At 60.1% G+C, this 57,671-nt stretch carries 52 protein-coding genes (2 of these 52 running past the window's edge); 31 read left to right on the top strand and 21 right to left on the bottom strand.

What is annotated here, in order from left to right; translation table 11 throughout:
* The 12 genes from rlmB to AC1DIS_RS00700 form a co-directional block, all read left to right on the top strand.
* Window positions 1–449, top strand: the 3' portion of a protein-coding gene (gene rlmB / locus AC1DIS_RS00755) for a 23S rRNA (guanosine(2251)-2'-O)-methyltransferase RlmB (protein WP_018928494.1). Its footprint begins 319 nt before the window's first position; the window shows 449 of its 768 coding nt (coding positions 320–768); the start codon falls outside the window, past its left edge; the stop codon is at window positions 447–449.
* A gap of 234 nt (window positions 450–683) precedes the next feature.
* Complete coding sequence (gene rpsF / locus AC1DIS_RS00750; protein ID WP_007939579.1) at window positions 684–1,106, top strand: 30S ribosomal protein S6; 423 nt, start codon at window positions 684–686, stop codon at window positions 1,104–1,106.
* Between the two features lie 28 nt (window positions 1,107–1,134).
* Window positions 1,135–1,365, top strand: a complete 231-nt coding sequence (gene rpsR / locus AC1DIS_RS00745; RefSeq protein WP_002551829.1) for a 30S ribosomal protein S18 — start codon at window positions 1,135–1,137, stop codon at window positions 1,363–1,365.
* A gap of 36 nt (window positions 1,366–1,401) precedes the next feature.
* A complete protein-coding gene (locus AC1DIS_RS00740; RefSeq protein ID WP_019582207.1) occupies window positions 1,402–2,295 on the top strand; it encodes a YybS family protein in 894 nt (297 codons plus the stop codon).
* A 19-nt stretch (window positions 2,296–2,314) separates the two neighbouring features.
* On the top strand, window positions 2,315–2,761 hold the full coding sequence (gene rplI / locus AC1DIS_RS00735; RefSeq protein ID WP_007939577.1) for a 50S ribosomal protein L9: 447 nt from the start codon (window positions 2,315–2,317) through the stop codon (window positions 2,759–2,761).
* 136 nt (window positions 2,762–2,897) lie between these two features.
* Window positions 2,898–4,295, top strand: a complete 1,398-nt coding sequence (gene dnaB, locus AC1DIS_RS00730) for a replicative DNA helicase (protein ID WP_019650685.1) — start codon at window positions 2,898–2,900, stop codon at window positions 4,293–4,295.
* Window positions 4,296–4,554: 259 nt separating this feature from the next.
* A complete protein-coding gene (locus tag AC1DIS_RS00725) occupies window positions 4,555–6,858 on the top strand; it encodes a YgiQ family radical SAM protein (RefSeq protein ID WP_026286605.1) in 2,304 nt (767 codons plus the stop codon).
* Window positions 6,859–7,072: 214 nt separating this feature from the next.
* Window positions 7,073–7,993 (top strand): NAD synthetase, encoded by a 921-nt coding sequence (locus AC1DIS_RS00720; RefSeq protein ID WP_477744199.1) that lies wholly within the window; start codon window positions 7,073–7,075, stop codon window positions 7,991–7,993.
* Complete coding sequence (locus AC1DIS_RS00715) at window positions 7,990–8,439, top strand: hypothetical protein (protein WP_019582210.1); 450 nt, start codon at window positions 7,990–7,992, stop codon at window positions 8,437–8,439. The genes AC1DIS_RS00720 and AC1DIS_RS00715 overlap by 4 nt, the downstream gene beginning before the upstream one ends.
* A gap of 188 nt (window positions 8,440–8,627) precedes the next feature.
* Complete coding sequence (locus tag AC1DIS_RS00710; protein WP_138866700.1) at window positions 8,628–11,903, top strand: transglutaminase family protein; 3,276 nt, start codon at window positions 8,628–8,630, stop codon at window positions 11,901–11,903.
* Window positions 11,904–11,991: 88 nt separating this feature from the next.
* On the top strand, window positions 11,992–14,478 hold the full coding sequence (locus tag AC1DIS_RS00705) for a circularly permuted type 2 ATP-grasp protein (RefSeq protein WP_477744198.1): 2,487 nt from the start codon (window positions 11,992–11,994) through the stop codon (window positions 14,476–14,478).
* Window positions 14,478–15,368: a transglutaminase family protein gene (locus AC1DIS_RS00700; protein ID WP_477780710.1), complete on the top strand. Its 891-nt coding sequence runs from the start codon at window positions 14,478–14,480 to the stop codon at window positions 15,366–15,368. Before AC1DIS_RS00705 ends, AC1DIS_RS00700 begins: the two co-directional genes overlap by 1 nt.
* Before the next feature lie 129 nt (window positions 15,369–15,497).
* On the opposite strand, the gene AC1DIS_RS00695 is transcribed toward AC1DIS_RS00700, so the two are convergent.
* Both AC1DIS_RS00695 and AC1DIS_RS00690 read right to left on the bottom strand, forming a co-directional pair.
* Entirely contained in the window at window positions 15,498–15,689 is a 192-nt protein-coding gene (locus AC1DIS_RS00695; protein WP_018928487.1) for a hypothetical protein, read from the bottom strand.
* A 68-nt stretch (window positions 15,690–15,757) separates the two neighbouring features.
* Complete coding sequence (locus AC1DIS_RS00690; RefSeq protein ID WP_477745541.1) at window positions 15,758–16,345, bottom strand: LOG family protein; 588 nt, start codon at window positions 16,343–16,345, stop codon at window positions 15,758–15,760.
* Window positions 16,346–16,690: 345 nt separating this feature from the next.
* On the opposite strand from AC1DIS_RS00690, the gene azu reads away from it, so the two are divergent.
* Entirely contained in the window at window positions 16,691–17,137 is a 447-nt protein-coding gene (gene azu / locus AC1DIS_RS00685; RefSeq protein WP_064616027.1) for an azurin, read from the top strand.
* 71 nt (window positions 17,138–17,208) lie between these two features.
* Here azu and nadE read toward each other — a convergent pair whose 3' ends face one another.
* The 3 genes from nadE to AC1DIS_RS00670 all read right to left on the bottom strand — a co-directional run bounded on the left by nadE (window position 17,209) and on the right by AC1DIS_RS00670 (window position 20,451).
* Window positions 17,209–18,036, bottom strand: coding sequence for an ammonia-dependent NAD(+) synthetase (gene nadE, locus AC1DIS_RS00680; protein WP_018928484.1), 828 nt, complete (start codon window positions 18,034–18,036; stop codon window positions 17,209–17,211).
* A 4-nt stretch (window positions 18,037–18,040) separates the two neighbouring features.
* Window positions 18,041–19,267: a nicotinate phosphoribosyltransferase gene (gene pncB, locus AC1DIS_RS00675; protein ID WP_019650677.1), complete on the bottom strand. Its 1,227-nt coding sequence runs from the start codon at window positions 19,265–19,267 to the stop codon at window positions 18,041–18,043.
* Between the two features lie 272 nt (window positions 19,268–19,539).
* Window positions 19,540–20,451 carry a LysR family transcriptional regulator gene (locus AC1DIS_RS00670; RefSeq protein WP_477780709.1) on the bottom strand — a complete coding sequence of 304 codons (912 nt, stop codon included), beginning with the start codon at window positions 20,449–20,451 and terminating at the stop codon, window positions 19,540–19,542.
* Window positions 20,452–20,638: 187 nt separating this feature from the next.
* Between AC1DIS_RS00670 and amaB the strand changes: the two genes are divergently transcribed.
* The 8 genes from amaB to AC1DIS_RS00630 all read left to right on the top strand — a co-directional run bounded on the left by amaB (window position 20,639) and on the right by AC1DIS_RS00630 (window position 30,472).
* A complete protein-coding gene (amaB, locus tag AC1DIS_RS00665; protein WP_018928481.1) occupies window positions 20,639–22,129 on the top strand; it encodes an L-piperidine-6-carboxylate dehydrogenase in 1,491 nt (496 codons plus the stop codon).
* Window positions 22,130–22,223: 94 nt separating this feature from the next.
* Window positions 22,224–23,507, top strand: a complete 1,284-nt coding sequence (gene amaA, locus AC1DIS_RS00660) for an L-pipecolate oxidase (RefSeq protein WP_018928480.1) — start codon at window positions 22,224–22,226, stop codon at window positions 23,505–23,507.
* Window positions 23,508–23,870: 363 nt separating this feature from the next.
* Window positions 23,871–25,004: a branched-chain amino acid ABC transporter substrate-binding protein gene (locus tag AC1DIS_RS00655; protein WP_018928479.1), complete on the top strand. Its 1,134-nt coding sequence runs from the start codon at window positions 23,871–23,873 to the stop codon at window positions 25,002–25,004.
* Window positions 25,005–25,175: 171 nt separating this feature from the next.
* Window positions 25,176–26,090, top strand: a complete 915-nt coding sequence (locus AC1DIS_RS00650; protein ID WP_007939055.1) for an ABC transporter permease subunit — start codon at window positions 25,176–25,178, stop codon at window positions 26,088–26,090.
* Window positions 26,091–26,093: 3 nt separating this feature from the next.
* The gene (gene livM, locus AC1DIS_RS00645) at window positions 26,094–27,374 is read left to right on the top strand and encodes a high-affinity branched-chain amino acid ABC transporter permease LivM (RefSeq protein WP_477780708.1); all 1,281 of its coding nucleotides are present in this window, start codon (window positions 26,094–26,096) and stop codon (window positions 27,372–27,374) included.
* Window positions 27,371–28,243, top strand: a complete 873-nt coding sequence (locus tag AC1DIS_RS00640) for an ABC transporter ATP-binding protein (protein ID WP_018928477.1) — start codon at window positions 27,371–27,373, stop codon at window positions 28,241–28,243. The genes livM and AC1DIS_RS00640 overlap by 4 nt, the downstream gene beginning before the upstream one ends.
* Window positions 28,240–28,956 (top strand): ABC transporter ATP-binding protein, encoded by a 717-nt coding sequence (locus AC1DIS_RS00635; RefSeq protein WP_086944073.1) that lies wholly within the window; start codon window positions 28,240–28,242, stop codon window positions 28,954–28,956. The genes AC1DIS_RS00640 and AC1DIS_RS00635 overlap by 4 nt, the downstream gene beginning before the upstream one ends.
* A 745-nt stretch (window positions 28,957–29,701) precedes the next feature.
* Window positions 29,702–30,472 (top strand): SDR family oxidoreductase, encoded by a 771-nt coding sequence (locus AC1DIS_RS00630; protein WP_019582223.1) that lies wholly within the window; start codon window positions 29,702–29,704, stop codon window positions 30,470–30,472.
* Between the two features lie 118 nt (window positions 30,473–30,590).
* Here the strand turns inward: AC1DIS_RS00630 and AC1DIS_RS00625 are convergent, their stop codons facing one another.
* The 7 genes from AC1DIS_RS00625 to AC1DIS_RS00595 form a co-directional block, all read right to left on the bottom strand.
* A complete protein-coding gene (locus AC1DIS_RS00625) occupies window positions 30,591–31,718 on the bottom strand; it encodes an AGE family epimerase/isomerase (RefSeq protein ID WP_477744195.1) in 1,128 nt (375 codons plus the stop codon).
* A gap of 193 nt (window positions 31,719–31,911) precedes the next feature.
* Window positions 31,912–32,484 (bottom strand): HupE/UreJ family protein, encoded by a 573-nt coding sequence (locus AC1DIS_RS00620; RefSeq protein ID WP_064616033.1) that lies wholly within the window; start codon window positions 32,482–32,484, stop codon window positions 31,912–31,914.
* A gap of 28 nt (window positions 32,485–32,512) precedes the next feature.
* A complete protein-coding gene (gene ureG / locus AC1DIS_RS00615) occupies window positions 32,513–33,127 on the bottom strand; it encodes an urease accessory protein UreG (protein ID WP_008001031.1) in 615 nt (204 codons plus the stop codon).
* A 23-nt stretch (window positions 33,128–33,150) separates the two neighbouring features.
* Window positions 33,151–33,825, bottom strand: a complete 675-nt coding sequence (locus tag AC1DIS_RS00610; protein WP_018928471.1) for an urease accessory protein UreF — start codon at window positions 33,823–33,825, stop codon at window positions 33,151–33,153.
* Window positions 33,822–34,322, bottom strand: coding sequence for an urease accessory protein UreE (ureE, locus tag AC1DIS_RS00605; protein WP_018928470.1), 501 nt, complete (start codon window positions 34,320–34,322; stop codon window positions 33,822–33,824). The genes AC1DIS_RS00610 and ureE overlap by 4 nt, the downstream gene beginning before the upstream one ends.
* Window positions 34,323–34,538: 216 nt before the next feature.
* Window positions 34,539–35,171 carry a TetR family transcriptional regulator gene (locus AC1DIS_RS00600; protein ID WP_018928469.1) on the bottom strand — a complete coding sequence of 211 codons (633 nt, stop codon included), beginning with the start codon at window positions 35,169–35,171 and terminating at the stop codon, window positions 34,539–34,541.
* A gap of 159 nt (window positions 35,172–35,330) precedes the next feature.
* A complete protein-coding gene (locus tag AC1DIS_RS00595; RefSeq protein ID WP_477744194.1) occupies window positions 35,331–35,807 on the bottom strand; it encodes a hypothetical protein in 477 nt (158 codons plus the stop codon).
* A 379-nt stretch (window positions 35,808–36,186) separates the two neighbouring features.
* Between AC1DIS_RS00595 and AC1DIS_RS00590 the strand changes: the two genes are divergently transcribed.
* On the top strand, window positions 36,187–38,262 hold the full coding sequence (locus tag AC1DIS_RS00590) for an AsmA family protein (protein WP_111455291.1): 2,076 nt from the start codon (window positions 36,187–36,189) through the stop codon (window positions 38,260–38,262).
* A 25-nt stretch (window positions 38,263–38,287) separates the two neighbouring features.
* Here AC1DIS_RS00590 and AC1DIS_RS00585 read toward each other — a convergent pair whose 3' ends face one another.
* Window positions 38,288–39,232 carry a LysR substrate-binding domain-containing protein gene (locus tag AC1DIS_RS00585; protein ID WP_018928466.1) on the bottom strand — a complete coding sequence of 315 codons (945 nt, stop codon included), beginning with the start codon at window positions 39,230–39,232 and terminating at the stop codon, window positions 38,288–38,290.
* A 121-nt stretch (window positions 39,233–39,353) separates the two neighbouring features.
* Between AC1DIS_RS00585 and AC1DIS_RS00580 the strand changes: the two genes are divergently transcribed.
* The 3 genes from AC1DIS_RS00580 to AC1DIS_RS00570 all read left to right on the top strand — a co-directional run bounded on the left by AC1DIS_RS00580 (window position 39,354) and on the right by AC1DIS_RS00570 (window position 41,297).
* On the top strand, window positions 39,354–39,992 hold the full coding sequence (locus tag AC1DIS_RS00580; protein WP_477780707.1) for an FMN-dependent NADH-azoreductase: 639 nt from the start codon (window positions 39,354–39,356) through the stop codon (window positions 39,990–39,992).
* On the top strand, window positions 39,993–40,298 hold the full coding sequence (locus tag AC1DIS_RS00575) for a DMT family transporter (protein WP_007903452.1): 306 nt from the start codon (window positions 39,993–39,995) through the stop codon (window positions 40,296–40,298). It abuts the gene before it with no gap.
* Between the two features lie 108 nt (window positions 40,299–40,406).
* Entirely contained in the window at window positions 40,407–41,297 is an 891-nt protein-coding gene (locus tag AC1DIS_RS00570; RefSeq protein WP_430954328.1) for an esterase/lipase family protein, read from the top strand.
* 100 nt (window positions 41,298–41,397) lie between these two features.
* Here the strand turns inward: AC1DIS_RS00570 and AC1DIS_RS00565 are convergent, their stop codons facing one another.
* Window positions 41,398–42,273, bottom strand: a complete 876-nt coding sequence (locus AC1DIS_RS00565) for a DMT family transporter (RefSeq protein WP_018928463.1) — start codon at window positions 42,271–42,273, stop codon at window positions 41,398–41,400.
* Between the two features lie 98 nt (window positions 42,274–42,371).
* Here AC1DIS_RS00565 and AC1DIS_RS00560 point away from each other — a divergent pair, with 98 nt between their 5' ends.
* The 3 genes from AC1DIS_RS00560 to AC1DIS_RS00550 all read left to right on the top strand — a co-directional run bounded on the left by AC1DIS_RS00560 (window position 42,372) and on the right by AC1DIS_RS00550 (window position 44,730).
* Window positions 42,372–43,160, top strand: a complete 789-nt coding sequence (locus tag AC1DIS_RS00560) for an AraC family transcriptional regulator (RefSeq protein WP_477744193.1) — start codon at window positions 42,372–42,374, stop codon at window positions 43,158–43,160.
* Window positions 43,161–43,232: 72 nt separating this feature from the next.
* The gene (locus tag AC1DIS_RS00555) at window positions 43,233–43,538 is read left to right on the top strand and encodes a PsiF family protein (protein WP_064616040.1); all 306 of its coding nucleotides are present in this window, start codon (window positions 43,233–43,235) and stop codon (window positions 43,536–43,538) included.
* Window positions 43,539–43,716: 178 nt separating this feature from the next.
* Window positions 43,717–44,730, top strand: coding sequence for an AI-2E family transporter (locus tag AC1DIS_RS00550; protein ID WP_477780706.1), 1,014 nt, complete (start codon window positions 43,717–43,719; stop codon window positions 44,728–44,730).
* Between the two features lie 129 nt (window positions 44,731–44,859).
* On the opposite strand, the gene AC1DIS_RS00545 is transcribed toward AC1DIS_RS00550, so the two are convergent.
* On the bottom strand, window positions 44,860–46,134 hold the full coding sequence (locus tag AC1DIS_RS00545) for an Hsp70 family protein (protein ID WP_477780705.1): 1,275 nt from the start codon (window positions 46,132–46,134) through the stop codon (window positions 44,860–44,862).
* 296 nt (window positions 46,135–46,430) lie between these two features.
* Here AC1DIS_RS00545 and AC1DIS_RS00540 point away from each other — a divergent pair, with 296 nt between their 5' ends.
* The gene (locus AC1DIS_RS00540; protein ID WP_018928458.1) at window positions 46,431–47,378 is read left to right on the top strand and encodes a DnaJ C-terminal domain-containing protein; all 948 of its coding nucleotides are present in this window, start codon (window positions 46,431–46,433) and stop codon (window positions 47,376–47,378) included.
* A gap of 25 nt (window positions 47,379–47,403) precedes the next feature.
* Window positions 47,404–47,709, top strand: coding sequence for a chaperone modulator CbpM (locus AC1DIS_RS00535; RefSeq protein WP_018928457.1), 306 nt, complete (start codon window positions 47,404–47,406; stop codon window positions 47,707–47,709).
* A gap of 163 nt (window positions 47,710–47,872) precedes the next feature.
* On the opposite strand, the gene AC1DIS_RS00530 is transcribed toward AC1DIS_RS00535, so the two are convergent.
* Window positions 47,873–49,000 (bottom strand): sensor histidine kinase, encoded by a 1,128-nt coding sequence (locus tag AC1DIS_RS00530; protein ID WP_477744192.1) that lies wholly within the window; start codon window positions 48,998–49,000, stop codon window positions 47,873–47,875.
* A 241-nt stretch (window positions 49,001–49,241) separates the two neighbouring features.
* On the opposite strand from AC1DIS_RS00530, the gene AC1DIS_RS00525 reads away from it, so the two are divergent.
* The gene (locus AC1DIS_RS00525) at window positions 49,242–54,161 is read left to right on the top strand and encodes an NEL-type E3 ubiquitin ligase domain-containing protein (protein WP_477744191.1); all 4,920 of its coding nucleotides are present in this window, start codon (window positions 49,242–49,244) and stop codon (window positions 54,159–54,161) included.
* Window positions 54,162–54,228: 67 nt separating this feature from the next.
* Here AC1DIS_RS00525 and ureC read toward each other — a convergent pair whose 3' ends face one another.
* From ureC to ureA, 5 genes are all read right to left on the bottom strand, one after another.
* A complete protein-coding gene (gene ureC / locus AC1DIS_RS00520) occupies window positions 54,229–55,929 on the bottom strand; it encodes an urease subunit alpha (protein ID WP_477744190.1) in 1,701 nt (566 codons plus the stop codon).
* Window positions 55,930–56,113: 184 nt separating this feature from the next.
* Window positions 56,114–56,422 (bottom strand): urease subunit beta, encoded by a 309-nt coding sequence (locus AC1DIS_RS00515; RefSeq protein WP_018928453.1) that lies wholly within the window; start codon window positions 56,420–56,422, stop codon window positions 56,114–56,116.
* On the bottom strand, window positions 56,422–56,955 hold the full coding sequence (locus AC1DIS_RS00510; RefSeq protein WP_018928452.1) for a GNAT family N-acetyltransferase: 534 nt from the start codon (window positions 56,953–56,955) through the stop codon (window positions 56,422–56,424). Before AC1DIS_RS00510 ends, AC1DIS_RS00515 begins: the two co-directional genes overlap by 1 nt.
* A 6-nt stretch (window positions 56,956–56,961) precedes the next feature.
* Entirely contained in the window at window positions 56,962–57,495 is a 534-nt protein-coding gene (locus AC1DIS_RS00505; RefSeq protein WP_018928451.1) for a GNAT family N-acetyltransferase, read from the bottom strand.
* Window positions 57,496–57,504: 9 nt separating this feature from the next.
* Window positions 57,505–57,671 carry the 3' portion of an urease subunit gamma gene (ureA, locus tag AC1DIS_RS00500; RefSeq protein WP_007937143.1) on the bottom strand. The gene runs 136 nt beyond the window's last position, so only the last 167 of its 303 coding nucleotides appear in the window; its start codon lies off the right edge, out of view; it ends in the stop codon at window positions 57,505–57,507.

The following is a 57,671-nucleotide window of genomic DNA, read 5'->3' as shown; positions in this document are numbered from 1 at the left end:
ATCCGCACAACCTCGGCGCTTGCCTGCGTTCGGCCGATGCGGCCGGCGCGCTGGCGGTGATCGTGCCGAAGGACAAATCAGCCACGCTGACCCCGACGGTTCGAAAAGTTGCTTGTGGCGCGGCGGAAGTGATTCCGTTGGTCGCCGTGACCAACCTGGCGCGCACCCTGGAAAAACTCAAGCAGCGCGGCTTGTGGGTCGTCGGTACGGCGGGCGAGGCTGAGCAGGATCTGTATCAGCAGGACCTGACGGGCCCGACCATCCTGATCATGGGTGCCGAAGGTAGCGGCATGCGCCGCCTGACTCGCGACCTTTGCGACTATTTGGTACGCCTGCCGATGGCTGGCAGCGTCAGCAGCCTCAACGTGTCCGTCGCCACCGGCGTCTGCCTGTTCGAAGCGCTGCGCCAGCGTGGCGTCAAAGCCGCCGGGACCGCCAAAAAGTCCTGAGACTCCTCTGCAGGAGTCGCCGCAGGCGGCTCCTGCAAGTGTTCGGCTTTCCAGTCGAAGTGATTGTTCAAATAATCACCAATTGCCTTGCACCTCCCTCGACCCTTCTCTATAATTGCGCCCCTTGCTGTGACGGCAGGCACGCATGTGTCTATCGCAAGCAAGTCCATAAGTGTCATTCACTCCTTGTCTGACCGCTTTTGAGCGGCAGGCTACAACCCGTAAGGAGCATTCATGCGTCATTACGAAATCATCTTTTTGGTCCACCCGGATCAAAGCGAGCAAGTCGGCGGCATGGTTGAGCGTTACACCAAGCTGATCGAAGAAGACGGCGGCAAAATCCACCGTCTGGAAGATTGGGGCCGTCGTCAACTGGCCTACGCAATCAACAATGTTCACAAGGCTCACTACGTGATGCTGAACGTTGAGTGCACTGGCAAGGCCCTGGCCGAGCTGGAAGACAACTTCCGCTACAACGATGCAGTGATCCGTAACCTGGTCATCCGTCGCGAAGAAGCCGTTACCGGCCAATCCGAGATGCTCAAGGCTGAAGAAAACCGCAGTGAGCGCCGTGAGCGTCGCGACCGTCCTGAGCACTCCGACGCTGAAGGCGTTGACAGTGATGACAGCGACAACAGCGATAACGCTGACGAGTAATCCACGGACCTTTTGAGGAGCCTATTACATGGCACGTTTCTTCCGTCGTCGTAAATTCTGCCGCTTCACCGCTGAAGACGTGAAAGAGATCGATTACAAAGATCTCAACACTCTGAAAGCTTACGTATCCGAGACCGGCAAAATCGTTCCAAGCCGCATCACCGGTACCAAAGCACGTTATCAGCGTCAGCTGGCCACCGCTATCAAGCGCGCCCGCTTCCTGGCCCTGCTGGCCTACACCGACAGCCACGGCCGCTGAGACCGGGCAGTCGACACGTAGCAAAGGATTGAATGCATGCGCGCCTTAGCTGAGTTCATCATGCGCGGCCGTATGCAGGCCACTCTGGTAGTGGCCGGATGCGCAACATTGCCGTTGTTGTATTGGTTGGGTGCTGCCGCTGGATGCCTTGTGCTCCTGCGGCGCGGATTGAAGGACGCCGTTGGCGTACTTGCTCTGGGACTGCTGCCGGCGTTGATCTGGTGGCTTTTCTTCGACGACCCACGGGCACTTCTGGTGCTGCTGGGGTCTTCGAGCCTTGCGTTGGTTTTGCGCGCAAGCGAGTCCTGGAACCGCGTGCTGCTGGTCAGCATAGCGATGGGATTGGTGTTTTCAGTGGTGCTGGGGGCGGCTTTTGCGCCCCAGATCGAGATGCTGGCGCAGGCTTTGATAAAAGTCATGCCGTCGCTACTCGGTGAGGTCTACCAGCAATTGTCGGTAGACGAGCAAGCGCGCTTTGCGTCCCTGATTGCACCGGTCCTGACTGGCCTGATTGCGGCGTTGTTGCAAATCGTCAGTGTGCTGAGCCTGATTGTCGGGCGCTACTGGCAGGCGTTGTTGTACAACCCGGGTGGTTTTGGTCGCGAGTTTCGCGCCATCCGAATCCCGCTGGGACCGGCGATGTTGCTGCTGGCGTTAATGCTTCTGGGGCCAAATCTTGGCCCGCAGATGGCCATGTTGACGCCGTTGTGCAGCGTACCGCTGGTGTTCGCCGGGCTGGCCCTGATTCACGGGCTGGTGGCGCAAAAGCGACTGGCCAAGTTCTGGCTGGTGGGGTTGTACGTCACGCTGTTGCTGTTCATGCAGCTGATCTATCCGTTGCTGGTGGTTCTGGCCATCGTCGACAGCCTGATTGATTTTCGCGGTCGTTCGGCACCGAAAGATGCCGATAGCGCGAACGGTGAAGGTTAAAAGTTAAGAGGATTTTCACATGCAACTGATCCTTCTGGAAAAAGTCACCAACCTGGGCAACCTGGGTGACAAAGTGAACGTTAAGGCTGGTTACGGTCGTAACTACCTGCTGCCATACGGCAAAGCTACCGCTGCGACCCCAGCCAACCTGGCTGCGTTCGAAGAGCGTCGCGCTGAGCTGGAAAAAGCCGCAGCAGACCGTAAAGCATCGGCTGAAAGCCGCGCCGCCCAACTGGCTGAGCTGGAAGTGACTATCACTGCCACCGCCGGTGACGAAGGCAAGCTGTTCGGTTCGATCGGCACCCACGACATCGCTGATGCACTGACCGCCTCTGGCGTTGAAGTTGCAAAAAGCGAAGTTCGTCTGCCGAACGGCACTATCCGCAACGTAGGCGAATTCGACGTAGCCGTGCACCTGCACGCCGAAGTTGAAGCCACCGTACGCGTTGTCGTGGTAGCAGCTTAAGCAGCACTTGTCGGCTGGCACCCTCGGGTGCTTGCCGGTAACATCGGGCACGATCCTGTTTACAGGTCGTGCCCTTTGTCTTTCTGCAGTTCCTGATTTTCACAACCTCTGCTTCTCCTGAATAAACCAAGTGGCCATGAACGATATCTCCGCTCCCGAGCAATACGATCTGCAAACCGCTGCCCTGAAGGTGCCGCCGCATTCCATCGAGGCCGAACAGGCCGTGCTCGGTGGGTTGATGCTGGACAACAACGCCTGGGAACGCGTGCTCGATCAAGTCTCCGACGGCGATTTCTATCGGCATGACCACCGCCTGATCTTCCGGGCCATCGCCAAGCTGGCGGACCAGAACCAGCCAATCGACGTCGTGACCCTGGCCGAGCAATTGGACAAGGAAGGTCAGACGTCTCAGGTCGGCGGTCTCGGTTACCTTGGCGAACTGGCAAAAAACACGCCGTCCGTCGCCAACATCAAGGCCTATGCCCAGATCGTTCGCGAGCGGGCAACCCTGCGCCAGTTGATCGGCATCAGTACCGAAATCGCCGACAGCGCTTTCAACCCTGAAGGCCGCACCGCCGCCGAGATTCTCGACGAGGCCGAACGGCAGATCTTCCAGATTGCCGAGGCTCGTCCGAAAACCGGCGGCCCGGTCAGCGTCAACGACCTGCTGACCAAGGCCATCGACCGCATCGACACCTTGTTCAACACCGACAACTCGATCACCGGCCTGTCCACCGGTTACACCGACCTCGACGAGAAGACCAGTGGCCTGCAACCGGCCGACCTGATCATCGTCGCCGGCCGTCCGTCCATGGGTAAAACCACCTTTGCGATGAACCTGGTGGAAAACGCCGTGCTGCGCAGCGAGAAGGCTGTCCTGGTTTACTCCCTCGAGATGCCAGGCGAATCGCTGATCATGCGTATGCTGTCGTCCCTCGGTCGTATCGACCAGACCAAGGTCCGGGCCGGTCGCCTGGAAGACGACGACTGGCCACGCCTGACGTCGGCGGTCAACCTGCTCAATGATCGCAAGTTGTTCATCGACGACACGGCGGGTATCAGCCCCTCGGAAATGCGCGCCCGGACCCGTCGTCTGGTGCGTGAGCACGGTGAGATCGGTCTGATCATGATCGACTACCTGCAACTGATGCAGATCCCGGGGTCCAGTGGTGACAACCGGACCAACGAGATTTCCGAGATCTCCCGGTCCCTGAAAGCCCTGGCCAAGGAATTCAACTGCCCGGTGGTGGCACTGTCCCAGCTCAACCGTTCCCTGGAACAACGCCCGAACAAGCGCCCGGTGAACTCCGACTTGCGGGAATCGGGAGCGATCGAGCAGGACGCCGACGTGATCATGTTCGTTTACCGGGACGAGGTGTATCACCCGGAAACCGAACACAAAGGCATTGCCGAAATCATCATCGGCAAGCAGCGGAACGGCCCGATCGGCTTTATCCGCCTGGCCTTCATCGGCAAATACACCCGATTTGAAAACCTGGCGCCGGGTAGCTACAACTTCGACGACGATGAATAACCTGCGCGGGGACTTTGTGGCGAGGGAGCTTGCTCCCGCTGGGTTGCGTAGCAACCCCAAAACCTGAGTCATCCTGTTTCAGGTGCACCGTATTTGCATATGTTGCGACTGCTTCGCAGTCGAGCGGGAGCTAGCTCCCTCGCCACAGGGGTTGCGTATATCGCTCGCTGATTTCCGACCATAGCCGTCGGAATTGGTCAAAATTTGTGCTATATTCCGCGCCCGCGAAATTCAATGAAAGCCAACACCGGTTATCGACATGCAAGCAGCCAAGCCGTTATTTGACTATCCCAAGTACTGGGCCGAATGTTTCGGGCCAGCGCCATTCCTGCCCATGAGCAGGGAGGAGATGGATCAGCTCGGCTGGGATTCCTGCGACATCATCATCGTCACCGGTGATGCCTACGTCGACCATCCGTCGTTCGGCATGGCGATCATCGGCCGGCTGCTGGAGGCCCAGGGCTTCCGCGTCGGGATCATCGCGCAGCCGAACTGGCAGTCCAAAGACGACTTCATGAAGCTCGGCGAGCCGAACCTGTTTTTCGGTGTCGCGGCCGGCAACATGGACTCGATGATCAACCGCTACACCGCCGACAAGAAAATCCGTTCCGACGACGCCTACACCCCCGGTGGCCTGGCAGGCAAACGTCCGGACCGCGCGAGCCTGGTTTACAGCCAGCGCTGCAAGGAAGCCTATAAGCACGTGCCGATTGTGCTCGGCGGCATCGAAGCCTCCCTGCGCCGCATCGCCCACTACGATTACTGGCAGGATCGGGTGCGTAACTCGATCCTGATCGACGCCTGCGCCGACATCCTGCTCTACGGCAACGCCGAGCGTGCGATCGTCGAAGTCGCCCAGCGCCTGTCCTACGGCCACAAGATCGAAGACATCACCGATGTGCGCGGCACCGCGTTCATCCGCCGTGATACGCCGCAAGGCTGGTACGAAGTCGATTCCACGCGCATCGACCGTCCGGGCAAGATCGACAAGATCATCAACCCGTACGTCAACACCCAGGACACCGCCGCCTGCGCCATCGAGCAGGAAAAGGGGCCGGTTGAAGACCCTGGCGAGGCTAAGGTCGTACAGATCCTGGCCAGCCCGAAAATGACTCGCGACAAGACCGTCATTCGTCTGCCGTCGGTTGAAAAAGTCCGTGGCGATGCGGTGCTTTACGCTCACGCCAACCGCGTGCTGCACCTGGAAACCAATCCGGGCAACGCCCGCGCTCTGGTGCAAAAGCACGGCGAGGTAGACGTCTGGTTCAACCCGCCGCCGATTCCGATGACCACCGAAGAAATGGACTACGTGTTCGGCATGCCTTACGCGCGCGTTCCGCACCCGGCGTACGGCAAGGAAAAGATCCCGGCCTACGAGATGATTCGTTTCTCGGTGAACATCATGCGTGGCTGCTTCGGCGGCTGCACCTTCTGCTCGATCACCGAGCACGAAGGCCGGATCATCCAGAACCGTTCCGAAGAGTCGATCATTCGCGAAATCGAAGAGATCCGCGACAAGGTTCCGGGTTTCACCGGCGTCATTTCCGACCTCGGCGGCCCGACCGCGAACATGTACCGCATCGCCTGCAAGACCCCGGAAATCGAATCCGCGTGCCGCAAGCCTTCATGCGTGTTCCCAGGCATTTGCCCGAACCTCAACACCGATCACTCGTCGCTGATCCAGCTCTATCGCAGCGCCCGGGCCTTGCCGGGCGTGAAGAAGATCCTGATCGCCTCCGGCTTGCGCTACGACCTCGCGGTCGAGTCGCCGGAGTACGTCAAGGAGCTGGTGACCCACCACGTCGGTGGTTACCTGAAGATCGCCCCGGAACACACCGAGGAAGGTCCGCTCAACCAGATGATGAAACCGGGCATCGGCAGCTATGACAAGTTCAAGCGCATGTTCGAGAAGTACACCAAGGAAGCCGGGAAAGAGCAGTACCTGATTCCGTACTTCATCGCCGCTCACCCGGGCACCACCGACGAAGACATGATGAATCTGGCCCTGTGGCTCAAGGGCAACGGTTTCCGTGCCGACCAGGTGCAGGCGTTCTACCCGTCGCCGATGGCCACCGCTACCGCGATGTACCACTCGGGCAAGAACCCGCTGCGCAAGGTCACTTACAAGAGCGACGGCGTGACTATCGTCAAGAGCGAAGAGCAGCGTCGCCTGCACAAAGCGTTCTTGCGTTATCACGACCCGAAAGGCTGGCCGATGCTGCGTGAAGCGCTGACCCGCATGGGCCGCGCCGACCTGATCGGGCCGGGCAAGAACCAGTTGATCCCGTTGCATCAGCCAGCGACCGACAGCTATCAGAGCGCCCGTCGCAAGAACTCGACGCCGGCTGGCAGCCACAAAGTGGCCAAGGAAACGACCACCAAGATCCTGACCCAGCACACCGGCCTGCCACCGCGTGCCAGCGATGGCGGTAACCCGTGGGACAAGCGTGAACAGGCCAAGGCGGCGGCATTCGCCCGCAACCAGCAGGCTGCCAAGGAGCGTAAGGACGCGGCCAAAGGCAAGGGGCCGAAGCCTGCGCGCAAGCCGGTCGTGCCGCGTTAATCTCCGCGCCATATCGCAAAACGCCAGCCTTAGTGCTGGCGTTTTGTTTTCTAGCGAGTGTGCGGCCTGTTTGCTAAGGTGGCGCGCACTTCAACGGCTGCCCGGACAACCGATTTCCCTGTATAACGCCCAATCCTGTGGGAGCCGGGCTCGCCCGCGATGACGGCGGCACGGGCAATAAAGATCTCACCCCCGATTCTCAAGGACGATTCACATGAGCAACCCCTTACCGGGCATCGGCATGGATTACAGCCCCTCCCAGTTCATGGCCCGCCAACGCATCGAAAGCCAGATCAACCTGCTACGCCTGTTCGCCGCCATTGACGCCGACCCCGGAATCGTCGGCGCGGGCGTGGTGTACATTGACGCTGAGTTCAACGTAGTGACCCTGCGCGAGTTCAAGCCGATTTGCAGCATCAAGCCCAAGCGGATCATTTTGCGCGAGGCGCAGAAGTACATTGCGCCTGCGCAATTCGCCCAGCAGGTGCAGGACAATCCGCGCGAATCGCGCCTGGTTGGTGAGGCAGTCAACACCAGCTTATCGTGCGCGGGTGCAGTGATCGGCTGGATCGTAGTGCTCAGTGGTTCCGTGGCTATTCCGTTTTCGGCAGGGGCAAGTACGGTGGTCGCTGCGCTCGGTTATACCGCTGCGGCTGCCAGCTCAGTGCAGTGTTTTGCCAGCGGCTATCGGACCCGCAATGAGATCGTCAACCCCGCCCGTAACGATGAGCTCGACAGCGAAGAGTGGTACCAGTACACCATGATTGCGCTGGATGCTGCGTCCTTGGTCGGGGTAGGCGCATCCACGCTGACAGCGCTCAAACTGGTCAGGCTGAATAAGGCCACGACCGGGAAAAGTGTCAGGGAAGTGCTCAGGGGGCTGAATCGACAGGAGCGTGCCAAACTGACCAAAGAACTATTGAGCATCAACGACCCGCGCTTGACGTCGAAGATGATCAAGTTGAAGCAGTTGTCGGGCGAATTGCCCAAGCGTTTCACACCCACCGAGGTCAAGAATGCAACGGTCACTCAGATAAAAGACGCCTTGGGCGCCGCTATCGGTTTTACCGGCAGTGCAATTTCGGGGAATGTCCGCACCATTGCCGTAGGTCTGTACGAGGAGGCTGAGCAATGAATGAGCTGCCCAGCATTCGCAATTTTCTATCGAAGTATTTCCCGGTCTTCATGGGGGCAATATTCGCGTCAATTTTTACCCTGGTCTTTGCGGTGCCTTTGTTTTTCGAAAGCTATTTTCGAAGCCTTCCGTTGGCTGACAACACCAAGTACTCGTTTTTCGGGGGGATCGCGCTGACCCTCATTGTCGTGCACTGCCATTTCATGGTCGCGCGCGGTCGTCCGCATTGGGTGCGGCCTCTGGTTGTGCTTCTGGCCCTTTGTTTTCTTGGGGTATTGCCCACCATTGCATATGAGGTGCATCCCCTGACTTATGCTGTGACGTTGTTGTTCCCATTGCTGGCGCTATTGCTGCTCAACAGCAAGCGTCACCGCGAGATGCGCCAGAAGCTGCTTGAAGTACGTCACTTGCGCCAAGCTGTTATTGCAAAGCACAAAGCCCGTTAGTTGGGTAGATTCGGGCCCCGCCCTTCACACGTGCGCCACAAATATGTGCAACTCTCGCACCATAACCGCGGCCACGGCGCCGTTTTGGTGCTGTACTGCACCGGGTCTGTTGATAAAGCGCAATGACCGCCGCTCTGGCATAAGTCTTGCGCGCTTTGTGTCTATGCCCTGGCTCGCAGGAGGCCGCCGTGTCGATTCATGTCGCATTGCATCACGTCACGCATTACCGCTACGACCGCGCCGTCGAGCTCGGTCCGCAGATCGTTCGCCTGCGCCCGGCTGCCCACAGCCGCACGCGGATACTGTCCTATGCGCTGAAAGTCTCGCCCGAGCAGCATTTCATCAACTGGCAACAAGACCCTCAGGGCAATTACCTGGCGCGGTTGGTGTTCCCGGAGAAAACCGATGAACTGAGGATCGAGGTCGACCTGCTGGCCGAGATGGCAGTCTTCAATCCCTTCGACTTCTTCCTCGAGCCCTACGCCGAGAAGATCCCTTTCGCCTATGCAGCGGATGAGCGCAAAGAGCTGGCGCCGTACCTGGAAACCTTGCCGCTGACGCCGACATTCAAGGCCTATCTGGACGGCATCGACCGCACGCCGCTGCCCAGCGTGGATTTCCTCGTCGCGATCAACCAGCGCCTGAGCGAAGACATCGGTTACCTGATTCGAATGGAGCCGGGCGTACAGACTCCGGAATACACCCTCGAACAGGCCTCCGGCTCCTGCCGCGACTCGGCGTGGTTGCTGGTGCAATTGCTGCGCAACCTCGGCCTGGCGGCGCGATTCGTCTCCGGTTACCTGATCCAGCTGACCGCCGACGTCAAAAGCCTCGACGGTCCCTCGGGTACCGAAGTGGATTTCACTGACCTGCATGCCTGGTGCGAAGTCTATTTGCCCGGTGCCGGCTGGATCGGCCTGGACGCAACCTCAGGGTTGTTTGCCGGTGAAGGACACATTCCGTTGGCGTGCAGCCCCGACCCATCCTCTGCGGCACCGATCAGTGGTTTGGTGGAACCGTGCGAGTGCGAATTCACCCACGAAATGTCGGTCGAGCGGATTTGGGAAGCGCCAAGGGTTACCAAACCCTACACCGAAGACCAATGGCTGGCGATTCAGGCATTGGGCCGGCAGATCGATGCTGATTTGCTCGAAGGTGACGTGCGCCTGACCATGGGCGGCGAGCCGACGTTCGTTTCCATCGATGACCCGGACGGCGCCGAGTGGAACACTGCCGCGCTCGGGCCAGACAAGCGTCGGCTGTCAGCCGAACTGTTCCAGCGCATGCGCAAGCATTACGCGCCCAAGGGCCTGGTGCATTTCGGTCAGGGCAAGTGGTACCCCGGCGAGCAACTGCCGCGCTGGTCGCTGAACTGCTATTGGCGCCGCGATGGCGTGCCGATCTGGCACAACAGCGCGCTGATTGCCGACGAGCGGGAAGATTACGGCGCCGATGGCGAACTGGCCGGGCGTTTCCTGGCGAGTGTCGCCGAACGCTTGAAAATTCCGACACGCTTTGTGTTCCCGGCCTACGAAGACAATTTCTATTACCTCTGGCGTGAAGGAACGTTGCCGCAGAACGTCAGCGCCGAAGACTCACGCCTGGAAGAACCTCTGGAGCGTGCGCGCCTGCGCAAAGTCTTCAGCCAAGGCCTGGACAAGGTCATCGGTCAGGTCCTGCCGCTGGCGCGCACCGCCAAGGGCGATCAATGGCAGAGCGGTCGCTGGTACCTGCGCGAGGAACACTGCCGGTTGGTGCCGGGGGATTCGCCACTGGGTTATCGCTTGCCGCTCGGTTCGCAGCCTTGGGTGAAAGCTGCGGAGTACCCATTCATTCATCCCACGGACCCGAATCAGGATTTCCCGGCGCTACCGGACACCGACCAGCTACGGAATCACGCTCAACCGAAAACGGCCGACGAACGTGTGCCCGAGATCGACCAGTCCGCCGACTGGCTGACCCGCACCGCGTTCTGCGCCGAAGCACGTGAAGGTCGGTTGTACCTGTTCATGCCGCCACTGGAGCGGGTCGAGGACTACCTGGAACTGGTCGCCGCCATCGAAGCCACCGCCGAGGAACTGCATTGCCCGGTATTGCTGGAAGGCTATGAACCGCCGAGCGATCCGCGCCTGAGCAACTTCCGCATTACCCCGGATCCGGGTGTGATCGAGGTCAACGTCCAGCCGTCCGCTACCTGGGACGAGTTGGTGGAACGTACCGAGTTTCTTTACGAAGAGGCGCGCCAGACCCGGCTGACCACCGAGAAATTCATGATCGACGGCCGGCACACCGGCACCGGCGGCGGTAACCATTTCGTCCTGGGGGGCGCGACCCCGGCTGACTCACCGTTTCTGCGCCGTCCCGACCTGCTGCGCAGCCTGATCAGCTACTGGCATAACCACCCGTCCTTGTCCTACCTGTTTTCCGGGCTGTTCATCGGCCCGACATCCCAGGCACCGCGGGTGGACGAAGCGCGCAACGATTCGCTGTATGAACTGGAAATCGCCTTCGCCCAGATGCCGGAGCCGGGCGAAGAATGCCCACCATGGCTGGTGGATCGCTTGTTGCGCAATTTGCTGATCGACGTGACTGGCAACACCCACCGCGCCGAGTTCTGCATCGACAAACTCTATTCACCGGACGGCGCCACCGGACGCCTTGGCTTGCTGGAACTGCGAGCCTTTGAAATGCCGCCCCATGCGCGCATGAGCCTGGCTCAGCAGTTGTTGTTGCGGGCGCTGGTGGCGCGGTTCTGGCGCGAGCCTTATGCACCGCCGAAACTGGCGCGCTGGGGCACCGAACTGCACGACCGGTTCTTGCTGCCGCACTTTATCGAGCAGGATTTCGCCGATGTGATCGTCGACCTGAATGCCGCCGGTTATCCGGTGCAGGCAGAGTGGTTCGCGGCGCATCTGGAGTTCCGTTTTCCCAAGGTCGGCGACTACGCCGTCAGCGGTATCGAACTGGAATTGCGTCAGGCGCTGGAGCCCTGGCATGTGTTGGGCGAAGAGGGCAGCGCGGGCGGTACGGTGCGTTATGTGGATTCGTCCCTGGAACGTTTGCAGGTCAAGCTGACGGGGTTGCCGCCGCAACGTTATCTGCTGACCTGCAATGGCATCCCGGTGCCGTTGCAACCTACCGGTCGGGTCGGCGAGTTCGTCGCCGGTGTACGTTTCCGTGCCTGGCAACCGTACAACTGTCTGCAACCGACTATCCCGGTCCACGCACCGCTGGTGTTCGACTTGCTCGACACCTGGATGGGGCGTTCGCTGGGTGGTTGTCAGTACCACGTCGCCCATCCGGGCGGGCGCAACTACGACAGCCTGCCGGTGAACGCCAATGAAGCCGAGAGCCGGCGGATGGCGCGTTTCTTCCGCATCGGACACACGCCTGGGAAACTTCCTGTACCGAAACTGGAAATCAACGACGAGCTGCCGATGACACTCGATTTGCGACGCTTTTAAACCGTACGCGACGCTCGGATTTTTCGTCTATCCGGGCGTCATGAGCCTGCGTTAGTCTGACCGTTCTTTGCTGTCTGACGAGCTTTCCATGCCTGACCTGCTTGACTGCTACCCGTTGACTGCGGGCACCTATCACGAACTGCTCGACAACAGCGGCGCCGTGCGCCCGCACTGGCGGCGGCTGTTCGATCAATTGCAACGCAGCACGCCAGCGCAACTGGTGCAGCGTCAGGCGCTGCTGACCCGACAGATTCAGGAAAACGGCGTGACCTACAACGTCTACGCCGACCCCAAGGGCGCTGATCGGCCATGGGAGCTGGATTTGTTGCCTCATGTGATTGCAGCCGATGAGTGGCAGCAGCTTTCGGCCGGGATCGCTCAACGGGCGCGTTTGCTCAATGCTGTGCTGGCGGACCTGTACGGTCCTCAACGCTTGATCGCCGAAGGCCTGCTGCCGGCTGAACTGGTGTTCGGTCATAACAACTTCCTCTGGCCTTGCCAGGGCATCGCACCGCCCGACGGGGCCTTTCTGCATCTGTATGCCGTGGATTTGGCGCGCACGCCTGACGGTCGCTGGTGGGTGACCGCCGACCGGACTCAAGCACCCTCCGGTGCCGGTTACGCCCTGGAAAACCGCACCATCGTGTCCCGGGCCTTCCCCGAGTTGTATCGCGACTTGAAGGTGCGGCACCTGGCCGGGTTCTTCCGCACACTTCAGGAAACACTCGCCCGGCAGGCGCCGAGCGACGATGAAGCGCCGCTGGTGGTCCTGCTGACACCGGGGCGTTTCAACGAAAGCTATTTTGAGCACTTGTACCTGGCTCGTCAGCTCGGTTATCCACTGGTGGAAGGCGGTGATCTGACCGTGCGCGATGCCACGGTCTATCTGAAAACCTTGAGCGGGTTGCGCCGGGTTCACGCGATCATGCGTCGGCTCGACGATGATTTCTGCGACCCGCTGGAGCTGCGCACCGACTCGGCCCTTGGCGTGCCGGGGCTGCTCGAAGCGGTGCGTCAGGGCCGGGTGCTGGTGGCCAACGCCCTCGGCAGCGGTGTGCTGGAGTCGCCGGGTTTGCTGGGCTTCCTGCCGAAAATCAATCAATTCCTGTTCGGTGAAGAGTTGATCCTGCCGTCCATCGCAACTTGGTGGTGCGGCGAAGCGCCGGTGCTGGCCCAGGCCCTGGAAAAACTGCCGGAGCTGTTGATCAAGCCGGCGTTTCCGTCGCAGAGCTTTGCACCGGTGTTTGGGCGTGATTTGAGTGAAAAACAGCGCCAGGCTCTGGCTGAGCGCATGCAGGCACGGCCTTATGCCTATGTTGCGCAAGAATTGGCGCAACTGTCCCAGGCGCCGATCTGGCAGGCCGAAGGCGGACAGTTGCAACCGCGAGCCATCGGCATGCGCGTGTATGCGGTGGCCAGTCGGGAGGGTTATCGAGTGCTGCCCGGTGGCCTGACCCGGGTTGCCGCCGAGGCCGATGCCGAAGCGGTGTCGATGCAACGCGGTGGCGCGAGCAAAGACACCTGGGTGTTGGGCGATCGCCCACCCAGCGGCGAACAATGGAAAGCCCAGCGCAACATTGGCGTTCACGATCTGGTACGTCGTGATCCGTATCTGCCATCGCGGGTGGTCGAGAACCTGTTCTGGTTCGGCCGTTATTGCGAGCGCTGCGATGACAGCGCGCGGCTGCTGCGGGTCATGCTCGCGCGCTATGTCGATGGCGATGACCCGCAAGCCCTGGAGGCGGCGGTCGATCTCGGTGAACGCCTGAATCTGTTGCCGGAGGAGGGTGAGTTGCCGCAGCGATTGCTGGCGGCGCTGCTCGGCGATGATTGGCCGTTCAGCCTGCGTTCCAATCTACAGCGTTTGCAGTGGGCGGCGTCGCAAGTACGCGGCAAGCTCTCGCGAGAGAACTGGCAAGCGCTGGTGGAGTTGCAGCGCGAGGCCATGGAGCTGGAAACCGAAGAGCCGGATTTCGGCGAGTTGCTGGACTTCCTCAACCGGTTGGTAATGTCGCTGGCGGCGCTGTCCGGCTTTGCCCTCGACGACATGACCCGGGACGAAGGCTGGCGTTTCCTGATGATCGGTCGGCGGATCGAACGGCTGCAATTTCTCAGCGGCAGTCTGGCGGCGTTTTTGCGCGGTGCCGGGGCTTTCGATCAGGCCGGGCTGGAATGGCTGCTGGAACTGGGTAACAGCAGCATCACCTACCGCTCGCGGTACCTGGCGGTGGCGCAATTGATCCCGGTGCTCGACCTGTTGCTGCTCGATGAACAAAACCCGCACGCGGTGCTGTTCCAGTTGAAACTGGTGACCCGTACGTTGAAGCGCTTGAATGACGACTTCGGCGCGCCGCGCGAAACAGGTCTGCTGCAGTTGGTGGAGCGGCTGGCGCACTTCGATCTGGGCTGCCTGGAGAACTCGCTGTTCGGCGAGGCCAGTGTTCATGCCGCCGTAGAGGGGCTGGCGGATCTGCTGCAAGAGATTGCCGATGCCAGCGGACAGGTGTCGGATCGCCTGGCCTTGCGCCATTTCGCCCATGTCGATGATGTCAGCCAGCGCACGGTGTCCGTCTGATGAGTGCCCATTACCAGATCTTCCACGACACCCATTATCACTACGACAGCCCGGTGTCCCTGGCCCAGCAACTGGCACATCTGTGGCCGCGGGCCTGTGCCTGGCAGCGCTGCACCGAGCAGCAGTTGCAGATCAGTCCCCAGCCGACTTCACGCCGGGATGAGCTGGATGTGTTCGGCAATCCGCTGACCCGGTTGGCGTTCGAGCGCCCCCACGATGAGTTGCTGGTCAACGCTCGGCTCACCGTCGAAGTGCTGGAACGGCCGTCACTGGACTTCAATCAATCGCCGGCCTGGGAAGCGACCTGCAACGCGCTGACCTACAGCAGTCAGCCACTCTTGCCTGCGTTGCTGGAAGCCTGCCGTTACCGCTTCGAATCGCCCTACGTGCATTTGAAACGCAGTTTCGTCGAGTTCTCCGAAAGTTGCTTTCCTGCTGGCCGGCCATTGCTGCTGGGTGTTCAAGCGTTGATGGAGAAGATCTTCAGCGAGTTCACCTTCGACGCCGAGGCGACCCAAGTGGCGACGCCGCTGGTGGAAGTGCTGGAGAGGCGTCGTGGGGTTTGCCAGGACTTCGCGCATTTGATGCTCGCGTGCCTGCGCTCCCGTGGGTTGGCGGYGCGGTATATCAGCGGCTATCTGCTGACACAGCCCCCACCGGGCCAGCCGCGGCTGATCGGCGCCGATGCGTCGCATGCGTGGGTGTCGGTGTTTTGCCCGGTGCTGGGTTGGGTGGATTTTGACCCGACCAACAATGTGCAACCGGCGCTGGAGCACATCACCCTGGCCTGGGGCCGGGACTTTTCCGATGTGTCGCCGTTGCGCGGGGTGATTCTGGGCGGTGGCAGCCATGATCCCGAAGTTCGGGTGACAGTGATGCCATTGGAATAGCGCAGACCCCATGCGGGAATGTGTTTTTTGGAGGAGAGTTTCAAATTGGCCTGTGAGGGCCAGCAACATCGTTGCTGACCCTGGACACAGATCCGGTGGGCCTGATCAGATCATCGGGCCCTGAGGGTCTCAGGCGTCGGGCGCCTGATCTTTCGGTGCTTCAACATCATCTTCTGCCGCCACTTCACCTTCTGCATCCGGGTTCAGTGCTGCTGCTTCTTCTTCAGCTGTAGCTTTCTTGCGCTGAAGCTTTTCCTCTTTCTTCTGCTCCTTGGCCAAGTCTCTCTGACGTTTGGCGAAGGAATAATTAGGTTTAGCCATGGGCGATCCTCTGGGGTCGAAGGTGAGGTTGAGCGGCGCATATTCTGCCCTGTATCGGCACCGAGCCGTTAGCTGGGTTTTTGCTCGGTCCATTTTGGCGGTACCGAGGGTTGCCAGGCGTCCAGTGCATCGAGCAGGGTTTGCGGTGATTCGCTCATTTGCAGCATGTCACGGTGCTGCCCGCGAACGAAGCCTTCGCCGACGATATGATCGAGAAAAGACGTCAACTTGCTGTAGAAACCGTTCACTTCCAGCAAACCCAGCGGTTTGCCGTGATAACCGAGCTGGCCCCAGGTCCAGACTTCGAACAGCTCTTCCAGCGTGCCCAGACCGCCTGGCAGGGCAATGAAGGCATCGCTGAGCTCGGCCATTCGCGCCTTGCGCGCATGCATGCCGTCGACCACTTCCAGGCGGGTCAGGCCGCTGTGGCCGATTTCCTTGTCCTTGAGGCTCTGCGGAATGATCCCGATCACTTCGCCGCCGGCCGCCAGTGCGGCATCTGCCACAATTCCCATCAGCCCGACGGCGCCCCCGCCATAGACCAGGGTCAGATTGCGCTCGGCCAATGCTCGCCCCAGGGCGACAGCCGCCTCACGATAAGCCGGATTGGTGCCGGTGCTGGCACCGCAAAATACACAAACGGACGTTAAAGACATGCCTTGCTCCATGGTCAATCAGGACCACAGAGTAAAGGCAGGCTCGCATCGTTCCAAGGGTTAAACCGCGCGTTCAGGTGTTTCGTAAGTGCCACTGGCGCCACAGGCGTAGGCGGCCAACAAACTGCTCAACAAGCTGCTGAAAGACATGACAGGCGCTCCAGGTGAGTAATGATGGCCCTGATGATAGGGCCGTCCCAGACGTCTGGCTGGTAGATTGTTTCGATGGGGGTCATAGCCCGAAAGTTGTATACAATTTTTGATTCAGGTCATAGGAACTTGCGAAGATTTCAGGCAGTCTTCTGTCCATTCGCACTTTTGTTAACCCTGCCTTGGAGATTCACCATGTTTGCCAAACTTGTTGCGGTATCCCTGCTGACACTGGCCAGCAGCCAATTGATGGCTGCCGAGTGCAAAACGACCATCGACTCCACCGATCAGATGTCCTTCAACACCAAGGCCATTGAAATCGACAAAAGCTGCAAGACCTTCACCGTTGAACTGACCCACTCCGGCAGCCTGCCAAAAAACGTCATGGGCCATAACCTGGTGATCAGCAAAGAGGCTGACATGCAGCCGATCGCCACCGACGGCCTGTCGGCTGGCATCGACAAGAATTACCTGAAAGAAGGTGATACCCGTGTCATCGCTCACACCAAAGTCATCGGCGCTGGCGAAAAGGACTCTCTGACCATCGATGTGTCGAAGCTCAATGCAGCCGAAAAATACGGCTTCTTCTGCTCGTTCCCGGGCCACATCTCGATGATGAAAGGCACGGTTACACTGAAGTAATCGATTCAAACGCATAAAAAAAGCGTCCACCCGGGACGCTTTTTTTGTGCTCATTTCTACAGGGGACAGAATCAAGGCGCGAACGGCATCACACGCTTGTGATGTGTTTTCTTGTACGTATCACAAATGATCTTGAACGCTTCCTCGCGCACCGGTTCGCCGTGCAGGAAGGCGTCGATCTCGGCGTAGGTCACGCCGTGGGATGCTTCGTCCGGTTTGCCCGGCGACAGGTCTTCGAGGTCGGCGGTCGGGATTTTCTCCACCAGCGACTCTGGCGCGCCGAAGCTGCGGGCAATCGCCCGGACCTGGTTTTTCACCAGGCCGCTCAGCGGTGCGAGGTCGCAGGCGCCGTCACCGAACTTGGTGAAGAAACCCATCACGGCTTCTGCCGCGTGGTCGGTGCCGATCACCAGGCCATGAGCCGCACCGGCGATGGTGTATTGCGCGACCATGCGCATCCGCGCCTTGGTATTGCCCAATACGAAATCCACCCAGACGGCCTCTTTGCCTTCGAAGGCTGCCACTTCGCCGGCCAGGGATTTGACTGCGGGGCCGATGTTCACCGTGTGGCGTTCGTCCGGGGCGATGAAGTCCACCGAGGCCTGGGCATCGTGTTCATCGAACTGCGTCTGGTACGGCAGGCGCACGGCGATGAACTTGTAGCTGTTATCACCGGTACGCTCACGCAGTTCACGGATGGCGCGTTGGGCCAGTAGGCCGGCGGTCAGGGAATCGACGCCGCCGCTGATACCGAGCACCAGGGTCTTGAGCCCGGAATTGACCAGGCAATCCTGAATGAAGGTGATTCGCCGGGCGACTTCAGCCTCAAGGGCGAGTTGATCCACGAACGGCGGTTGGACCTTGAGCTGTTCAGCAATCTCACGCTGTACGGCTTGCATGAATTCACTCCTTGCTTGATGTACTGGAAAGGGTGGCAGGTACTTGGAAAACGTGTCGCAAATAGGCGACGAAATTCGGGTCTTTGCAGTGAGTCTTGCCAGGCTCATCAGAAATCTTGGCCACCGGTTGGCCGTTGCATGCAGTCATTTTAAGCACGATGCTCATCGGTTCGACACCCGGAATATCGCAGGTCAGGTTAGTGCCGATGCCGAAACTGACATTGATCCGACCACGTAACGCCCGAAAAATCTCCAGAGACTTGGGCAACGTCAGGCTGTCGGAAAACACCAGGGTCTTGCTCATCGGGTCGATGCCCAGCTTGTGATAGTGGGCGATGGCCTTTTCCGCCCAGAGCACCGGGTCACCGGAGTCGTGACGCAAGCCGTCGAAGAGCTTGGCAAAGAACAGGTCGAAATCGCCGAGAAACGCATCGGAAGTGATGCAGTCGGTCAGGGCGATCCCCAGCAGGCCACGGTACTCGCGGACCCAGCAGTCGAGGGCGGCGATCTGGCTGTCGATCAACCGCGGACCGAGTTGCTGGTGGGCCATGATCCATTCGTGGGCCATGGTGCCCAGCGGCTTCATATCCAGCTCGCGGGACAGATGCACGTTGCTGGTGCCGACGAAGCGACCGGGGAAGTCGTGCTTGAGCACGTTTACCACTTCTTCCTGCACGCGATACGAGAAGCGCCGGCGAGTGCCGAAATCGGCTACCTGCAACTCGGACAATTCATCGGTGCTGGCGTTGGCGGTCAACCAGTCGAACTTGCGATAGAGCTGCTCACGGGCCTGTTCCAGGACGATTTCCCGGTAGCGATAGCGGTTGCGCACTTCGCTGACCATGGCCAGCAACGGCACTTCGAACAGAATCACGTGCAGCCACGGCCCGCGCAGGCGGATGAACAACTCGCCGTTTTCAATGCCGGTGTGGATATAGCGCAGATTGAAACGGAACAGCCCGAGAAAGCGCAGGAAGTCCGGTTTCAGGAAGCTGATGCGCTCCAGGAAGCTCAACTGATCGGCGCTCAGGCTCAACTCGGCCAGGCGCTCGATCTGGAAACGGATCTCCGCCAGGTATGGGCGCAGATCCTCGCTGTTACGGCAACGAAACTCCCATTCGACTTCCACGTTAGGGTAGTTGTGCAGCACCGCCTGCATCATCGTCAGTTTGTAGAAGTCGGTGTCGAGCAGGTTCTGCACGATGCGATCGGCAAACACACTCTCGCTCATAACGGGGTCTCCAGGCGGGTCGCGGCCCGTGGCAGCGACGTTGCAGCTGTTTCAATGAATGGGGCTAGTGGCGCATATCAGCGGTGAGGATTGCCAGCAATTTTTTAGACGCTAGAGATTTCCGTGGCGAGGGGGCTTGTCCCCGTTCGGCTGCGCAGCAGTCGTAAATTTCGCATGCGCGATCTGTCTGAGGGACCGCGATTGCAGGTTTTGGGGTCGCTACGCGACCCAACGGGGGCAAGCCCCCTCGCCACAGAGTTTTGCGTGATATTTCAACTTTGCGGTGCATTCGGATTGTCCATCTGCTCCAGCATCCACTTCACAAAATCCCGCACCTTGGGCACTTCCGCCGAGTGCTCCGGATACGCCAGGTAATAGGCGTCGGTGCTGGGCATTGCATGCTGCCAGGGAATGACCAACTTGCCGTCGGCCAATTCCTCTTCCACCAGAAACTTCGGTAGCAACGCTACACCACAGCCGACTTGGGCGGCGCGGATGCACATATAGAACGTTTCGAAACGCGGGCCGTGGTAGCTGTGTTCGGTGTGGTAGCCCTGGCTGTCGAACCAATCGTGCCAGGCCTGGGGGCGGGAAGCGTTTTGCAGCAGGACCAGGTCGGTGAGTTGGGTCGGATCGGTGAACGGCGTGTCCGGCAGACTGCCCGGGGCGCACACAGGAACAAGCTCTTCGCCGAACAGCTTCAGGCATTCGGTGCCGGGCCGTGAGCCCTGGCCGAAGTAGAACGCCAGGTCGCTACGACCTTGCAGCAGGTCGTCGGCTTCCTGTTCGCTGCACAGGTCCAGATGGATTGACGGATGACGCAGGCGCCAGCCTTTCAAGCGTGGCACCAGCCAGCGCGCGCCGAAGGTCGGAGGCGTGGAGACGCGCAAGACTTCGGTGTCTCCGCCGTAGGAACGCAGGTAATGGGTCGACATTTCGACTTGGGTGAGGATTTTTCGCACCTCCACCAAATACAAATCGCCAGCGGGGGTCATTTGCAGGCGTCGGCGCACCCGGCGGAACAACAGGTGCTGCAACAACTCTTCGAGTTGCGCGACCTGTTTGCTCACGGCGCTCTGGGTCAGGTTCAGCTCTTCGGYGGCGCGGGTGAAGCTCAAATGCCGGGTCACGGCCTCGAAACACTGCAGCGCAGTGATCGACGGCAAGTAGCGTTTATTCAGCATCGGTTCTCCTTGTTCTTGTCTCTCTACGTGGCACGCGTGTTACCGGCAGATTCGCAGCATGAATAAACGGAATGATATCTCGCTTAATCGTCGTTTGTTGGAGAACCTCGGGAGCGCTAAAACTACAGGTCAGATCAGTCGAATAAATCCGGCTGCACGTTTTCTGTTTCTGCTCGAGGAGTGACCCATGGTTGCCGCATTGCTTGATCGTCTTGGTGTGAACCCGGCCCTGTACCAGAACGGCAAAGTGCCGGTGCATTCGCCCATCGACGGTAGTCGGATTGCCGCCGTGAACTGGGAAGGCGCCGCTGAAGTCGAGCAGCACATCAGTCGCGCAGATCATGCGTTCGAATTGTGGCGCAAGGTGCCGGCGCCGCGCCGTGGCGAACTGGTTCGTCAATTGGGCGACATCCTGCGCGAGTACAAGGCCGATCTCGGTGAGCTGGTTTCCTGGGAAGCCGGCAAGATCACTCAGGAAGGCCTGGGTGAAGTTCAGGAAATGATCGACATCTGCGACTTCGCGGTCGGTCTGTCCCGTCAGTTGTACGGTTTGACCATCGCCTCCGAGCGCCCTGGCCACCACATGCGCGAAACCTGGCACCCGCTGGGCATCGTCGGCGTGATCAGCGCGTTCAACTTCCCGGTCGCCGTCTGGGCCTGGAACGCGACGCTGGCGCTGGTCTGCGGCAACCCGGTGATCTGGAAGCCGTCGGAGAAAACCCCGCTGACCGCGCTGGCCTGTCAGGCGCTGTTCGACCGTGTCCTGAAGAACTTCAGCGACGCCCCGCCGCACCTGAGCCAAGTGATCATCGGTGGTCGCGATGCAGGCGAAGCCCTGGTCGATGACCCGCGTGTCGCGCTGATCAGCGCTACCGGCAGCACCCGCATGGGCCGCGAAGTGGCGCCGAAAATCGCCGCACGTTTCGCCCGTAGCATTCTGGAACTGGGCGGTAATAACGCGATGATCCTCGGCCCAAGCGCCGATCTGGACATGGCCGTACGGGCGATTCTGTTTAGCGCCGTCGGCACTGCCGGTCAGCGTTGCACCACCTTGCGTCGCCTGATTGCCCACGAATCGGTGAAAGAAGAAATCGTCACCCGCCTGAAAGCCGCTTACTCCAAGGTGCGCATCGGCCATCCACTGGAAGGCAACCTGATCGGGCCGCTGATCGACAAACACAGCTTCGACAACATGCAGGACGCGCTGGAGCAAGCCTTGAGCGAAGGCGGCCGGGTGTTTGGCGGCCAGCGTCAGCTGGAAGACAAATTCCCCAACGCTTACTACGTTTCACCAGCCATCGTCGAAATGCCGGAACAAAGCGATGTGGTGCGCGACGAAACCTTCGCGCCAATTCTGTACGTGATCGGTTACACCGATTTCGAAGAGGCATTGCGCCTGAACAACGCCGTGCCACAAGGCCTGTCGTCGTGCATCTTCACCACCGACGTGCGTGAAGCCGAGCGGTTCATGTCGGCGGTGGGCAGCGATTGCGGCATTGCCAACGTCAACATCGGCCCGAGCGGCGCGGAAATCGGCGGCGCGTTCGGCGGCGAGAAGGAAACGGGCGGCGGTCGTGAGTCGGGCTCCGATGCATGGCGCGGGTACATGCGCCGCCAGACCAACACCGTGAACTATTCGCTGGAATTGCCGTTGGCTCAGGGGATTACGTTCGATTAAGCAGCAAGCGACAAGCTGTTGATCGATCGTTCCCACGCTCTGCGCGGGAACGATCGATGGTGTGTTGGTTAGGTTTCATTTTCGGAGTCTGGCAATGCCGTTACGCGAAGAGTGTCTGTGGGAAAAACTGACGCCGCAAAGGCCCGACAATGCGGCGCTCAAGGGTGAGGTGACGGTGGATGTCTGCGTCATCGGTGCCGGTTTCACCGGGCTGTCGGCGGCGGTGCATCTGCTGGAGCAAGGCAAAAGTGTCTGTGTGCTGGAAGCGCATCGCGCCGGCCATGGCGGGTCGGGGCGTAACGTCGGGCTGGTCAACGCGGGGATGTGGATTCCTCCGGACGAAATCGAAGCCGGTTTTGGCAAGGCGGTCGGCAGTCAGCTCAACCGTATGCTCGGAGCCGCGCCGTCGCTGGTGTTCAGCCTGGTCGACAAATACAACATCGATTGCCAGTTGCGCCGCGAAGGCACGCTGCACATGGCGCACAACGCGCGTGGCGAGGCGGACCTGCGCAGTCGCGAAGAACAATGGAAACGTCGTGGGGCACCGGTGGAATTGTTGACCGGAGCTGCCTGCGAACAAGCCACGGGCACCCGGAAGATCGCCGCCGCGCTGCTCGACCGGCGTGCCGGCACGATCAACCCGATGGCCTACACCACGGGGCTGGCCAACGCGGCTATCGGCCTTGGCGGTCAGTTGTTCGATCATTCCCCGGTGACCCGACTCGAACGTCAGGGCCAGCGCTGGTCGGTGCAGACCGCCCAGGGTTCGGTGCTGGCCGAACAGGTGGTGATCGCCTCCAATGCCTATACCGAAGGCGACTGGACGGAGCTGCGTCGCAACTTCTTCCCCGGTTATTACTATCAAGTGGCTTCGGTGCCGCTGACCGAAGACGCCGCGCAGCAAATTCTGCCCGGTGGTCAGGGTTCCTGGGACACCCGGCAAGTGCTCAGCAGCATCCGTCGTGATGCCGAGGGGCGGTTGTTGCTCGGCAGTCTCGGCAATGGCAACCAGAAACCGACCTGGTTCCTCAAAGCCTGGGCCGATCGGGTTCAGCAGCATTACTTCCCCTACCTGAAACCGGTGGAATGGGAATGCACCTGGACCGGTTGCATCGCCTTCACCCCCGATCATTTGATGCGCCTGTTCGAGCCGGCACCGGGTCTGGTGGCCGTTACTGGTTACAACGGTCGAGGCGTGACCACCGGCACAGTGGTCGGCAAAGCCTTCGCCGACTACTTGTGTAACGGAAATCCTCAAGCCCTGCCGATTCCCTTCGCACCCATGCAGCCATTGGCGGGCGTGGGGCTGCGAAGCTGCCTGTATGAGGCCGGTTTTTCGCTGTATCACGCGGGCCAGTGCCTGCGGATCGTGATCTGATTGTTGAAATATGTTGCTGGAAGCAGCGCTTTTCAGCGAAGCGGCTAGCCTGTAATGGTGCGGGTTGTAGCAGTTGTGCACCGGCAGTGTGCAGTTCGGTGACGCGGGCTGTTACAGGCAGGTTGCACATCGTTTGGCGCTGCGGTTGCAATGATGGCGCATGCGGGTTGCGCCTTTTGAAATAAATGGTTTCACCTCCCGCGGTTTAGACGGTTGCACGCCCAATGAAAATGGGATCGAAACAGTCGAAATAACAAGAAAGCAGCGACTTTTTTCAGAATAAAAAACCGATGGCACGGCCCTTGCTCTGAGCATTCAGTGAAGTCGCAGTGCCAACTAAAAAAAACCTTGGAGCACCACCTCATGTCCCAGACGTTTTACAAGAAAGGCTTTCTGGCCCTCGCAGTGGCAGCTGCGTTGGGTGTTTCTGCGTTTGCACAGGCTGATGTGAAAATCGGTGTGGCCGGCCCTATGACAGGCGCCAACGCGGCATTTGGCGAGCAGTACATGAAGGGTGCACAGGCAGCCGCTGATGCGGTCAACGCCGCCGGCGGTGTCAACGGGGAAAAAATCGTACTGGTCAAAGGCGATGACGCCTGCGAGCCGAAGCAGGCTGTGACGGTCGCCAAAGACCTGACTGAAAAGAAAGTCGTTGGTGTGGTAGGTCACTTCTGCTCCTCGTCGACCATCCCTGCCTCCGAGATCTACGATGAAGCCGGCATCATCACGATCACCCCAGGTTCCACCAACCCCAAGGTGACCGAGCGCGGCCTGAGTGCCATGTTCCGCATGTGCGGGCGTGACGACCAGCAAGGTATCGTGGCTGGCGACTATATCGTCGACGTGCTCAAGGGCAARAAAGTCGCCGTGCTGCACGACAAGGACACCTATGGCCAAGGCTTGGCAGATGCCACCAAGGCTCAACTGATCAAGCGCGGCGTAACGCCAGTGCTGTATGAAGGCCTGACTCGCGGCGAGAAAGACTTCAGCGCCGTCGTCACCAAGATCCGTGCGGCCGGTGCCGACGTCGTCTACTTCGGCGGCTTGCACCCGGAAGCCGGTCCACTGGTTCGGCAACTGCGTGAACAGGGCCTCAAAGACGTCAAGTTCATGTCCGATGACGGCATCGTGACTGACGAACTGGTGACCACCGCCGGTGGCCCACAGAACGTTGATGGCGTACTGATGACCTTCGGCGCCGACCCACGTCTGCTGCCAGACAGCAAGACCGTGGTAGACGCCTTCCGCAAGGCCGGCACCGAACCTGAAGGCTACACCCTGTACGCCTACGCTTCGGTCCAGACCCTGGCCGCAGCGTTCAATGGCGCCAAATCCAACAAGGGCGAAGACGCTGCCAAATGGCTGAAAGCCAACCCGGTCAAGACCGTCATGGGCGAGAAGACCTGGGACAGCAAGGGCGACCTGAAAGTCTCCGACTACGTGGTTTACAAGTGGGACAAGGACGGCAAATACCACCAGCTGGAAAAACAGAAGTGATATGAGCGGTTGATCTGCCCGGCGCCTTGCGCGCCGGGCAGTCCTGAAACATGTCCGTGCAGTACCTGTCTTTTCTCGTAGAGCTGCACACAACCGAGTTGCGCCGGCGGCTGAACCCCGGTCCGTCGCACCCGGCTTCTGTGCAGTCTCTCAAGTGCGTGAGATTGCGTTATGGATGGTATTTTCCTGCAGCAACTGGTCAACGGCCTGACCCTCGGGTCGGTCTATGGCCTGATCGCCATCGGCTACACAATGGTCTATGGCATCATCGGCATGATCAACTTCGCCCATGGCGAGGTTTACATGATCTCTGCGTACCTCGCGGCGATCAGTCTGGCTCTGCTGGCTTACTTCGGTATTGAATCCTTCCCGCTGCTGATGCTCGGCACCCTGGTTTTCACCATCATCGTCACCGCGGTGTATGGCTGGGTCATTGAGCGTGTCGCTTACAAACCGCTGCGCAACTCCACCCGACTGGCACCGCTGATCAGCGCCATCGGTATTTCCCTGATCCTGCAAAATTATGCACAGATCAGTCAGGGTGCCCGTCAACAGGGTGTACCAACACTGCTGACCGGTGCATGGCGAGTTGAAGTCGGGAGCGGCTTCGTTCAACTCACCTACACCAAAATCTTCATTCTGGTTGCCGCATTCGTCGGCATGGGCTTGCTGACCTATGTCATCAAGTACACCAAACTCGGCCGCATGTGCCGCGCCACCCAGCAAGACCGCAAGATGGCTTCGATCCTGGGGATCAACACCGATCGGGTGATTTCCTACGTGTTCATCATCGGTGCGGCGATGGCGGCCCTGGCCGGTGTGCTGATCACCATGAACTACGGCACGTTCGACTTCTACGCAGGCTTCGTCATCGGGATCAAGGCGTTCACTGCGGCAGTGCTCGGCGGGATCGGCTCACTGCCCGGCGCCATGCTGGGGGGGATCATTCTCGGGATCTCCGAGTCGCTGTTCTCGGGGCTGGTCAACTCGGATTACAAAGACGTTTTCAGCTTCTCGCTGCTCGTTCTTGTTCTGGTCTTTCGGCCTCAAGGCCTGCTTGGCCGTCCTCTTGTGTCGAAGGTGTAAGCGATGTCTTCAACCACTAAAACCATTGATGTCAAAAAAAGCCTGGTTGACGCGATTCTTGCCGGCCTCATCGCCCTGATTGTGTTCGGCCCGATTGTTGGTGTGGTCCTCGACGGCTACGGCTTCAACCTGCAGCCGACGCGCGTGGCGTGGATAGTCGCCATTGTCATGGCTGGCCGCTTTGCCCTGAGCCTGTTCTTGCAAACCCCCAAAGGCCTGAGAATTCTCGAAGGCTTCGAGAGCACCGGTTCCGGGGTTCATGTTCTGGCGCCTGATTACAAATCCCGGTTGCGCTGGGTCGTCCCGCTGGTGATCGTTGTCGCCGTGGTATTCCCGTTCTTCTCCAACTCTTACCTGTTGGGCGTGGTCATCCTTGGGTTGATCTACGTGCTGCTGGGCCTGGGTCTGAACATCGTGGTCGGTCTGGCTGGCCTGCTCGACCTGGGTTATGTGGCGTTCTATGCCATCGGCGCTTACGGCCTGGCGCTCGGTTACCAATACCTGGGGCTGGGCTTCTGGACGGTGCTGCCTTTGGCGGCGATCACTGCCGGGCTGGCGGGGTGCATCCTGGGTTTCCCGGTGCTGCGTCTGCACGGCGACTATCTGGCAATCGTGACCCTGGGCTTTGGTGAAATCATCCGGTTGATCCTCAACAACTGGTTGTCCCTGACCGGTGGCCCGAATGGCATGGCGGCGCCGTTGCCAACTTTCTTCGGTCTCGAATTCGGAAAGCGGGCGAAGGACGGCGGGGTACCTTTTCATGAGTTCTTCGGCATCGCCTACAACCCGGACGTGAAGTACTACTTCATTTATGCGGTGTTGTTCCTGGTGGTGCTGGCCGTGCTGTACATCAAGCATCGCTTGACCCGCATGCCGGTCGGTCGCGCATGGGAAGCTTTGCGTGAAGACGAAATCGCCTGTCGCTCCATGGGTCTGAATCACGTACTGGTCAAACTGTCGGCGTTCACCATCGGCGCATCGACAGCGGGCCTGGCCGGCGTGTTTTTCGCGACCTATCAGGGCTTTGTGAACCCGACCTCATTCACCTTCTTCGAATCGGCATTGATCCTCGCCATCGTGGTACTTGGCGGCATGGGTTCGACCATCGGCGTGGTGATGKCAGCATTCGTGTTGACCGTCGCTCCAGAACTGCTGCGCGGCTTCGCTGAATATCGCGTGCTGCTGTTCGGCATCCTGATGGTGTTGATGATGATTTGGCGACCGCGCGGCCTGATCCGGATCAGCCGTACCGGTGTGACCCCGCGTAAAGGAGTAGCGCCATGAGTGAAGTCGTACTCTCGGTCGAGAACCTGATGATGCACTTCGGTGGCATCAAGGCGTTGAGTGACGTCAGCCTGAAGGTCAAGCGCAACTCGATCTTCGCGTTGATCGGCCCCAACGGCGCGGGCAAGACCACTGTGTTCAACTGCTTGACCGGGTTCTATAAAGCGTCCGGCGGGCATATCGAGCTCAACACCCGTGGGGTGAAGACCAACGTCATCAAAATGCTCGGGGAGCCGTTCAAGGCAACCGATTTCGTTTCGCCGAAAAGCTTCATCAGCCGGCTCCACTACAAGATGTTCGGTGGCACGCACCTGATCAACCGTGCCGGTCTGGCGCGGACTTTCCAGAACATTCGCCTGTTCAAGGAGATGTCGGTACTGGAAAACCTGCTGGTAGCCCAGCACATGTGGGTCAACCGCGGCATGCTGGCCGGCATCCTCAACACCAAGGGTTATCGCAAGGCCGAAAGCGATGCACTGGACCACGCCTTCTACTGGCTGGAAGTGGTGGACCTGGTGGACTGCGCCAACCGTCTGGCCGGTGAACTGTCCTATGGTCAGCAACGCCGTCTGGAGATCGCCCGGGCCATGTGTACCCGGCCGCAGATCATCTGCCTCGACGAACCGGCCGCCGGCCTCAACCCTCAGGAAACCGAAGCGCTGAGCGCGATGATCCGGCTGCTGCGTGACGAGCATGATCTGACCGTGGTGTTGATCGAGCACGACATGGGCATGGTCATGAGCATTTCCGACCACATCGTGGTGCTGGACCACGGCGTTGTCATCGCCGAGGGCGGGCCTGATGCGATCCGACACGATCCGAAAGTGATTGCCGCCTATCTGGGCGCCGACGAAGAGGAACTGGTATGAGTCAACCGATCCTCGAACTGAAAGAGATCGACGTGTTCTACGGACCGATCCAGGCCCTGAAGAAAGTCTCGTTGCACATCAATGAAGGGGAGACCGTCAGCCTGATCGGCTCCAACGGTGCCGGCAAGTCGACCCTGCTGATGTCGATTTTCGGTCAGCCACGGGCGACTGACGGGCAAATCGTCTATCAGGGTGTGGATATCACTCACAAGTCGTCCCACTACATCGCCTCCAACGGTATCGCTCAGTCGCCGGAAGGCCGCCGGGTGTTCCCCGACATGACCGTCGAGGAAAACCTGCTGATGGGCACCATCCCGATCGGTGACAAGTACGCCGCCGAGGACATGGAGCGCATGTTCGAGCTGTTTCCGCGGCTCAAGGAACGGCGTAACCAGCGGGCCATGACCATGTCCGGTGGTGAGCAGCAAATGCTCGCCATTGCCCGGGCGTTGATGAGCCGCCCCAAGCTGTTGCTGCTCGATGAGCCGAGCCTGGGGCTGGCGCCGATTGTGGTGAAACAGATCTTCGCGACCCTGCGGGAACTGGCCAAGACGGGCATGACCATCTTTTTGGTGGAGCAGAACGCCAACCATGCCCTCAAGCTGTCGGACCGGGCGTACGTGATGGTCAACGGGCAGATCCGCCTCACCGGCACCGGCAAGGAGCTGCTGGTGAACGAGGAGGTGCGTAACGCCTATCTCGGCGGGCACTAAACCGAAGAGCCTGGAAAACGCCCTGACGAACTCAGGGCGTTTTTTTATGCCCGCACAATCCCTACACGAGGCTGTGGTTTGAGGTAAAGGGAAATTGTGGAAAACAATATTCATGACCTCTCAAAGCGCGACATAAAGCCGCTGCAAATTGCTGTTTTGTCACGGTTTTGACTTGTCCCCGTTTGCTGTGGAGCTGGCTGTGAATAACGTGGGAGTAGCTGGCTGTAAGCCTTTGAATACGTGGCTTTCAGAGGGATGACTGTTTTTTGATCAGGTGCTTTTGGCGAACCTGAAGTGGGCATTGTCAACCTTTTTGTTATGAGCGAAGCCGGTGTGAGCCGAGGTGGACAAGCCTGTGGATAAGTCTGTGGTTAAACTCTGGAAAGACTCGGCTGAGGGCCGTGGTTGCTGGCTTGGCGCCATCGTCGCTATGACCGCTCAGTCGTGCAAATTGCCCTGGACTACACAGCGGATGCCTCAGGGTCAAGCAAAAAACTTTCAAATATGCCCGCAAAGCCTTGTGGATAGCGGCTTGCAGCTTTTCCACTTGCCCCCGGAAACTGTGGACCGGCCTGTGGATAAGGTGCGCGTACATGGCTGCAAGCCACGGGGCATGGGGTGTTGCCAGCATTGATCATTTTTTGTACGGTTTTTGCCATGGTTGCCGCTGTGGAAAAGGCCGGGCATGCTGCCGGTTGATTTTCTATTCCAAGGGCTGACTGTCAGCCGACGCAAGGAGAACACGATGTCCAACACCCTGTTTATTACCGGCGCGACCTCCGGTTTTGGTGAAGCCTGTGCCCGTCGTTTTGCCGAGGCCGGCTGGAAACTGGTGCTGACAGGTCGTCGTGAAGAGCGCCTCAATGCCCTGTGCGCCGAGTTGTCGAAACAGACCGAGGTCCATGGCCTGGTGCTCGACGTACGGGACCGCAAGGCCATGGAGGAGGCGATTGCCAACCTGCCGCCGTCCTTCGCCAAGCTGCGCGGGCTGATCAACAACGCCGGCCTGGCCCTCGGTGTGGATCCGGCGCCCAAGTGCGATCTCGATGATTGGGACACCATGGTCGACACCAACATCAAAGGCCTGATGTACAGCACCCGCCTGTTGCTGCCGCGTTTGATCGCTCATGGCCGTGGCGCCAGTATCGTCAACCTCGGCTCCATCGCCGGCAACTACCCGTACCCGGGCAGCCACGTGTATGGCGCGAGCAAGGCGTTCGTCAAACAGTTCTCCCTGAACCTGCGCTGCGACCTGCAAGGTACGGGCGTGCGGGTCAGCAACATCGAGCCGGGCTTGTGCGAGAGCGAGTTCTCGCTGGTGCGTTTCGCCGGTGACCAGGAGCGTTACAACGCCACTTACGCCGGTGCCGACCCGATCCAGCCGCAAGACATCGCCGAGACCATTTTCTGGGTGCTCAACGCACCGGCCCACATCAACATCAACAGCCTTGAGCTGATGCCGGTGAGYCAGACCTGGAGTGGGTTTGCCATTGAGCGTAATGGCGGCAAGGCGTAATTGTGGCGAGGGGGCTTGCCCCCGTTCGGGTGCGAAGCAGCCGCCTGCGATGCAACTGATAAAACACTAGGGCTGCTGCGCAGCCCAACGGGGGCAAGCCCCCTCGCCACAAAAAAACTCAGCCGAGATACTCGGCCAATCCGCGATAGCAGGTTGCCAAGTGATAAGGCGTGGTCGAAGGCATGTCCTTGCGGCTCACTTCGCCCTGCTCATCGCGACACTCATACCAACCGCCCGCATGCAGAAAGCTTTGTTGCAACGCCTGCAATTGGCGTTGCACCGATGCTTCGCTGTCCGGGCGCAAGGTCAGGGCGCGCAGGTATTCGGCTTGAGCCCAGATGCGTTGGGTTGCGTCGCGAGGGTGATCATCCAGTTCCAGCATCGCTCGCACGGCACCGGTCTGCTGATCGACACCCCGTTGCTCGGTGAACGCAAACGCGCGCTCCAGCGAGGTATGCAGTGTCGAGCCGCGCAGCAATGGCGAGGATTGCAGCAGGAAATACCATTCGAACTGATGGCCCGGCTCGAACCAGTTATCCACAGCTCCCAGCGGCTTCTCCATCAACACCGCATGTCGCGGGTCGATGAAACGCTTTTGCATGGCTGTGCATAACTCGATGAGTGCGTTCTGCACAGCCGCGTCTTCGCGCACCGAAAGGGTGGCGAGGAAGGCTTCGGCCAAATGCATCAGAGGGTTCTGCAATGGCCCGGAGTCGAGCGAGGACCAATCACGGTCCAGGCTGGCTTCGTACAGGCCGTCGCCCATGGCGAAACGCTGCGCTACCACTTCCAGCGCGGCGTTGAGTACCGACTCCACCAGCGGTTCGCGAACCTTGTCCCAATAATGGGCGCAGGCGAACAGGATGAAGGCGTGGGTGTAGAGGTCTTTGCGCTGGTCCAGCGGCGTACCTTGCGGGTCGATGCTGTAGAACCAGCCGCCATGCTCGGCATCGTGGAAATGCCGTTGCAAGGAACGAAACAGCGCCGCCGCGCGCTCTTCAGCCTTGGGCACCTGGCCGATCAGGCTGGAGAACAGGTACAGCTGCCGCGCGCAGGCCATGGCCCGGTAGCGCTGAGGGGGCAGCGGTTTATGCTCGGCATCCAGCGCCTCATAAGGCAACGCCATGTCGGCGTTCCAGCCGGGGCTCTGCCAGAGCGGCACGATCACGTCCTGGAAGTGCTGGTGCACTGAGGCGAACAGGGCGGTCAATTCAGGCTGGGAGGCAGAGCGGGAAACATGCGGCATTGGCTGGCGTCGTCACGGCAGGGTTAATTGCGCGACATGTTAGCAGGCCTTAGAGATGCGGTGTCTGTCAGGCCGCCTTCGCGGGCAAGCCTCGCTCCTACAGGTTTCGTGTCATGACACGAATTGCGGGGTCAAACACAATCCTGTAGGAGCGAGGCTTGCCCGCGAAGAGGTCAGTCCAGACGCTAGAGAATTAACCCGCTAATAACCAAGCTCCGGTTACCGCCGACGCCGCACCCGCCAGCCGAACCAATGGTGCCGCGGCCTGAGGCAAGACGCGAACCATCGCATAACCCGCGGCATGCAATGCCGCTGTCGCTGCCACAAACCCTGCGGCATACGCCCAAGGGCTGGACATGTCCGGCAATTCCAGGCCATGCGCCACACCATGAAACAGCGCGAACAACGCGGTCGCCGCAACCGCCAGGCTCAGCGGCGGACGCACTGCCAACGCCACCGCCAGGCCCAGCGCCAATACCGATGCCGCAATCCCGCTTTCCAGCGCCGGCAGGTTCAGTCCTTCAAAACCCAGCAAGCCGCCGATCAACATGGTGCCCACGAATGTGCACGGCAGGGCCCAGCGCGCAGCGCCTTTCTGCTGCGCCGCCCACAACCCCACGGCAACCATCGCCAGCAAGTGATCGAGGCCGCCGATCGGGTGGCTGATGCCGGCGATCAAGCCGTTGTCGCCATGGCCCGGGTGGGCGAAGGCAATGGCYGGGGTCAGCAGCAGGGCCATGGCGCCCAGAATGCGTTTCAGTGTCATGGATAAGCTTCCTTGTTGATAAGTGTGATCAGGCCGCAGTCAGCAGGCCCTGGCGTTCGATGAAGGCGATGATTTCTTCAAGGCCCTGGCCGGTTTTCTGGTTGCTGAAGACAAACGGCTTACCGTTGCGCATGCGTTGGGTGTCGCTGTTCATCATCTCCAGCGACGCGCCTACCAGCGGCGCCAGGTCGATCTTGTTGATCACCAGCAGGTCGGATTTGCAGATGCCGGGGCCACCCTTGCGCGGCAGCTTGTCGCCGGCGGAGACATCGATCACGTAAATGGTCAGGTCGGACAGCTCCGGGCTGAAGGTCGCCGAGAGGTTGTCGCCGCCGGATTCCACCAGGATCAGATCCAGCCCCGGAAAGCGCCGGTTCAGTTGGTCCACGGCTTCGAGGTTGATCGAGGCGTCTTCGCGGATCGCCGTGTGCGGGCAGCCGCCGGTTTCCACGCCGATGATCCGCTCCGGCGCCAAGGCTTCGTTGCGCACCAGAAAGTCAGCGTCTTCGCGGGTATAGATGTCGTTGGTCACGACGGCCAGGTTGTAGCGTTCGCGCAGGGCCAGGCACAGGGCCAGGGTCAAGGCGGTTTTGCCGGAGCCGACCGGGCCGCCGATGCCGACGCGCAGGGGTTGTGTGTTCATGTGATTCTCCAAACTAAAAGGCCCTAGGAACGGAACAGACGGCTGTACTGGCGCTCATGGGCCATGCACGCCAGGGACAGACCGAAAGCGGCGCTGCCAACGTGTTCGAGATTGATTCGGCTGGCGTCTTGCTGCGCCTGTTGCAGCAACGGCAGCAGTTCGCTGGTCAGGCGTTGTGCGGCTTGCTGGCCCAACGGCAGGGTTTTCATCAACACCGCCAGTTGGTTTTCCAGCCAGCTCCAGAGCCAGGCGGCCAGCGCATCTTGCGGGTTGATGTTCCAGGCGCGAGCCGCCAGCGCCCAGCCGAGAGCCAAGTGCGGTTCAGGGCGTTGCTCGAGAAAGGCGCGAGCAGGCTCGTCCAGCTCCGGCAAGCCGTTGAGCAGCTGCTGCAGCGAATAGCCCATCTGCCGGCTCTCCTGATGCAGCTCACGGGTTTCGCGGCTGGCGCGATGCTCTTCGCAGCGTTGCAGCAACTCGGCCCAGTTTTCTTCGGCGGCGGCGGTGCAATGGGCGAGCAGTAGCGGTGCTTCGAAACGCGCCAGGTTCAGCAGCAATTGATCGCTGATCCAGCGTCGCGCGCTGTCGGGATCATTGACCCGGCCGTTATCCACCGCCATTTCCAGGCCCTGGGAATAGCTGTAGCCGCCAATCGGCAGCTGCGGGCTGGCCAGGCGCAGCAGCGCCCAGGCGGGGTTCATAAGCGCACGCCGAACTGGTGCAGTTTCGGCGGGTAGTTGAAGTCCTCGTCACCGTGGCGCGAGTGGTGATGGCCACCACCGTAGGCACCGTGTTCCGGCTGGAACGGCGCTTCGATGTTCTCGGCCTTGGCGCCAAGCTGTTCGAGCATGGCCTTGAGCACGTAATCATCGAGCAGGCGCAACCAGCCGTCGCCGACTTGCAGGGCCACGTGGCGATTGCCCAGATGATAGGCGGCGCGGGTCAGTTCGAACGCATTGGCGCAGGTGACGTGCAGCAGTTGTTCGGGGCGAGCACAGACGCGAACGACGCGCCCGTCTTCGGCTTGCAGGCACTCGCCGTCATGCAGCGGTGGCTGGCCGCGCTCCAGAAACAAGCCGACGTCTTCACCCTCGGCACTGAAACAGCGCAAGCGGCTTTTGCTCCTGGCTTCGAAGGTCAGGTGCAACTCGGCGGCCCAGACGGGTTGAGGGTCGATTCTGCGATGAATCACCAGCATCGGAAGGCTTCCAGCAATGAACAATGTTCAGGCTAGAGCAAGGGGCTTGCCAATCGGGTGAGAGGTAGGAAATGCCTGTCAGAGCGACGGGGGAGACTCACAATGTTGCAGGACTTTGATTGAAGTTGGTGCGTGACGGGTGTTTACGCACCAATTTGCAGCGCACAAAAAAAGATCGCAGCCTTCCGCCGAAGGCTGCGATCTTTTTCTAACGGGTTACTCGGTACTGCCGAGTCCCTGCCAATGCTTCAGCCCGATAAAGATAAACCGCAACTGCTGGGTAATTTTCGCCTGGGGTGTCAGGTGCTCGGGCAATGCTTCGGCCGGCGGATCGATGATGTCCGGCAGGGTCGCGAACACGCTTTTGACGATCAGATCGGCCATGACGCTCAGGCCGGCGATGTCCAGATGCTGCAGTTTGGGCATCAGCGACAAATCGGCCGCCAGGTCCGAGCTGATGTCCTCGCGCAGGCGGCCGATGGCCTGGCGCACCGGCAGCGAGCCGCCGTACTGCTCTCGGGCAAGAAACAGGAACTGCGAGCGATTGGCCGTGACCACGTCGAGAAAGATCCGCACCGAGGCATCGATGATACCGCCCATGACGAATTCGTTATGGCGCACCAGGCGGATGGTTTCGCGGAAGGTCTGGCCGACTTCGCACACCAGCGCCAGGCCCAATTCGTCCATGTCGGCGAAGTGCCGGTAGAAACCAGTGGGCACGATCCCGGCGGTTCGCGTCACTTCGCGCAGGCTCAAGCTGCCGAATCCTCGGCCGCTTTCCATCAGGTGGCGGGCAGCGTCCATCAGGGCGTTGCGGGTCTGTTGTTTCTGTTCGGCGCGGGGCAGCATCGCAAGGGTGTTTTCTGGACAGGGACAGCGGCGCACTCTAGCAAATCGGCTTCGCTGGCGTCGAACGGACTGTCGGGGGAGCACGCGGGGGAAATGCAGCTTCTATAAAGTCAAAAGCCCAATCCGGGGATTGGGCTTTTTTTCCAGGCCGCCATGGGCTTAGCTCACAGCGCTGTTGCGTTCGATCACACGGTCACCACCACCTTCAGCAAGGGTTTGGCCTTGTGGAGTGCGATCGGTACCGTCAGCGGCCAGGGTTTGGCCTTGTGGAGTGCGATCGGTACCGTCAGCAGCCAGGGTTTGGCCTTGTGGGGTACGGTCGGCACCGTCAGCAGCCAGGGTTTGGCCTTGTGGGGTACGGTCGGCACCGTCAGCAGCGAGGGTTTGGCCTTGTGGAGTGCGGTCAGTACCGTCAGCAGCCAGGGTTTGGCCCTGTGGAGTGCGATCCGAGCCATCCTGGGTGATCAGGCCTTTTTCTTTCAGGCGCTCGTTACCGTTGGCACCATCGGCAACGGTCTGGCTGAACACCGAGTGGCTGTCTTTGACTTGTGGAGTGGCCTGATCGGCAGCCGGCAGAGCAAAAGCGGTGCTGGCTAACATTGAGAGGGTCAGGCTAAGCAGTAATTCGCGTTTCATGATGGGTTGCTCCTTGGGAGGGCGATAAAGTGGGTACGAGTTCAATGCTACTCTCGATAAGTCGATATAAAAGTTCATAAACGCAATGGTAATAATCAACGGAATTGATTGTTTGGCCGAGCGGCTCTAGAACGGGCGTTTCCGGCGAACGTTTTTGCACTGAGGTGGGTATTTTCGACTCATTTTCGCCTCGCAAAAGTGCGGGGTCGGTAACGCTAAAAAGGGAGGGGCGAGACGGCTATTTGCGTTCGAATCGGCCTTCGGGTTAAACCTGCGGGCCGTTTTCCAGTCGTACATTTCATGGCAGGCCGGTTCTGRCCTAACGTTTCATCAGTGCGTCGCTGTCAGGGCGCTCAGTCGTATTCAGGAGCTCTGTGCAATGACGCGCACTCGTAAAATGCTTGCCTGGACCTCCGCCAGCCTCGTTGTGCTGCTGGCCGTCCTGGTGCTGATCATCGCGTTCTTCGATTGGAACCGGATCAAACCGCCCCTTAACGCCAAAGTCTCCGAAGAACTGCATCGTCCGTTCGCCATCAACGGCAACCTCGCGGTGGTCTGGCAGCGCGAGCCCGACGAAGGCGGCTGGCGGGCCTGGGTACCGTGGCCGCATGTGGTGGCCGAGGACCTGAGCCTGGGCAACCCGGACTGGTCGAAGCAACCGCAGATGGCCACCCTCAAACGCGTCGAGCTGCGTATTTCACCACTGGCCTTGCTGACACAGCGGGTGACGATCCCGCGCATCGACCTGACCGAGCCCAATGCCGACCTGCAGCGTCTGGCCGACGGCCGCGCCAACTGGACATTCAAGTTCGACCCCAAGGACCCGAATGCCGAGCCTTCTAACTGGGTGCTGGACATCGGTGCCATCGGCTTCGACAAGGGCCATGTCACGCTCGACGACCAGAGCCTGAAAACCCGCCTCGACTTGCTGATCGATCCGCTGGGCAAGCCGATTCCGTTCAGTGACATCGTCGGCGACAAAGCGGCGAAAACCGCGCTTGAGAAGGGCGGTTCGCCGCAGGATTACGCGTTCGCGTTGAAGGTCAAAGGCCAATACCACGGCCAGAATCTGGCTGGCCAAGGCAAAATCGGTGGTTTGCTGGCCCTACAGGATGCCGCCAAGCCGTTCCCGCTTCATGCGCAAATGCAGATTGCCGACACCAGCGTCGAACTGGCCGGCACGCTCACCGATCCATTGAACCTCGGCGCCCTGGATCTGCGCCTGAAACTGGCCGGTGCCAGCCTGGGCAATCTCTATCCGCTGATCGGCGTGACCCTGCCGGATACCCCGCCGTACGCCACGGATGGGCATTTGACCGCCAAGTTGCATGAGTCGGGCGGGGCGGTGTACCGCTATGAGGACTTCAACGGCAAGATTGGCGAGAGCGACATCCATGGCAACCTGGCTTATGTCGCGAGTCAACCGCGGCCCAAGCTCAGCGGGGCGGTGGAGTCCAATCAACTGTTGTTTGCCGACCTGGCCCCACTGATCGGCGCCGACTCCAATGCCAAGCAAAAGGCCCGCGGCGGTGAAAGCAAGCAGCCGGCGGACAAGATACTGCCGGTCGAGGAATTCAAGACCGAGCGCTGGCGCGATATGGACGCTGACGTCGAGTTCACTGGCAAGCGCATCGTCCACAGCGAAAAACTGCCGTTCAACGACCTCTACACCCATTTGGTGCTGACGGATGGTGTGCTCAGTCTCGAGCCCCTGCGTTTCGGCGTGGCTGGCGGCAATCTGGATGCGCAGGTTCGTCTGAACGGGCGCGCTGAGCCATTGGAAGGCCGGGCCAAACTGACCGCGCGCAAGTTCAAGCTCAAACAGCTGTTCCCCTCCATTGAACGGATGAAAACCAGTTTCGGTGAGCTCAATGGCGATGCCGACCTTGTCGGTCGTGGCAACTCGGTGGCCAAGCTGCTGGGCACCGCCGACGGCAATTTGAAGATGCTGATCAATGATGGCGCCATCAGTCGTGAGTTGATGGAGCTGGCCGGGCTCAATGTCGGCAACTATGTGGTCGGGAAAATCTTTGGCGACAAGGAAGTGAAGATCAATTGCGCGGCGGCCAATTTCGACATCAAGAGCGGTCTGGCGACCACGCAGTTGTTCGTCTTCGATACCGAGAACGCGATTGTCTACATCGATGGCACGGCGAACATGGCGACCGAGCAACTGGACCTGACCATCAGCCCGGAATCCAAGGGCTGGCGCTTGATTTCGTTGCGTTCGCCACTGTATGTGCGGGGTAAGTTCATCAAGCCGGATGCGGGGGTGAAAGCGGTGCCGCTGATGCTGCGCGGGGCCGGGATGGTGGCGTTGGGTGTGATTGCCGCGCCGGCGGCGGGTTTGCTGGCGCTGATCGCGCCGAGTGCTGGCGAGCCGAATCAATGTGCGCCGTTGCTGGAGCAGATGAAGGCGGGCAAGGCGCCGGTGACGGTCAAGCCCACCCGGTAGATCAAAAGATCTCAGCCTGCGGCCGCTACATTGGAACGCGTTCCCCTGCAGGAGCTGCCGCGGGCTTCGATCTTGGCAATAGACCAGACAATCGAGCTTCCTCCTGCAACCACGCAAAAAACGCCCGCACCGGCGGATGCCGTTCGCGCCCTGGAACGCACAGTGCGCTGTATCCGGCCCCGTCGACCTGAATCTCACCCCGGTAAGGCAGCAATAAGCCGCTGGCCACACTCTCCGACACCAGAATATTGCTCGCCAGCACCAAACCTTGCCCGGCAATGGCGGCTTGCAGGGCGTAATGCTCTTCGTCGTATTCACGCACCGCTGGCTGTCCGGCCAGCCAGGTTTCGCCGGATTGCGCGCACCAGGCTTCCCAGCCGTGGGCATACAGTTTGGAGTTATGCCACTGCACGCTGATCAGGGTGGGTACCCGACGGGTCGCCAGGGCCACTTGTTCAGGCGAGCCATAAACCCCGAAGGATTCGTCGAACAGGCACAACCCATACAGGTTCGGGTAGTCGTCTTGGCTGTAGCGCAGCACCAGATCGACGCTGGCGTCCTGATGCAAATCGATGACTTCGCAGTGAGTGTCCAGCCGCACGCTGATGTGCGGATGCCGGGCATAAAACCGTCCCAGCCGTGGCACCAGCCAAAGGGCGGCGAAAGCGGCGGTGGTGGAGATCGTCAGGCTCGTGCCGCTGCGTTGCGGGCGCAAGGTATCGACGCTTTGCGCCACCTCCAGCAGGGCGCCATGCAGGCTACGGAACAGCCGTTCGCCGCACTCGGTCAGGCGCACCTGGCGTGGCAGTCGTTCGAACAGCGGCACGCCGAGCCAGTTTTCCAGGGAGCGGATCTGGTGGGAAACCGCCGTCGGCGTCACGGACAGCTCTTCGGCGGCAGCCTTGAAACTCAGCAGGCGCGAGGCGGATTCGAAGGCCCGCAGGGCGGTCAACGGCAACGAGGCAAACATTTAAAACTCCATGGGTGAAATAGATTCATCCAGACTGATTTTTGCTCATTTGAAGGCAGGCGGCTGTGCGCTTCAAGCTGCAGCCACAAGCCGTTTCAGTTTAGCCCTTAAGGAGATTCAGATGAGCACAATTCTTGCCATTCACGCCAGCCCCCGTGGTGAACGCTCTCATTCGCGGCGGTTGGCCGAGGTGTTTCTTTCAGCCTGGCAGGTCCGTAACCCGCAGTCGCAATTGACCCGCCGTGAAGTCGGCCGGGCGTTGATCCCGGCCGTCAACGAAGCCTTCGTAGCGGCTGCTTTTCATCCGGAGCCTCAAGCGCGACCGTTGTCGATGCAGGCCGACCTGGCACTCAGCGATGAGTTGGTGGGGGAGTTACTCGGTCATGATCTGCTGGTGATTTCCACCCCGATGTACAACTTCAGCGTGCCCAGTGGCCTCAAGGCCTGGATCGACCAGATTGTGCGGCTCGGACTGACGTTCAATCACACCCTGGACAACGGCATCGCGCAGTACGAACCGCTGGTGCGGGGCAAGAAGGCGTTGATCGTCACCAGTCGCGGCGGGTTTGGCTTCGGCCCCGGCGGTGAGCTTGAAGCGATGAACCATGCCGACCCGTTGCTGCGCACGGCACTGGGGTTCATCGGCATCACTGACGTCACGGTTGTCGCCGCCGAGGGCGAGGAGTCCGCCGAGCGCACCTTCCAGGTTTCCGTAGCCGAGGCCGAACAGCRTTTGCTGGCGCTGGCCAGGGAGTTCTAGATGGCCTGGCTGTTCCTGCTGATTGCCGCCGGGTTCGAGGTCACCTTCGCCATGGGCATGAAATACGCCGAAGGCTTCACCCGGCTCTGGCCTTCGGTGATCACCGTGGTGGCGGCCGTGGGTGGGATCTATTTCCTGACCTTGGCCATGCGCGAATTGCCGGTGAGCATCGCCTACCCGATCTGGACCGCTATCGGTTCACTGGGCACGGTGTTCCTCGGCTTTGCGCTGCTGGGCGAAAGCCTGACCGCGCTCAAACTGGTGTCGGTCGGGCTGATTGTGGCGGGCGTGGTGGGGTTGAAGTAGGGTGGATGTCATAGATTGGTCACCGGGTTGTCATCTTGGGTGGCGATGCTTGGCTGAGGCCTTGCATCCAGCCTTGCTTCATCTCACCGACCACAAGGATGTTCATCCATGTCGCAAGGCTCTGCCACGCGTTACCCGTTGGTGCTGGTCCCGGGGATGCTCGGGTTTATTCGTCTGCTGCTCTATCCGTATTGGTTCGGGATCATTTCGGCGTTGCGCCGGGACGGTGCAACCGTGATCGCGGTGCAGGTTTCGCCGCTCAACTCAACCGAGGTGCGTGGTGAGCAATTGCTGGCACGAATCGAGGAAATCCTGCGCGATACCGGGGCCGAGAAGGTCAACCTGATCGGCCACAGCCAGGGCTCGCTGACCGCTCGGTATGCTGCGGCAAAACGCCCGGACCAGGTGGCGTCAGTGACCTCGGTGGCCGGGCCCAATCACGGTTCGGAGCTGGCGGACTACCTGCACGATCACTATCCGGCTGACAGCGCCAGGGGACGGCTGCTCAGTTTTTTACTGTGGTTGATCAGCGCGTTGATGTGCCTGCTGGAAACCGGTTATCGCGGGCCGCGACTGCCGGTGGATATCCCGGCTTCGCACCAGTCGCTGACCACGGCCGGCGTGGCGCTGTTCAATCAGCGTTATCCACAGGGGCTGCCTGACACCTGGGGTGGGCATGGCCCGGAAGTGGTCAATGGCGTGCGCTATTACTCCTGGTCCGGGACTTTGCAGCCGGGCAAGACCGATCGCGGGTGCAACCTGTTCGACGGCACCAACCGCAGTTGCCGGTTGTTTGCCAGAACCTTCGTGCGTGAAGCGGGGCATTGCGACGGGATGGTCGGGCGCTACAGCTCACATCTCGGGACGGTGATTGGCGATCAATACCCGATGGATCACTTCGATATCGTCAACCAATCCCTGGGGCTGGTGGGCAAGGGGGCAGAGCCGGTGCGGTTGTTTGTCGAGCATGCCGCGCGGTTGAAGGCGGCAGGCGTTTAAGCCCTGTGGCGAGGGAGCTTGCTCCCGTTGGGCTGCGAAGCAGCCCCCAGAATGCGATGCTTTGCGCTCGAGCGGGAGCAAGCTCCCTCGCCACAAAGGGTTATGCGCGGCCCAATGTGGTGGTCCAGCGCTCGGAAAGAATCACCCCACCCAGCGTCAACACCCCACCCACCAGGTGATACAACGCCAACTGCTCATGCAGCACCACCGCCGCAATCAGCGCCGTAATCAACGGCAGCAGGTTGAAAAACAGCGTGGTCCGGCTCGGGCCCAGGCGCACCACGGCCTGCATCCACGCCAGCGGCGCAAGCATCGAGGCCAGCAGACAGGCGTAAAGCACCAGCGGAATGTTATGCAGGGTCGGGCCGATTTTCGGTGAGGCGAGGAACAGCGGAAATAGCACCACCACCGCCACCAGCACCTGTAAATACAGCAACACCAGCGGCGGCAAGCGCAGCTGCCATTTTTTCAGCAAGGTGCTGTAAACCGCATAAGCCAGCGTGGCGATCAGCATCATCGCGTCGCCCAAGTTCACCCCGTGCTCCAGCAACGCGCCAAGGCTGCCGGACGACACCACCACCAGAACACCGGCAAACGACAATACCGCACCGGCCAGGGCTCCGGCGGTCAGGCGTTGGCCGAGGCTGACTATCGCCATGGCCAGCGACATCAACGGCATCAGCGACAGAATGATCCCCATGTTGGTGGCCGACGTCAGTGTTGCAGCGAAATAGGCCAGGCTCTGATAAACCGCCATGCCGAGTACGCCGAGAATGAAGATCCTCCCCAGGTTTGGGCGTATGACCGGCCAATGGGCGATCACTGGCTTAAGCATGAAAGGCGTGAACAGAATCCCGGCCAGCAGCCAGCGGTAGAAGCCGATTTCGGCGGGGAAGATTGCGCCCACCGCGAGTTTGTTGATCACGGTGTTGCCGGCCCAAATGAAAATGGCCAGCAGGGGATAAGCGTATTGCATCGGGAAAAAGCCAGAACGTTAATGAGGGGCAATTATCCGTCTGTCTGGATGCAAGCCTATACTGCGATCCAGACAATCTGCCCCTGATTCCGGACAGCATGAACAGTAAACACATCGACCTGCTGGATTTCAGCGAACTGCCGTCGGCGGTGTATTTCCGCTATGCCGACTTCAACGCCCACGAATACGCCGCACCTCACCGACATCCGTGGGGCACGCTGGAGTACGCGGCCCATGGCGTGTTGCACATGGAAGTCGATGGCAGCCGTTTCATGTCGCCGCCGCAGTACGCGGTGTGGGTGCCGCCCGGGACCGAACACAGTTTCTATAGCCATCAGCCGATCAACTATCGCGCGGTCTGCCTCGCGCCGACGCTGTGCCGCGATCTGCCGCAACAGGCCTGCACCCTGGCGATCAGCGACATCCTCAAGGCGATCCTGAAAGACTTCGCCGCCCGCGATGTGAAAATTCCCGAGCACGACGCGGACCAGCGTCTGGCTCAAGTGCTGGTAGACCAACTGCAACAGGCGCCCGTGCATGAGTGCTATTTGCCCTACGCCAGCAGTCCCGGGTTACTTGGCATTCTGGAAGCCTTGCAGGCCGAACCTGGGGATAACCGGCCGTTGGCGTATTGGGCCGGGCAGGTTCACGTCAGCGAACGCACGCTGGCCCGGCAGTTTGTTCGCGAGTTGGGCATGAGTTTCGGTGAATGGCGGCAACGGTTGCGGTTTCTGGCGGCGATCGAAGCGCTGGACAGCCACCGCAGCATTCAGGAAATCGCCTTCGACATGGGTTACAGCACCGGCTCGGCGTTTATCGCGATGTTTCAGCGCCAGGCCGGGTGCACGCCGGAACAGTATCGGCGCAGCCATCTTGATAGCAGATGAAGGTGTAACAGGCTTTGTCTACACTCCAGAGCGAGGCCGTACCCATCGGTGCGGTAACAAGGAGAAAACTCCATGAAGATGTTGCGTGCCCCGTTGTTGATGATCGGTCTGCTGCTCTGCTCCCAGGGTTTTGCTGCCACTGCCCAACAGAACAAAATGACTACCTGCAATGCCGAAGCTACCGCCAAGAGCCTCAAGGGCGATGAGCGCAAAGCCTTCATGAGTACCTGCCTCAAAGCCGCGCCGGCCGCCGATGCCGCCAAGCCCATGACACCTCAACAAGAAAAGATGAAAACCTGTAACGCCGATGCCACTACCAAGGGCCTCAAGGGCGATGCACGCAAAGCGTTCATGAGTGAGTGCCTGAAGAAAAAATAAGCAGTGTGGGGCGAGCCTGCTCCGGACGGCGATCCGACGATGCAGGCGACTCGGTATCACGCAGAACCGCGTTGATGCTATCGCGAGCAGGCTCGCTCCCAAGGTTCGTGTTTGCTCGCTTCGGCGCCGGAACGCTGGCAGACTGCCAATCCTTTCACGTCGTTCGTTTTGAGGCTGTATGTCAGCGTTTTCTCAGCGTCAGGTCTTGTTGCTCATCAGTTGGGTCATTATTTTTGGCGGTTTGCTGCTGGTGATCCCTCTGCGATTGCTGCCCAGCCTGCTGGCCGGGTTGTTGGTGTTCGAACTGGTCAACATGCTCACGCCGCAATTGCAACGGCTGATCGAGGGCCGCCGTGCGCGCTGGCTGGCGGTGGCGTTACTGGGGACTTTGGTGGTCAGTGTGCTGGCGCTGATCTTTGCCGGTGCGATCAGTTTCCTGCTGCACGAGGCGGAAAACCCCGGTGCTTCCCTCGACAAATTCATGGGCGTGGTCGACCGTGCACGCGGGCAGTTGCCGCCGTTCATCGATGCTTATTTACCGGCCAGTGCCGCCRAATTCCGGGTGGCCATCGGCGAGTGGATGAGCAAGCACTTGAGCGACTTGCAACTGGTGGGCAAGGACGCGGCGCACATGTTCGTGACGCTGCTGATCGGCATGGTACTGGGGGCGATCATCGCCTTGCAGCGCGTACCGGACCTGACCAAGCGCAAGCCCTTGGCCGCGGCGCTGTTCGACCGTTTGCACCTGTTGGTCCAGGCGTTTCGCAATATCGTCTTCGCGCAGATCAAGATTTCCCTGCTCAACACCTTCTTCACCGGGATTTTCCTCGCGGTGGTCCTGCCGATGTTCGGGATCAAGCTGCCGCTGACCAAAACCCTGATCGTGCTGACCTTCCTGCTCGGCTTGTTGCCGGTGATCGGCAACCTGATGTCGAACACCTTGATCACCATCGTCGGCCTGTCGCTGTCGATCTGGGTGGCGGTGGCGGCATTGGGGTATCTGATTTTTATCCACAAGCTCGAATACTTTCTCAACGCGCGCATTGTAGGCGGGCAGATCAGCGCCAAGTCGTGGGAGTTGCTGCTGGCGATGCTGGTGTTCGAAGCCGCGTTCGGCCTGCCGGGGGTGGTGGCGGGGCCGATTTATTACGCGTACCTGAAGAGTGAGTTGAAGCAGGTGGGGATGGTTTGATCCCGTGTTGATCTAATTGTGGCGAGGGAGCTTGCTCCCGTGGGGGCGCGAAGCGGCCCCCTTATCTCCAAAAGAAGGGACTGCTGCGCAGTCCAACGGGAGCAAGCTCCCTCGCCACAGGGTTTCAGGTCAATCCATCGGGCCGTAACGCTTGGCCGCCTCGATCGCCAACCCGCTGCCGATGCTGCCGAAGATGTTGCCTTCCACATGCTGCGCCTTCGGCAACATCGCCGAGACGCTGTTGCGCAGCGCCGGAATCCCGCTCGAACCGCCGGTGAAGAACACCGTATCTACCTGATCGACCCGCACATTCGCGTCGTTCAGCAATTGGGTCACGCTGTTGCGCACCCGCTCCAGCAAGTTGTCGATGGCTGATTCGAACAGCGCACGAGTCAGTTCCACACTCAAACCGGGCTCGATGCGGTCCAGCGGCACATGACGGCTGTCGGCGTGGGTCAGCTGGATCTTGGTCTCTTCCACTTCCATCGCCAGCCAGTGCCCGGCGCGCTGGTCGATCAGCTTGAACAGGCGATCGATGCCGCCGGTGTCTTCAATGTCGTAACGCATGCTGCCCAGGGCCAGGGTCGATTTCTGCGAGTACACCGAGTTGATGGTGTGCCAGGTCGCCAGGTTCATGTGATGGCTGGTGGGCATGTAGGCGCCGCTCTTCATCCGGCTGCCGTAGCCGAACAGCGGCATCAGGCCTTGCAGGCTCAGCTGTTTGTCGAAATCGGTCCCGCCGATGTGCACGCCGCCGGTGGCGAGGATGTCGTCATGACGGTTGTCATGTCCGCGTCGCTCAGGGGACAGGCGCACCAGCGAGAAGTCCGACGTACCACCGCCGATGTCGACGATCAGTACCAGCTCTTCCTTTTCGATGGTGGATTCATAGTCGAACGCCGCTGCAATCGGCTCGTACTGGAACGAGACGTCCTTGAAACCAATGGCGCGGGCTACGTCCACCAGGGTGTTCTCGGCTTCCTGGTCGGCCAGTTCATCGTCATCGACGAAAAACACCGGACGGCCCAGCACCACTTCCTCGAACTCCCGACCGGCAGCGGCTTCGGCGCGCTTTTTCAACTGGCCGATGAACAGCCCGAGCAGGTCCTTGAACGGCATCGCCGTGCCGAGGACGCTGGTGTCGTGCTTGATCAGCTTGGAGCCCAGCAGGCTCTTGAGCGAGCGCATCAACCGGCCTTCGTAACCTTCCAGGTACTCGTGCAGCGCCAGCCGGCCGTACACCGGGCGGCGTTCTTCCATATTGAAGAAGACCACCGAGGGCAGGGTTATCTTGTCGTCCTCCAGCGCGATCAGCGTTTCCATGCCGGGGCGCAGCCAGCCGACGGTGGAGTTGGACGTGCCGAAGTCGATACCGCAGGYACGGGCTGGAGATGCGTTTTTCATGTCTTTCAAGTTCCGGTTAAAAAACGGCCGCGCAGTGTATGTCAGTGCGGCGCAGATTCGAAGGCCGACTATCTGTTAAATCACATTGATCTACGCTTGAAAGATGCGCCATCACCCCCAAACTTCCCTGCATAGGTTTGGCAATCCTTGGGCGACAGCAAGAACTGCGCCTGGCTGCCGATAAACTACTGATGCGCTGCCCGGTCACAAAATTGAGATTGATCAATCAAGACGCTGTAAACCAGAGCATGCTGTACCGAGTGGCGCGATTTCGATAATGGATGGTGATTCCCTCGATGGACTTCAAAGACTATTACAAGATTCTCGGCGTGGAGCCGACTGCGGACGATAAGGCGATCAAGGCCGCCTATCGGAAGCTGGCGCGCAAATACCACCCCGATGTCAGCAAGGAAAAGGACGCCGAGGCCAAGTTCAAGGACGCGTCGGAAGCCTATGAAGCGCTGAAAAGCGCCGACAAGCGCGCCGAATACGACGACTTGCGCAAATACGGTCACCACGGCCAGCCGTTCCAGGGCCCGCCGGGTTGGCAGAGTCGTGGTGGTTTCGGAGGCGGTGGTCAGGACACGGGCGATTTCTCGGACTTCTTCAGTTCGATCTTCGGCAACCGTGGTTCGGGTTTCGGTGGTGGTGGACGGTCGGGCCATAGCGCCGGTCGTCGAGGGCAAGACGTGGAAATGGAATTACCGGTTTTTCTGGAAGAAACCCTCTCGACCGAATCGAAGAAGGTCAGCTTCCAGGTGCCGCAGTACAACGCTGCCGGCCAGCATGTCAGCAACACCAGCAAAAGCCTGAACGTGAAGATCCCCGCCGGCGTGACCGACGGCGAGCGCATCCGCCTCAAGGGGCAGGGTGCTCCGGGCATCGGTGGCGGGGCCAATGGCGACCTGTACCTGACCATTCGTTTTGCGCCGCACCCCAAATTCGATGTCGAAGGCGAGAACCTGATCATCACCTTGCCACTGGCACCGTGGGAACTGGCACTGGGGACCGAAGTCGCGGTGCCGACCCTGACCGGCAAGATCAACCTCAAGGTTCCGGCCGGCAGCCAGAATGGCCAGCGCATGCGCGCCAAGGGCCACGGCCTGATGCACAAGGCCGGGCACCGTGGTTACCTGTTCGTGCAGCTCAAGGCGGTGATGCCGAAGAAACTCGACCATGACGTCAAGGCGTTGTGGGAGGAGTTGGCGAAAAAAGCCGCTTTCGATCCGCGAGAGAATTTTTGATTCCGAGATAAGGAGGAGCCCAATCATGAGCGACCCCGTGATCGTTCTATTGGACCTGGCAGAATTCTGTGAGGCGACCGAGTTGTCGGACGTGCATGTGATCGAGATCGTCGAACACGGCATCCTCGAACCACAGGGTACAGAGCCCAAGGATTGGCGTTTCACCGACTACGAACTGGTTTTGGCCAAGCGCGCCGCCAAGCTGCGGCGCGACCTGGAGCTGGAATGGGAAGGTGTCGCCCTGGCGCTGGACCTGCTTGACGAGGTCCAGCAACTGCGGGCCGAGAACCGCATGCTCAAGCAGCGGTTGGGGCGCTTGGTGATCGAATAGCTGTAAACACTAAACCTGTGGCGAGGGGGCTTGCCCCCGTTGGGTTGCGTAGCGACCCCAAATCCGGTCATCGCGGTTTTTCAGACTGACCGCATGCGTCGATTTTACGACTGCTGCGCAGCCGAACGGGGGCAAGCCCCCTCGCCACAGCGGTCCCAAGGCGTTACACCTTCCTGGGCAACACCACGCTAAACAGTGTGCCCTCAGCCTCGCTGGAACTGACCTCGATCGTCCCTTGATGGGCATCAACCACTTCCTTGACGATGAACAGCCCCAGGCCAAGGCTGGTGCTCGGCCCGCCGAGTTCTTCGTCGGCACTGCGTACCAGTGGATCGAAGATTGTGCCGATGACCTCGGGCGGAATCGGCGCACCGTCGTTGTGCACGGTGAGCCGAACGCTGTCCGTTTCACCCCTGAGGCTCAGCTTGATCACGCTGTGGTTCGAACCGTGCTGCAAGGCATTGCCGATCAGGTTCTGCAGCATTTGAGCGAGCCTTCGGCCATCCCATACACCCCGGGTATCGCCTTCGACGCTCAGTGTCGGATCACATTGCGGATGAGCAGCGCAAGCCTGGGCAATCGCTTCGCGCGCCGTCTCGGCCAGGTCCATGGGCGCCGGTTCGATTGGCAGGCGCTTGCCCAGGCGACTGCGCACCAGTTCCAGCAAATCGCTGACCAGCACCGCCATGTTCCGCGCGCCATCCTTAATATTGTTGGCACAGGCCAAAGCATCGCCTTCAAGCGTTGCTTTACGCAGCAGTAACTCGGCGGACATGCTCACTGCCTGCAATGGCGCTCGCAAGTCATGCCCGAGTATCGCCAGAAACAGATCCCGTGAATGGTTGACCTGTTCGGCATAGGCGGCGGTGGATTCGGCGAGGGCCTCATCGATGGCTTCGTTGAAACGGATCATGTCCCGGAAATAGGTCAGGTCCGGTGACTCCAGGCTGTCGACCCACAACCGAATCACACAGGCCCGCAAATGGCGGAACTCGCTGGTCATTTGCACCAGGTCGAAGCCCACGGTATGCCGCAGTTCGCCATGGCTGGCACCCGCTTCATCCAGGCTTGGGGTTTTCTCCGGGCCTTCGCCCTTGGCCTTGGCGAGCTGTTCGCTGGCGGTTTGCGCGGTGGTCATGTCCCGCGCTGCCGCCAGCAGAATGGCCTTGGCGTGATCGCGCAAGGCTGCTCGATCCATGCACTCGGCCGCCGGGGTGATCGTTCTGGCGAACTGTTCCCATTCATCGACGATACGGTCCACGTGTTGCCTGATGAATTCGGATAAGCGCATGGCCGTTACCTGCCTGGAGAGTCTGGGCATCTTAGCCTCTTTGTAGATCGGTAAAAACTACCGYTGACACGCCGGATCATGCTTGCAGGTCTTGCAGGTGGTACTTATTTGTTTTTTAGATTCTTAAGTTGGAAGGTGTTGTTTGTTTTATCGCTATTTTCCAACAGTTATTTAATCTTTTGTTTTTGCAGGTATTGAATAAGCTTGGCGTTCTTCTCAAACGCATAGGGATACATGCGCAATGAATGAATTGTCAGAAGGGGGCGTTTCCAATATCTCTCAAGAGATGACAGCTGGCGCCAATGTTTATTTGAATTATCTTGCAACCAAAGTTCCCGCATTCATAAAGAAACCATCTGTATCAAGTTTTGTATCAACGACTGATATGAAGCCGGACGTTCCCGAGTGGTACATCAAGGCGAGTGCTATCAACCGTCAATATCTCAACGAACTCATCAGTGAGCGGTGGCGGTTGCAAGACAGCCTGGATGACACACTGGGCGATTTGCAAAAGGACATCAATAAGTTCGCCGAACCCTTGCTTGTTCAGGCCCTGAAAGAAAAGCTGAACCTGGATCTGGATGTTCATGCGACATCGGTACGGCTTTATATTCCGGCCCTCCTGGGTTTTGGCGTCGACACCAATGCCAGTCGGCTCAGGCAGTCAACTCTGCTGGAGGCCGCCCTCCATAACTTCGAGGACTCTGAAACCCGTGCTGGCGCCTTTCGTGATGGCTCCGGCATTTTCATTACCGACGCCGAAGGAGCCCTGAGGCGCCATTCATTGACCATCGAAAGTTTTGCGAGCCTTTGCAGGGATCTGGATCTCGGTGCGCAATATCAGCGGCACATCAAAGGGTTGCTGGCCCCTTCGGCGGTTGATGCCAAGGCCTCGCTTGAGCAGCACTTCATCGGGACCGAAAAGGCCGCGTTCAATGAGTCAGCGCTGATTGCCTATTTGAAGAGTGATATCACTTCTTATGCATATGGCAAGTTGCAGCAACTGCGAGACAACCAGACAAACATCACGATGGGCAATCGCCCGTTACAGTCTCATCGGCTGACTCTTTTGGGCGTGAAGCTGTCGGGTATCGTGTTGTTCAGTGCAGTGGCTGATCCGACACGAGTAAAGCGAATCTACAACAGCCTGGTTCCGGCAGACCAACGAACAATGCTGGAGTGGTCGCGCAAACTGGCCATTTTACCCGGGCAGGAGTTTGATCAATTCAAACTGCTCAAGGCCTTTTTTGCCAACGGGCCAAGCGGTGTGGTCGACGAGGTGCTGGGCAGGAACGATATTTTTACGCAGAGCCGGCTCGATGGCACCTTGATCGCCTACGTACCTGACGACCCTGAACATCCCTTGAAGGAATATTCGTCCTTCACCGACTTCATGAAGGAGCTGACGAGCCAGTTGCGCTCGTCGGACTATCAGCAGTTCTTCAGTCGGTTCGTACCGCAAAAAGACCAGGGCAGGTTTTTCGCTCGCGTCAGGGAGCGCTTCAGCACCTTCACCTGGCAGCAGCGGGAGCCGTTGAACATGGGGCCATGGTGGCGGGAAACCGCAGTGGAAAACCCCGACGCAGAACCGATCACCCATGTGATCGAAGGCGCGCTCTGGCCTCAGTTCAGTCGATGGCGGCGCGACAAGGCCATCGCCGATGCGCGACATATCGCCGTGCCCACTGGCGATGAAGATGCCAATGCCCGCTGGGCGCGGCTGAGGAGTTACGCGAACATCGGCTGGAATGTGTTCAACTTCGGCGCAATGCTGGTGCCTGGCCTGGGGGAGGCCATGTTGGGCGTGATGGTCGGGCAAATGCTGCTCGAAACCATGGAGGGCATTGAGGACTGGAGCAAGGGAGACAAGGAAGAAGCGTCGGCGCTTCTGTGCGGTGTCCTGATCAATGCTGCCCAGTTGGCAATCATGGCGGCAGGGCATGTTTTACCCACGGGCGCAGCGCCAGCGGTCCGGCCTTCATCTTTTGTCGAACAGCTGAAGCCGGTGGTGCTCGCTGACGGCAAGACCCGTCTCTGGAATCCGGACCTGAGTCCGTATGAACATCAAGTCAGTCTGAGTCCGGGTACGAAGCCAAACGAGCGAGGCCTGTATCTGCACAACGATCAGGAATTCCTGTCGATCGGCGGTAAATACTTTGCGGTGCAAGACGATCCACTCACGGGGCAACCGCGGATTCTCCATCCGGATCGAGCGATGGCCTACCAACCGAAGCTTGAACACAATGGCGCAGGCACCTGGCATACCGAGCTCGACCGCCCTGTCGAATGGACCTCGACCGAGCTCATGCGGCGGTTGGGGGCGAGGGTAGAAACGTTCGACGATGCAACGCTTGAGCAGATCCGGATCGCCAGTGGCGTCGAAGCAGATGTGCTGCGTCGGCTGCATGTCGAAAACGAAGCACCGCCGGCGTTGCTGGTCGACACGATCGAACGGTTCAAGACGTGGTCGGACACGGGGAAGCTGCCACGGAGCGGTCTGTCGCCATCAGACAATGCCAATGTGCGGGTGCTTCAGGATGCTTTTGCACAATTGCCCGACGGCGTGGCCGAGGAACTGCTGGCCGCCGCTGCTCCGGCGGATTTGCGAGCACTGGCCGAACAAAAGCGCATTGCCTTGCATCTGCGGCAACAGGTGCGGGCGGCCTTGCTGGAAGTACGTTTGGCGCGCGCCTATGAAGGGCTGTTCCTTGACTCGATGCACGCTCCGGATACGGAACGGCTGGCGCTGCACACCCTGGAAACCTTGCCGAACTGGCCGGGCGACGTGCGCATTGAAGTTCGCGAACATTCGTTCACCGGGCACCTGCGCGACAGCATTGGCCCGGAGAACGCACGTACGCGCAAAGTGCTGGTCAGCACGGACGAGGGCTATGAAGCGCGGGATGCCGAGGATAACCATCTGCGGGGTGCCGACGATCTTTTTTCATCCGTCTTGCACGCTCTGCCCGACGCCGAACGCAAAGCGCTGGGGTACGAGATCTATCAAGGCGCGAACCTCAAACGCAGTGTTCAAAATGCCCCGTTGGCGCGTGACAAGCTGCATCCGATGCTGGCGGACAACCCTCTGCGCAAGCCCGCCTACGATCCCGAAGCGATGAAGTTGCGCGGTGGCATGTTTGCCCCCCAGGGCATTCGACAACTGACAGGCCGAGTGACGCCGCAGGAGCGGGTCAGGAGTGTACGCCCCGGCTGGACGGAAACCGAGGCCCAGGCTTACCTGGACGGCGGGGGCGACGACGTTACTCCGGAACAGCGGGCAAGCGCATTGGAGGCGGAGTTCGATCGTCTCAATGCCAATTTCCGGCACTGGCTCAATTTACCCACCGAAGCGTTCAGGTACAGCCCTGCCGGCATTGCCGAATGGCAGACCCGAAACTCGATCTACACAACCATTCGCCAGTGCTGGCAGCACACCGGGCCCAGGGATGTGGACCCTTTGGGAAATATGTACGGGACAGCGCTTGATTTCAGAAACGTTCCCCTGGGGCGACACTTGGGAAGCATGCCTCTGTTGGAAGCCGATTTTCAGCACGTCACCAGCCTGAACTTGCTGGGCACTGGAATGAACGATGCCCACGTCACGTTTCTGGTTCATTTTCCGAAACTCCGTTCGCTGAATCTCACCGGTAACCAGCTCACGCAATTTCCTCGTGCGGTGGGGCGAATGCGTGGGCTGACCGAACTGAACCTCGGTGATAACCGGATTGTGCTGGATGCCCAGGGAGCTACCTATTTGAGATGGCTCTCCCGGCTGAAAAGTCTGGATCTGCAAGGAAACCCGTTGGGGAGAGTGCCCGATATCGGTGGGATGCGCATGCTGCATACCCTGATGCTGGGTGACACCGGGATTGATACCTGGCCGGAGGGGCTGTTCGCTCAACCCAGGTTCCGGCATTTTTACCTGAGCCTGCAGCGCAACGAACTGACCGTTATCCCGCAGGTTACGCCCGGCTCAGCCTCCGCGGAGCTGTTGGCGCGCACGGTATTGAATCGCGATCCGCCGTGGTTGTCGGCCGAGAACCTGGAAACGCTCAGAGGTTATATCCGGTCCGTCGGCCTGGACCCCGATCGTCCGTATCCGCCTCGCGGCGTGCGCGACAGTCTTGATTGGGAGGAAGGCTTGACGCGACCTGAGTGGGTGGCCAAACAGGATGTTTGGAACAGCGTTGAGGATGAGTTCGGCTCAGTGCCTTTTTTCAATCAGATCAGGAAGCTCACCCAATCAACCGCCTTCAGAACCGACAAAGCCTTCAGGGTGGACATGACGCAAAAGCTCTGGCGAATGCTGGAGGCCATGTCCAAGGACAGCGAGCTGCGGCGCAATCTTTTCGTCATGGGCAGGGAGGAGGTCACTAACTGTGTTGACGCCGGGGCGCAGTTGTTCAATGCGATGGGCGTAGAAGTGCTGATCCATGAGGCTTACGCATTGGCCAACCCGGGCCTGGTGGAGGCCGAACTGGTGCAGCTGGCCAGAGGCAAGTCGCGGCTGGACGAGTTGAGCCGGATCGCCCACAAAGTGGTTGCCGAGCGCCTGGAAAATGGTGAGCAATTCAGGACTGTCGATGCTGAGGGCGCAGTGTCGGGAAGTATCGATGAAGTCGAGGTCCACCTGGCTTACATGACGGATCTGGCAGAGCGACTGGACCTGCCCTGGCAGTCCCGTGATTTGCAATTTCGCACGCACACCGGTGTGACTCCCGAGATGATCGAGAGTGCGTATCAGCGGGTCATGGAGCTGGAAACCGGCGATTTACTGCGTGATTCGATCATCGAACAACCGTTCTGGGAAACATACCTACGGGGCACAAATCGAAGCGCCTTCAAGGTTTTCAGGCACCGAATCGATGCAACGACTGAGTTTTACATGGCGCTTGAAAAGAGGGCCTCCGAACCGAACCTTTCGTTGCAGGCAAAGGCCGATCTGAAGCAGGAGCTCCGGGTACTCGCCGCTGAACTGGGTAAGCTGGAAAGCGAAATTGCTCCGGGCCAGGTCATGACTGACCAAGCCTATGCCGCCGAGTTGAACCTGATCGATATCGAAATGAAAACGCTGCTTAAAACCCTGACCCAACAGGCGATGGATCGGGCGAAACTGCAAAGGGTGGACATCGCCTTTATGAACGCACCAGCAACGGATTGACCTGAGAAACAGCTAACCCGGTACGAAGAATGACACCCCTCGTGCCGGGTTTATGCCTGACCGAATCTCAAAACAGGAAGTAACGCTGAGCCATCGGCAACACATCCGCTGGCTCGCACCAGAGCAAGACACCGTCGGCCTTAACCTGATAAGTCTGCGGGTCAACGTCGATGTTCGGCAGGTAATCGTTGTGAATCAAATCGGTTTTCTGCACCTCGCGACAGCCTTTGACCACCGCGATTTTCTTCTTCAGCCCCAAGGCTTCAGGCAAGCCCGCCTCCTGCGCGGCCTGGCTGATAAAGGTCAGGCTGGTGGCATGCAACGAGCCGCCGTAACTGGCGAACATCGGGCGGTAGTGCACTGGTTGCGGCGTTGGAATAGACGCGTTGGCGTCACCCATCAGGCTGGCCGCAATGGCACCGCCCTTGAGGATCAGCGTTGGCTTTACCCCGAAAAACGCTGGACGCCAGAGCACCAGATCCGCCCACTTGCCCACTTCGACCGAGCCCACTTCATGGCTGATCCCGTGGGTGATCGCCGGGTTGATGGTGTACTTGGCGATGTAGCGTTTGGCGCGGAAGTTGTCATTGCCTTCGCCATCTTGTGGCAGCGGACCGCGCTGCTTCTTCATTTTGTCGGCGGTCTGCCAGGTGCGGGTGATGACTTCGCCGACGCGGCCCATGGCCTGGCTGTCGGAGCTGATCATCGAGAAGGCACCGAGGTCATGCAGGATGTCTTCGGCAGCAATGGTTTCGCGGCGGATGCGGCTTTCGGCGAAGGCCACGTCTTCGGCAATGCTCGGGTCCAGGTGGTGGCAGACCATCAGCATGTCGAGGTGCTCGTCGATGGTGTTGCGGGTGAACGGCCGGGTCGGGTTGGTCGAGCTCGGCAGCACGTTGGCGAAACCGCAGGCCTTGATGATGTCCGGCGCATGACCTCCACCAGCACCTTCGGTGTGATAGGTGTGGATGGTGCGGCCCTTGAAGGCGGCGAGGGTGGTTTCGACGAAGCCGGACTCGTTGAGGGTGTCGGTGTGGATGGCGACCTGGACGTCGTATTGGTCGGCCACTGTCAGGCAGTTGTCGATGCTCGCGGGCGTGGTTCCCCAGTCTTCGTGCAACTTCAGGCCGATGGCGCCGGCCTTGACCTGCTCGATCAACGGTTCTGGCAGGCTGGCGTTGCCCTTGCCGGTGAGGCCGATGTTCATCGGGAACGCATCGGCGGCCTGGAGCATGCGCGCCAGGTGCCATGGCCCGGAGGTGCAGGTGGTGGCGTTGGTGCCGGTGGCCGGTCCCGTGCCGCCGCCGATCATGGTGGTGACGCCGCTCATCAGCGCTTCTTCGATCTGCTGCGGACAGATGAAGTGGATGTGGGTGTCGATGCCGCCGGCGGTGAGGATCATGCCTTCACCGGCGATCACTTCGGTGCTGGCGCCGACCGCGATGGTGACGTTGGGCTGGATGTCCGGGTTGCCGGCCTTGCCGATGGCGGCGATGCGCCCGTCCTTGAGGCCGACGTCGGCCTTGACGATGCCCCAGTGGTCGATGATCAGCGCGTTGGTGATCAGGGTGTCGACGACATCGCGTGCCAGCCGTTGGCTTTGGCCCTGGCCGTCGCGAATGACTTTGCCGCCGCCGAATTTCACTTCTTCGCCGTAGGTGGTGAAGTCCTGTTCCACTTCGATCCACAGTTCGGTGTCGGCCAGGCGGACCTTGTCACCGACGGTGGGGCCGAACATGTCGGCGTAGGCTTGTCTTGAGATTTTCATGCGCTTGCCTTGAAAGTGAAGTGCGGTAGTCCGCGGTCCATTGTGGCGAGGGAGCTTGCTCCCGTTCGGCTGCGCAGCAGTCGTAAAATCTGCCGCTCCGATTATTCAGATAGATCGCACCAGCTGTGTTGCGAGCGCTTCGCACTCGAGCGGGAGCAAGCTCCCTCGCCACAGGGTTTGCGTGTCAGTCGAGGTCGCCCATGATCCTGCCGGCAAACCCGAACACCCGGCGATGCCCGGCCAGGTCCACCAGCTCGACCTCGCGGCTCTGCCCCGGTTCGAAGCGCACTGCGGTGCCGGCGGGGATGTTCAGGCGCATGCCGCGGCTGGCGACGCGGTCGAAGGTCAGCGCGTCGTTGGTTTCGAAAAAGTGGTAATGCGAGCCGACCTGGATCGGCCGGTCGCCGCTGTTGGCCACCTTCAGGCTGACAGTGCGTCGGCCCACGTTAAGCTCGATGTCGCCGGGCTGGATCTGGTACTCACCGGGAATCATCACTGGGCTCCTTGGAGAATCTTGTAGTAGAGGGCGGTCGGTTTGTAGCGCCCGTTCGGGTCGCAGGCGTAGTCCGGAATTTCGCCGGCACGGGTGTAACCCAGGGCCTTGTAGAAGTCTTCGGCGGGGGAGCCGGCCTCGGTGTCGAGGTAGAGCATGCCGCGCTTGTGCTGGCGGGCGGCGAGCTCCAGGGCATGCATCAACTGCTGGCCCAGGCCGCGACGACGGGCGTGTTCACGCACCAGCAGTTTCTGCACTTCGGCGCGATTCAGCCCATTGGCTTTCTGGCACAGGTTCAGTTGCACACTGGCCTGCACCTGTTCGTCCTTGACCACCACCCACAGCAGCACGTTGCCTTTGTTCAGGTTGTCTTGGACTTCATCGAAATGGGCTCGGGCCTGGGTGGCGTCCAGATCCGCCATGAACCCGACGCTGGCGCCATAGCCGACGGCGTCGAGCAGCAGATCAATCAATCCCTGACGATAGTGCGCAAAGCTTTCAACATTGACGCGTCGCAGTTGGGCGGCGTTCATGGGGCATCACTCCTTGTGGGGATCGGGTGGCATTGCGCCCGGATCGAGGATCAGTTGCATGAAGGTCAGGTCCAGCCAGCGGCCGAACTTGGTACCCACCTGCGGCATTTGGCCGGTGACGACAAAACCGGCCCGATCGTGCAGCCGGATCGAGGCGCTATTACCGCTTTCGATGGCGGCGACCATCACGTGTTTGTTGCAGCCTTTGGCGCGCTCGATCAGCGCTGCCATCAGTTGCGGGCCGAGGCCATTGCCGCGTTGGTCGTTGCGCACGTACACCGAGTGCTCAACCGTGTGGCGGAACCCGTCGAACGGCCGCCAGTCACCGAATGAAGCGTAGCCGAGTACGTTGTCGTCGCCGTCGACGATCACCAGAATCGGATAGCCCTGGGCTTGCCGCGCGCTGAACCAGGCCTGGCGGTTGCCCAGGTCCACGGCCTGTTCGTTCCAGATCGCCGTGGTGTTGAGCACCGCGTCGTTGTAGATGTCGCGGATCGCCGGCAGATCGGCGTGCAGCGCATCGCGGATGTGGTAAGTCATGGCGCAGCCTCAGGCGATCGGTTGGTGAACGGTGACCAGTTTGGTGCCGTCGGGAAACGTCGCTTCGACCTGGATCTCCGGGATCATTTCCGGGATGCCTTCCATCACTTGCTCGCGGCTGAGCAGGGTGGTGCCGTAGTGCATCAGCTCGGCCACGGTCTGGCCGTCACGCGCGC

Source organism: Pseudomonas sp. 05N433 (assembly GCF_056396925.1).
Note: the sequence above shows the minus strand (reverse complement) of the source record. Positions and strands in the feature narration are given on the sequence as shown.

Bases quoted from the DNA above. Each gene is read 5' to 3' on its own strand.
- AC1DIS_RS00725 (WP_026286605.1), top strand. From the start codon at position 4,555: ATGCAAGCAGCCAAGCCGTTATTTGACTATCCCAAGTACTGGGCCGAA.
- AC1DIS_RS00585 (WP_018928466.1), bottom strand. From the start codon at position 39,232: ATGTTTGCCTCGTTGCCGTTGACCGCCCTGCGGGCCTTCGAATCCGCC.
- AC1DIS_RS00590 (WP_111455291.1), top strand. From the start codon at position 36,187: ATGACGCGCACTCGTAAAATGCTTGCCTGGACCTCCGCCAGCCTCGTT.
- AC1DIS_RS00560 (WP_477744193.1), top strand. From the start codon at position 42,372: ATGAACAGTAAACACATCGACCTGCTGGATTTCAGCGAACTGCCGTCG.
- AC1DIS_RS00720 (WP_477744199.1), top strand. From the start codon at position 7,073: ATGAGCAACCCCTTACCGGGCATCGGCATGGATTACAGCCCCTCCCAG.
- AC1DIS_RS00625 (WP_477744195.1), bottom strand. From the start codon at position 31,718: ATGCCGCATGTTTCCCGCTCTGCCTCCCAGCCTGAATTGACCGCCCTG.
- AC1DIS_RS00555 (WP_064616040.1), top strand. From the start codon at position 43,233: ATGAAGATGTTGCGTGCCCCGTTGTTGATGATCGGTCTGCTGCTCTGC.
- ureE (WP_018928470.1), bottom strand. From the start codon at position 34,322: ATGCTGGTGATTCATCGCAGAATCGACCCTCAACCCGTCTGGGCCGCC.
- AC1DIS_RS00505 (WP_018928451.1), bottom strand. From the start codon at position 57,495: ATGACTTACCACATCCGCGATGCGCTGCACGCCGATCTGCCGGCGATC.
- AC1DIS_RS00690 (WP_477745541.1), bottom strand. From the start codon at position 16,345: ATGTCTTTAACGTCCGTTTGTGTATTTTGCGGTGCCAGCACCGGCACC.
- rpsF (WP_007939579.1), top strand. From the start codon at position 684: ATGCGTCATTACGAAATCATCTTTTTGGTCCACCCGGATCAAAGCGAG.
- AC1DIS_RS00610 (WP_018928471.1), bottom strand. From the start codon at position 33,825: ATGAACCCCGCCTGGGCGCTGCTGCGCCTGGCCAGCCCGCAGCTGCCG.
- AC1DIS_RS00530 (WP_477744192.1), bottom strand. From the start codon at position 49,000: ATGCGCTTATCCGAATTCATCAGGCAACACGTGGACCGTATCGTCGAT.
- amaA (WP_018928480.1), top strand. From the start codon at position 22,224: ATGCCGTTACGCGAAGAGTGTCTGTGGGAAAAACTGACGCCGCAAAGG.
- AC1DIS_RS00715 (WP_019582210.1), top strand. From the start codon at position 7,990: ATGAATGAGCTGCCCAGCATTCGCAATTTTCTATCGAAGTATTTCCCG.
- amaB (WP_018928481.1), top strand. From the start codon at position 20,639: ATGGTTGCCGCATTGCTTGATCGTCTTGGTGTGAACCCGGCCCTGTAC.
- nadE (WP_018928484.1), bottom strand. From the start codon at position 18,036: ATGCAAGCCGTACAGCGTGAGATTGCTGAACAGCTCAAGGTCCAACCG.
- AC1DIS_RS00740 (WP_019582207.1), top strand. From the start codon at position 1,402: ATGCGCGCCTTAGCTGAGTTCATCATGCGCGGCCGTATGCAGGCCACT.
- AC1DIS_RS00570 (WP_430954328.1), top strand. From the start codon at position 40,407: ATGTCGCAAGGCTCTGCCACGCGTTACCCGTTGGTGCTGGTCCCGGGG.
- AC1DIS_RS00540 (WP_018928458.1), top strand. From the start codon at position 46,431: ATGGACTTCAAAGACTATTACAAGATTCTCGGCGTGGAGCCGACTGCG.
- rplI (WP_007939577.1), top strand. From the start codon at position 2,315: ATGCAACTGATCCTTCTGGAAAAAGTCACCAACCTGGGCAACCTGGGT.
- ureG (WP_008001031.1), bottom strand. From the start codon at position 33,127: ATGAACACACAACCCCTGCGCGTCGGCATCGGCGGCCCGGTCGGCTCC.
- AC1DIS_RS00640 (WP_018928477.1), top strand. From the start codon at position 27,371: ATGAGTGAAGTCGTACTCTCGGTCGAGAACCTGATGATGCACTTCGGT.
- AC1DIS_RS00565 (WP_018928463.1), bottom strand. From the start codon at position 42,273: ATGCAATACGCTTATCCCCTGCTGGCCATTTTCATTTGGGCCGGCAAC.
- AC1DIS_RS00595 (WP_477744194.1), bottom strand. From the start codon at position 35,807: ATGAAACGCGAATTACTGCTTAGCCTGACCCTCTCAATGTTAGCCAGC.
- rpsR (WP_002551829.1), top strand. From the start codon at position 1,135: ATGGCACGTTTCTTCCGTCGTCGTAAATTCTGCCGCTTCACCGCTGAA.
- dnaB (WP_019650685.1), top strand. From the start codon at position 2,898: ATGAACGATATCTCCGCTCCCGAGCAATACGATCTGCAAACCGCTGCC.
- AC1DIS_RS00695 (WP_018928487.1), bottom strand. From the start codon at position 15,689: ATGGCTAAACCTAATTATTCCTTCGCCAAACGTCAGAGAGACTTGGCC.
- azu (WP_064616027.1), top strand. From the start codon at position 16,691: ATGTTTGCCAAACTTGTTGCGGTATCCCTGCTGACACTGGCCAGCAGC.
- AC1DIS_RS00515 (WP_018928453.1), bottom strand. From the start codon at position 56,422: ATGATTCCCGGTGAGTACCAGATCCAGCCCGGCGACATCGAGCTTAAC.
- AC1DIS_RS00510 (WP_018928452.1), bottom strand. From the start codon at position 56,955: ATGAACGCCGCCCAACTGCGACGCGTCAATGTTGAAAGCTTTGCGCAC.
- AC1DIS_RS00600 (WP_018928469.1), bottom strand. From the start codon at position 35,171: ATGCTGCCCCGCGCCGAACAGAAACAACAGACCCGCAACGCCCTGATG.
- AC1DIS_RS00535 (WP_018928457.1), top strand. From the start codon at position 47,404: ATGAGCGACCCCGTGATCGTTCTATTGGACCTGGCAGAATTCTGTGAG.
- AC1DIS_RS00575 (WP_007903452.1), top strand. From the start codon at position 39,993: ATGGCCTGGCTGTTCCTGCTGATTGCCGCCGGGTTCGAGGTCACCTTC.
- pncB (WP_019650677.1), bottom strand. From the start codon at position 19,267: ATGAGCGAGAGTGTGTTTGCCGATCGCATCGTGCAGAACCTGCTCGAC.
- AC1DIS_RS00635 (WP_086944073.1), top strand. From the start codon at position 28,240: ATGAGTCAACCGATCCTCGAACTGAAAGAGATCGACGTGTTCTACGGA.
- AC1DIS_RS00650 (WP_007939055.1), top strand. From the start codon at position 25,176: ATGGATGGTATTTTCCTGCAGCAACTGGTCAACGGCCTGACCCTCGGG.
- ureC (WP_477744190.1), bottom strand. From the start codon at position 55,929: ATGAAAATCTCAAGACAAGCCTACGCCGACATGTTCGGCCCCACCGTC.
- AC1DIS_RS00705 (WP_477744198.1), top strand. From the start codon at position 11,992: ATGCCTGACCTGCTTGACTGCTACCCGTTGACTGCGGGCACCTATCAC.
- AC1DIS_RS00525 (WP_477744191.1), top strand. From the start codon at position 49,242: ATGAATGAATTGTCAGAAGGGGGCGTTTCCAATATCTCTCAAGAGATG.